The sequence below is a fragment of the Bacillus sp. 005/A4HT-01/001 genome (assembly GCF_004634445.1).
Lineage (GTDB): Bacteria > Bacillota > Bacilli > Bacillales > Bacillaceae > Bacillus > Bacillus altitudinis.
The window spans coordinates 57416-115086 of the sequence record NZ_SEIZ01000005.1 but is presented as its reverse complement, the minus strand read 5'-3'; the positions used below and the strand labels follow the sequence as shown (position 1 = coordinate 115086).

At 42.6% G+C, this 57671-nt stretch carries 55 protein-coding genes and 1 riboswitch (2 of these 56 running past the window's edge); of the genes, 13 read left to right on the top strand and 42 right to left on the bottom strand.

Features of this window, described 5'->3' with window-relative positions:
• Positions 1 to 57: the start of a DUF3885 domain-containing protein gene (locus ES896_RS15265; protein WP_135226980.1), read on the bottom strand. 591 nt of this gene lie to the left of the window's left edge; the window shows 57 of its 648 coding nt (coding positions 1-57); the start codon lies at positions 55 to 57; the stop codon falls past the left edge of the window.
• Positions 58 to 170: 113 nt separating this feature from the next.
• On the opposite strand from ES896_RS15265, the gene ES896_RS15260 reads away from it, so the two are divergent.
• A complete protein-coding gene (locus tag ES896_RS15260) occupies positions 171 to 371 on the top strand; it encodes a hypothetical protein (RefSeq protein ID WP_025206887.1) in 201 nt (66 codons plus the stop codon).
• Positions 372 to 381: 10 nt separating this feature from the next.
• On the opposite strand, the gene ES896_RS15255 is transcribed toward ES896_RS15260, so the two are convergent.
• Positions 382 to 1296 (bottom strand): NAD(P)/FAD-dependent oxidoreductase, encoded by a 915-nt coding sequence (locus tag ES896_RS15255; protein ID WP_135226979.1) that lies wholly within the window; start codon positions 1294 to 1296, stop codon positions 382 to 384.
• Positions 1297 to 1361: 65 nt separating this feature from the next.
• Positions 1362 to 1799, bottom strand: coding sequence for an Rrf2 family transcriptional regulator (locus ES896_RS15250; RefSeq protein WP_017366776.1), 438 nt, complete (start codon positions 1797 to 1799; stop codon positions 1362 to 1364).
• A 181-nt stretch (positions 1800 to 1980) separates the two neighbouring features.
• On the opposite strand from ES896_RS15250, the gene ES896_RS15245 reads away from it, so the two are divergent.
• Entirely contained in the window at positions 1981 to 2352 is a 372-nt protein-coding gene (locus ES896_RS15245; protein WP_007496834.1) for a hypothetical protein, read from the top strand.
• 54 nt (positions 2353 to 2406) lie between these two features.
• Here ES896_RS15245 and ES896_RS15240 read toward each other — a convergent pair whose 3' ends face one another.
• Together ES896_RS15240 and ES896_RS15235 are read right to left on the bottom strand one after the other, a co-directional pair.
• A complete protein-coding gene (locus tag ES896_RS15240; protein WP_017366775.1) occupies positions 2407 to 3261 on the bottom strand; it encodes an SMI1/KNR4 family protein in 855 nt (284 codons plus the stop codon).
• Between the two features lie 105 nt (positions 3262 to 3366).
• The gene (locus tag ES896_RS15235; protein ID WP_017366774.1) at positions 3367 to 4341 is read right to left on the bottom strand and encodes a tRNA dihydrouridine synthase; all 975 of its coding nucleotides are present in this window, start codon (positions 4339 to 4341) and stop codon (positions 3367 to 3369) included.
• 542 nt (positions 4342 to 4883) lie between these two features.
• On the opposite strand from ES896_RS15235, the gene ES896_RS15225 reads away from it, so the two are divergent.
• Together ES896_RS15225 and ES896_RS15220 are read left to right on the top strand one after the other, a co-directional pair.
• Positions 4884 to 6425 carry a T7SS effector LXG polymorphic toxin gene (locus ES896_RS15225; RefSeq protein WP_035703579.1) on the top strand — a complete coding sequence of 514 codons (1542 nt, stop codon included), beginning with the start codon at positions 4884 to 4886 and terminating at the stop codon, positions 6423 to 6425.
• A 25-nt stretch (positions 6426 to 6450) separates the two neighbouring features.
• Positions 6451 to 6786 carry a hypothetical protein gene (locus tag ES896_RS15220; protein WP_057078357.1) on the top strand — a complete coding sequence of 112 codons (336 nt, stop codon included), beginning with the start codon at positions 6451 to 6453 and terminating at the stop codon, positions 6784 to 6786.
• A 298-nt stretch (positions 6787 to 7084) separates the two neighbouring features.
• On the opposite strand, the gene rlmD is transcribed toward ES896_RS15220, so the two are convergent.
• Together rlmD and ES896_RS15210 are read right to left on the bottom strand one after the other, a co-directional pair.
• Positions 7085 to 8458 carry a 23S rRNA (uracil(1939)-C(5))-methyltransferase RlmD gene (rlmD, locus tag ES896_RS15215; RefSeq protein ID WP_048002048.1) on the bottom strand — a complete coding sequence of 458 codons (1374 nt, stop codon included), beginning with the start codon at positions 8456 to 8458 and terminating at the stop codon, positions 7085 to 7087.
• A 61-nt stretch (positions 8459 to 8519) separates the two neighbouring features.
• Positions 8520 to 9428 (bottom strand): diacylglycerol kinase, encoded by a 909-nt coding sequence (locus ES896_RS15210; protein ID WP_135226978.1) that lies wholly within the window; start codon positions 9426 to 9428, stop codon positions 8520 to 8522.
• A 181-nt stretch (positions 9429 to 9609) separates the two neighbouring features.
• Here ES896_RS15210 and ES896_RS15205 point away from each other — a divergent pair, with 181 nt between their 5' ends.
• Positions 9610 to 10563, top strand: a complete 954-nt coding sequence (locus ES896_RS15205; protein ID WP_008344231.1) for a nucleoside hydrolase — start codon at positions 9610 to 9612, stop codon at positions 10561 to 10563.
• A gap of 196 nt (positions 10564 to 10759) precedes the next feature.
• Here the strand turns inward: ES896_RS15205 and ES896_RS15200 are convergent, their stop codons facing one another.
• On the bottom strand, positions 10760 to 13981 hold the full coding sequence (locus ES896_RS15200) for an efflux RND transporter permease subunit (RefSeq protein ID WP_135226977.1): 3222 nt from the start codon (positions 13979 to 13981) through the stop codon (positions 10760 to 10762).
• A 131-nt stretch (positions 13982 to 14112) separates the two neighbouring features.
• Here ES896_RS15200 and ES896_RS15195 point away from each other — a divergent pair, with 131 nt between their 5' ends.
• A complete protein-coding gene (locus ES896_RS15195) occupies positions 14113 to 14958 on the top strand; it encodes a TetR/AcrR family transcriptional regulator (RefSeq protein WP_135226976.1) in 846 nt (281 codons plus the stop codon).
• A 182-nt stretch (positions 14959 to 15140) separates the two neighbouring features.
• Here ES896_RS15195 and gatB read toward each other — a convergent pair whose 3' ends face one another.
• The 3 genes from gatB to gatC are packed head-to-tail and all read right to left on the bottom strand — an operon-like array spanning position 15141 to position 18347.
• Positions 15141 to 16571: an Asp-tRNA(Asn)/Glu-tRNA(Gln) amidotransferase subunit GatB gene (gene gatB, locus ES896_RS15190; protein WP_007496855.1), complete on the bottom strand. Its 1431-nt coding sequence runs from the start codon at positions 16569 to 16571 to the stop codon at positions 15141 to 15143.
• Positions 16572 to 16584: 13 nt separating this feature from the next.
• Entirely contained in the window at positions 16585 to 18042 is a 1458-nt protein-coding gene (gatA, locus tag ES896_RS15185) for an Asp-tRNA(Asn)/Glu-tRNA(Gln) amidotransferase subunit GatA (protein WP_007496857.1), read from the bottom strand.
• Positions 18043 to 18056: 14 nt separating this feature from the next.
• A complete protein-coding gene (gene gatC / locus ES896_RS15180; protein ID WP_003213898.1) occupies positions 18057 to 18347 on the bottom strand; it encodes an Asp-tRNA(Asn)/Glu-tRNA(Gln) amidotransferase subunit GatC in 291 nt (96 codons plus the stop codon).
• 412 nt (positions 18348 to 18759) lie between these two features.
• Between gatC and putP the strand changes: the two genes are divergently transcribed.
• Entirely contained in the window at positions 18760 to 20241 is a 1482-nt protein-coding gene (gene putP, locus ES896_RS15175) for a sodium/proline symporter PutP (protein ID WP_039168534.1), read from the top strand.
• A gap of 168 nt (positions 20242 to 20409) precedes the next feature.
• Positions 20410 to 21102, top strand: a complete 693-nt coding sequence (locus ES896_RS15170; protein WP_008344247.1) for an MgtC/SapB family protein — start codon at positions 20410 to 20412, stop codon at positions 21100 to 21102.
• Positions 21103 to 21146: 44 nt separating this feature from the next.
• On the opposite strand, the gene ES896_RS15165 is transcribed toward ES896_RS15170, so the two are convergent.
• From ES896_RS15165 to pcrB, 5 genes are all read right to left on the bottom strand, one after another.
• A complete protein-coding gene (locus tag ES896_RS15165; RefSeq protein WP_008344249.1) occupies positions 21147 to 22154 on the bottom strand; it encodes a phosphotransferase enzyme family protein in 1008 nt (335 codons plus the stop codon).
• A 342-nt stretch (positions 22155 to 22496) separates the two neighbouring features.
• A complete protein-coding gene (locus ES896_RS15160) occupies positions 22497 to 23684 on the bottom strand; it encodes a CamS family sex pheromone protein (protein WP_135226975.1) in 1188 nt (395 codons plus the stop codon).
• Positions 23685 to 23699: 15 nt separating this feature from the next.
• Complete coding sequence (gene ligA, locus ES896_RS15155; protein WP_135226974.1) at positions 23700 to 25706, bottom strand: NAD-dependent DNA ligase LigA; 2007 nt, start codon at positions 25704 to 25706, stop codon at positions 23700 to 23702.
• A gap of 44 nt (positions 25707 to 25750) precedes the next feature.
• Complete coding sequence (gene pcrA / locus ES896_RS15150) at positions 25751 to 27973, bottom strand: DNA helicase PcrA (protein WP_135226973.1); 2223 nt, start codon at positions 27971 to 27973, stop codon at positions 25751 to 25753.
• Between the two features lie 57 nt (positions 27974 to 28030).
• Positions 28031 to 28723: a heptaprenylglyceryl phosphate synthase gene (pcrB, locus tag ES896_RS15145; RefSeq protein WP_008344257.1), complete on the bottom strand. Its 693-nt coding sequence runs from the start codon at positions 28721 to 28723 to the stop codon at positions 28031 to 28033.
• 273 nt (positions 28724 to 28996) lie between these two features.
• Here pcrB and ES896_RS15140 point away from each other — a divergent pair, with 273 nt between their 5' ends.
• Entirely contained in the window at positions 28997 to 29380 is a 384-nt protein-coding gene (locus ES896_RS15140; RefSeq protein WP_240688389.1) for a DUF2283 domain-containing protein, read from the top strand.
• A 19-nt stretch (positions 29381 to 29399) separates the two neighbouring features.
• On the opposite strand, the gene ES896_RS15135 is transcribed toward ES896_RS15140, so the two are convergent.
• A complete protein-coding gene (locus tag ES896_RS15135; RefSeq protein WP_019743748.1) occupies positions 29400 to 29630 on the bottom strand; it encodes a hypothetical protein in 231 nt (76 codons plus the stop codon).
• 147 nt (positions 29631 to 29777) lie between these two features.
• Between ES896_RS15135 and ES896_RS15130 the strand changes: the two genes are divergently transcribed.
• Both ES896_RS15130 and ES896_RS15125 read left to right on the top strand, forming a co-directional pair.
• Positions 29778 to 31358 (top strand): FMN-binding glutamate synthase family protein, encoded by a 1581-nt coding sequence (locus tag ES896_RS15130; RefSeq protein WP_135226971.1) that lies wholly within the window; start codon positions 29778 to 29780, stop codon positions 31356 to 31358.
• A 116-nt stretch (positions 31359 to 31474) separates the two neighbouring features.
• The gene (locus ES896_RS15125) at positions 31475 to 31981 is read left to right on the top strand and encodes a DUF3916 domain-containing protein (protein ID WP_135226970.1); all 507 of its coding nucleotides are present in this window, start codon (positions 31475 to 31477) and stop codon (positions 31979 to 31981) included.
• A 64-nt stretch (positions 31982 to 32045) separates the two neighbouring features.
• Here ES896_RS15125 and ES896_RS15120 read toward each other — a convergent pair whose 3' ends face one another.
• On the bottom strand, positions 32046 to 32360 hold the full coding sequence (locus tag ES896_RS15120) for a YerC/YecD family TrpR-related protein (protein ID WP_007496879.1): 315 nt from the start codon (positions 32358 to 32360) through the stop codon (positions 32046 to 32048).
• 531 nt (positions 32361 to 32891) lie between these two features.
• Positions 32892 to 34634: an adenine deaminase C-terminal domain-containing protein gene (locus tag ES896_RS15115; RefSeq protein ID WP_017366759.1), complete on the bottom strand. Its 1743-nt coding sequence runs from the start codon at positions 34632 to 34634 to the stop codon at positions 32892 to 32894.
• A 125-nt stretch (positions 34635 to 34759) separates the two neighbouring features.
• Here ES896_RS15115 and ES896_RS15110 point away from each other — a divergent pair, with 125 nt between their 5' ends.
• The gene (locus ES896_RS15110; protein ID WP_008344274.1) at positions 34760 to 34981 is read left to right on the top strand and encodes a YgaP family membrane protein; all 222 of its coding nucleotides are present in this window, start codon (positions 34760 to 34762) and stop codon (positions 34979 to 34981) included.
• A 195-nt stretch (positions 34982 to 35176) separates the two neighbouring features.
• Here ES896_RS15110 and ES896_RS15105 read toward each other — a convergent pair whose 3' ends face one another.
• Genes ES896_RS15105 through ES896_RS15090 form a run of 4 tightly spaced genes read right to left on the bottom strand, consistent with a single transcriptional unit; the run spans position 35177 to position 39161 of the window.
• On the bottom strand, positions 35177 to 36442 hold the full coding sequence (locus ES896_RS15105) for a peptidase (RefSeq protein ID WP_135226969.1): 1266 nt from the start codon (positions 36440 to 36442) through the stop codon (positions 35177 to 35179).
• A 14-nt stretch (positions 36443 to 36456) separates the two neighbouring features.
• Positions 36457 to 37122, bottom strand: a complete 666-nt coding sequence (locus tag ES896_RS15100; RefSeq protein WP_135226968.1) for a 3-oxoacid CoA-transferase subunit B — start codon at positions 37120 to 37122, stop codon at positions 36457 to 36459.
• Positions 37098 to 37784: a CoA transferase subunit A gene (locus tag ES896_RS15095; protein ID WP_008344277.1), complete on the bottom strand. Its 687-nt coding sequence runs from the start codon at positions 37782 to 37784 to the stop codon at positions 37098 to 37100. The genes ES896_RS15100 and ES896_RS15095 overlap by 25 nt, the downstream gene beginning before the upstream one ends.
• Positions 37785 to 37796: 12 nt before the next feature.
• Positions 37797 to 39161 carry an aspartate aminotransferase family protein gene (locus ES896_RS15090; RefSeq protein ID WP_019743752.1) on the bottom strand — a complete coding sequence of 455 codons (1365 nt, stop codon included), beginning with the start codon at positions 39159 to 39161 and terminating at the stop codon, positions 37797 to 37799.
• 191 nt (positions 39162 to 39352) lie between these two features.
• On the opposite strand from ES896_RS15090, the gene ES896_RS15085 reads away from it, so the two are divergent.
• Positions 39353 to 41011 carry a PucR family transcriptional regulator gene (locus ES896_RS15085; protein WP_046526923.1) on the top strand — a complete coding sequence of 553 codons (1659 nt, stop codon included), beginning with the start codon at positions 39353 to 39355 and terminating at the stop codon, positions 41009 to 41011.
• Here ES896_RS15085 and ablB read toward each other — a convergent pair.
• From ablB to ES896_RS20175, 19 genes are all read right to left on the bottom strand, one after another.
• Entirely contained in the window at positions 41006 to 41851 is an 846-nt protein-coding gene (gene ablB / locus ES896_RS15080) for a putative beta-lysine N-acetyltransferase (protein WP_071167947.1), read from the bottom strand. The two genes, ES896_RS15085 and ablB, sit on opposite strands and share 6 nt — an antisense overlap.
• Positions 41852 to 41866: 15 nt before the next feature.
• Positions 41867 to 42061 (bottom strand): hypothetical protein, encoded by a 195-nt coding sequence (locus tag ES896_RS15075; RefSeq protein ID WP_008344285.1) that lies wholly within the window; start codon positions 42059 to 42061, stop codon positions 41867 to 41869.
• A 120-nt stretch (positions 42062 to 42181) separates the two neighbouring features.
• On the bottom strand, positions 42182 to 43456 hold the full coding sequence (gene purD / locus ES896_RS15070; protein ID WP_019743755.1) for a phosphoribosylamine--glycine ligase: 1275 nt from the start codon (positions 43454 to 43456) through the stop codon (positions 42182 to 42184).
• 12 nt (positions 43457 to 43468) lie between these two features.
• The gene (gene purH, locus ES896_RS15065) at positions 43469 to 45007 is read right to left on the bottom strand and encodes a bifunctional phosphoribosylaminoimidazolecarboxamide formyltransferase/IMP cyclohydrolase (RefSeq protein ID WP_135226967.1); all 1539 of its coding nucleotides are present in this window, start codon (positions 45005 to 45007) and stop codon (positions 43469 to 43471) included.
• 15 nt (positions 45008 to 45022) lie between these two features.
• Positions 45023 to 45592, bottom strand: a complete 570-nt coding sequence (gene purN / locus ES896_RS15060; RefSeq protein WP_008344288.1) for a phosphoribosylglycinamide formyltransferase — start codon at positions 45590 to 45592, stop codon at positions 45023 to 45025.
• The gene (purM, locus tag ES896_RS15055; RefSeq protein WP_017366751.1) at positions 45589 to 46629 is read right to left on the bottom strand and encodes a phosphoribosylformylglycinamidine cyclo-ligase; all 1041 of its coding nucleotides are present in this window, start codon (positions 46627 to 46629) and stop codon (positions 45589 to 45591) included. The genes purN and purM overlap by 4 nt, the downstream gene beginning before the upstream one ends.
• Before the next feature lie 96 nt (positions 46630 to 46725).
• A complete protein-coding gene (gene purF / locus ES896_RS15050) occupies positions 46726 to 48156 on the bottom strand; it encodes an amidophosphoribosyltransferase (RefSeq protein WP_008344290.1) in 1431 nt (476 codons plus the stop codon).
• Positions 48132 to 50363, bottom strand: a complete 2232-nt coding sequence (gene purL, locus ES896_RS15045) for a phosphoribosylformylglycinamidine synthase subunit PurL (RefSeq protein WP_008344291.1) — start codon at positions 50361 to 50363, stop codon at positions 48132 to 48134. The genes purF and purL overlap by 25 nt, the downstream gene beginning before the upstream one ends.
• A complete protein-coding gene (gene purQ, locus ES896_RS15040; RefSeq protein ID WP_008344292.1) occupies positions 50347 to 51030 on the bottom strand; it encodes a phosphoribosylformylglycinamidine synthase subunit PurQ in 684 nt (227 codons plus the stop codon). Before purQ ends, purL begins: the two co-directional genes overlap by 17 nt.
• Positions 51027 to 51281, bottom strand: a complete 255-nt coding sequence (gene purS / locus ES896_RS15035; RefSeq protein WP_003214349.1) for a phosphoribosylformylglycinamidine synthase subunit PurS — start codon at positions 51279 to 51281, stop codon at positions 51027 to 51029. Before purS ends, purQ begins: the two co-directional genes overlap by 4 nt.
• Entirely contained in the window at positions 51274 to 51996 is a 723-nt protein-coding gene (gene purC, locus ES896_RS15030; RefSeq protein ID WP_007496901.1) for a phosphoribosylaminoimidazolesuccinocarboxamide synthase, read from the bottom strand. Before purC ends, purS begins: the two co-directional genes overlap by 8 nt.
• A 72-nt stretch (positions 51997 to 52068) precedes the next feature.
• Complete coding sequence (gene purB, locus ES896_RS15025; RefSeq protein ID WP_034664786.1) at positions 52069 to 53364, bottom strand: adenylosuccinate lyase; 1296 nt, start codon at positions 53362 to 53364, stop codon at positions 52069 to 52071.
• Positions 53361 to 54503, bottom strand: a complete 1143-nt coding sequence (gene purK, locus ES896_RS15020) for a 5-(carboxyamino)imidazole ribonucleotide synthase (RefSeq protein WP_041093202.1) — start codon at positions 54501 to 54503, stop codon at positions 53361 to 53363. The genes purB and purK overlap by 4 nt, the downstream gene beginning before the upstream one ends.
• Positions 54496 to 54984: a 5-(carboxyamino)imidazole ribonucleotide mutase gene (gene purE / locus ES896_RS15015; protein WP_017359824.1), complete on the bottom strand. Its 489-nt coding sequence runs from the start codon at positions 54982 to 54984 to the stop codon at positions 54496 to 54498. Before purE ends, purK begins: the two co-directional genes overlap by 8 nt.
• Positions 54985 to 55153: 169 nt before the next feature.
• Positions 55154 to 55255, bottom strand: a riboswitch (purine riboswitch).
• A 79-nt stretch (positions 55256 to 55334) separates the two neighbouring features.
• Entirely contained in the window at positions 55335 to 55535 is a 201-nt protein-coding gene (locus tag ES896_RS15010; protein ID WP_017366746.1) for an NETI motif-containing protein, read from the bottom strand.
• Positions 55532 to 56086: a DUF2179 domain-containing protein gene (locus ES896_RS15005; protein WP_008344300.1), complete on the bottom strand. Its 555-nt coding sequence runs from the start codon at positions 56084 to 56086 to the stop codon at positions 55532 to 55534. The genes ES896_RS15010 and ES896_RS15005 overlap by 4 nt, the downstream gene beginning before the upstream one ends.
• A gap of 294 nt (positions 56087 to 56380) precedes the next feature.
• Complete coding sequence (locus tag ES896_RS15000; RefSeq protein ID WP_017366745.1) at positions 56381 to 57178, bottom strand: hypothetical protein; 798 nt, start codon at positions 57176 to 57178, stop codon at positions 56381 to 56383.
• A gap of 217 nt (positions 57179 to 57395) precedes the next feature.
• The gene (locus ES896_RS14995; RefSeq protein ID WP_008344304.1) at positions 57396 to 57578 is read right to left on the bottom strand and encodes a YezD family protein; all 183 of its coding nucleotides are present in this window, start codon (positions 57576 to 57578) and stop codon (positions 57396 to 57398) included.
• Between the two features lie 18 nt (positions 57579 to 57596).
• Positions 57597 to 57671, bottom strand: partial view of a hypothetical protein gene (locus ES896_RS20175; RefSeq protein ID WP_008344307.1) — the 3' portion only. It continues 87 nt past the right edge of the window; only the last 75 of its 162 coding nucleotides appear in the window; the start codon falls outside the window, past its right edge; its stop codon occupies positions 57597 to 57599.

The following is a 57671-nucleotide window of genomic DNA, read 5'->3' as shown; positions in this document are numbered from 1 at the left end:
CGCGAGGACAAGATCAGGAAAATGACTTTTTAAAAAACAATTGGTTTGATCGCTCATCTCATGTCCTTCCATTGGTTTTATTTCTTATTTTACCGTTGAAACTGATGGAAATTCAATTGGAAATAAATTGTCATTTCTTATATGATAGAAAGATATGGAGGTGTGACCAATTGAAAAAATGGTTTTTACAGGTGTTCCTCACCGCATTGATCACGATGTGGATACAGACTGGACTTGATCAGGCGAACATCATTCATATCACCAATGTATGGGTCGATGTCAGCAGCTGGATTCTAATCTTCTTTGTCATCTACGCACTTTTTGAATGGACTGCTCACGTCTTAGCAAAACGGAAAATCGCTCATCGCTGAACATCTCTTTTTACAGAGATGTTTTTTGTTGAAACTCTTCCTGCACAAGTTCATGAATCACACCCATTCCTGCCTGACTTCCTGCTGCTGCTGCAAGAACAAGCTGAGCAGGTCCGCCTAAATTATCACCACATGCAAAAATACCGCTGACGGTTGTACGCCCAAGAATATCTGCTTCAATGCCCCCATTTTTCGTCATTTGACAGCCTAGTTTTTCAGCAAAAGGGGTTGACTGCTTGAAATCACTTGCGACAAATCCGCCTTCTCTTATCACTATCTCTCCATTTGCAAGCTGAAGAGAGCGTAGCTGCCCATTGTCATGATTGATCGCTACAATTGGTACATCAATGACTTGAATAGAATGCGCTGATAGCAGTGCTTTCTCCTCTTCAGCTAACACTTGCTGTCCATTTGTAAACACAATCAAATCCTTTGTCCAATTGGAAAGAAGTTTCGCCATATGCAAAGCGCGTGAATTCTCAGCAATCAGAGCCAGCGGCTTGTCCTTTAGCTCCCAGCCATCACAGAAAGGACAGCTAAACAACGTCTTTCCATACACTTCATGAATCCCCTTCATTTCTGGCAGTATATCCTGAAGTCCAGTTGCCAAAATGATTTTTTTCGCTTCGAATCTTTCTCCTTCTTGTGTCAGTAACGCGAAGTTGTCCTCATGATTTTGTATCTCCACAATTGTGCTTCGTTTGATTTGGATATTGGGGTAGTTTTGGAGATCCGCTTCTCCTGCTTGTCTGATCTCAAACGGTGTCATTCCATCGTTTGTAATAAATCCATGTGATTCCTGAGTCACTCGATTTCTTGGCATCTCATCATCGAATACCATGACCTGTTTTCTGCCCCGCCCCACAACAAGAGCTGCATTTAATCCGGCTGGCCCGCCTCCAATAATGGCACAATCTAATAACATATAAATCTCTCCTTTTTATCCAAGACTTTAAAGACTTTTAATATCTATAATTCACTCAAAAAAAATCACATCTTGAAAAATGGATTTTTTTCTGTCTGCTCTATTTGGCTTGCAATATCAACTAACCGCTTTTGACTTAACGTCTCCTGCATTTTCATTTCAACATCCTGCATGACTTGTTCAATTAAACAGCCATCGTGAGGCATGAAAGAATCATGTTCTAAAGAACAACGAAATAAATGGGTTTGTCCTTCTACCGCCTGAATGACGTCTAGAAACGAAATGTCCTCCTTCTTTTTCAGAATGGTGTAACCACCTTTTGCGCCAGGTGTTGATTCAATCAATCCCGCCTTCACAAGCTTTGTTAAAATTTTGGATAAATAAGTGGGTGAAAGATCTTGCATCTTGGCGAGAGGTTCAACGCCTATTGCTTTCCCCTTTGGTGCAAGGGTTAAAAATACCATCGTATGCAGGGCATAGTTGGTCGCTTTAGAATATTTCATCGAAACATTCCTTTCTATCTATTATAGACCTTTTATATCTGTAATTGATCATAAAAGATTCAAGAAGAAAAAGCAAGTATTGTGGATCTGCTTCTTTTTTCATTCCACATTTCGCATTTCCTTCCGATAATAGAAGTAAGCACGAATAAAAGCTTGATGAAGACTAGAAGGAGTGAAAAAAATGTCAGATCAACAGCACAATGCAGCACACGAAGAAGAAGAGGAATTTAACGTATACGACATGCTTCCACCCGCAGGAACAATCATTGGCGAAGCAACAGAAGAAGAAATGGAAGCTGCGGCAGCATTAGAAGTGAGACATTACGCCTTTATGCGTCTGCAAGACTCGTACATTCAATTTGATGGTTCTTCTTATAAAGAATTGCTTAAAGACTTTCAAGAACTAGAATTTGATTCTGCAAAATTTTGGAGAGCCATCGCACGACGCCTGCAAGTCCCATACGAATGGCCAATCCGAATCGACCATGCAAACGGTCCTATTTATATTGGTGAAACAGAAGATAGCCGTGATGTTGAGGAGAGTGCGGAGTAAGGACATGGTGACCCCCTTTTTAGTAAGGGGGTCTATTTTTAAAATGATAGATACTTATTCCTCTAAATCAAATTCCAATGCGATTGATATATTAAAGGCAATTTGGGGCATTTCATCTATTTCTGATTGATTCAAATGCTTCGCAAAACGACGTGCATGCTCGACAACATCAGCATGCTGCTTAATCATTTCGTCATTCATTATAAAGATCGTATTGATTGCCCAGCCAGCAGTCGTTAACATTTCTTCGTTCTGAAGGCTTTCCATATACGTTTCTACCTCAGAAAAAATCCACTTGATATCATCAATTTGTTCCACTTGGAAATTCGCGATTTTTGATAGTTGCTCAGGGTCTTTGGTTAAAAAGATATCTTTCACTTCTTCTTTTGATAATGGTTTATTCTGCTTTTCATATTCAGCCAGCCATTCTTCATCTGACATTTCATCTTCTTCACTACCCTCTGCGGTATAATGCCCCGCAATCAGTTCATCAAACGAATCCGCTAATTTGAAATCCGTCTCATATTCTAGATCAAAGTAGTGAATCGGCGGATGCTCCTTTGTTTCTCTATAATCCAATGCAATCCATGTATGACCATCCCCACAAATCAGTACAAGCCCCTCAGGCAATTCCCATTCTTCTATTAAATAATCACTATCCATAATACCTTCGCCTTTGGCAATCCCTCTTAAATGATCAAATGACACATGATCCTCTGCCCATCCATTCTGCTGGTCTGTTGGAAAAGCATTATGCAAGGTATAACCGCCATTTTGTTCAAGAATCAGTTTCTTATATGTATCAGGCAAGATGACGCCTAATTTCTTTTCCGCTTTTGCAATGCCTTTTTCATTGATTTTCTTAAATGTCTCTTCACTTTCTCTGTCTGTGTCCCAAAATGGTTTCAAATAAAATACCTCCAATTGTTATTTCTATCGCATTTTACCATTTGAGAAAACTAGTTTAATAGTCCTATTTATAAAAAAAAGAAGGGTTCTCCCTCCTCTTGTTGATCATGATTGTTCTTGATTTCTCGCTTCAAATTCATCTAGCATTGCACGCACTTCATCTGTTGATGATGTGTTCATTAATTGGTTTCTTAGGAAGCTCGCTCCTCTGAATCCTTTTACATAAATCTTAAAGAAACGATGCAGTGCCTTAAACGGTCGCAAACCTAATGAAGAATATTGATCATGAAGATCAAGATGTAATCTTAAAAGACCTAACAGTTCGTCACTCGTATGCTCTTTCGGCTCTTTTTCAAAAGCAAATGGGTTATGGAAAATCCCACGCCCAATCATCACACCGTCCACTCCATACTGCTCAGCGAGCTTTAAGCCAGTTTGACGATCAGGAATATCACCATTGATCGTCAAAAGCGTATCAGGGGCTACTTCATCACGCAATTTTTTAATTTCAGGAATGAGCTCCCAATGCGCATCTACCTGGCTCATTTCCTTTCTTGTGCGAAGGTGAATCGATAAATTCACAATGTCTTGCTCCAAAATGTGTCTGAGCCAGCCACGCCATTCATCGACCTCTGTAAACCCTAGTCTTGTTTTCACACTAACAGGTAATCCCCCTGCTTTTGCCGCTTGAATCAGCTCTGCCGCAACGTCTGGGCGAAGAATCAATCCACTCCCCTTCCCGTTTTGCGTGACATTTGGGACAGGACAGCCCATATTAATATCAAGCCCCTGAAATCCTAATTCCGCCATTCCAATACTCATTTGTCTAAAGTTCTCAGGCTTATCTCCCCAAATATGAGCAACAATCGGTTGCTCATCCTCGGTGAACGTTAAGCGACCTTTCACACTTTGAATGCCATCAGGGTGGCAGTAGCTCTCACTGTTCGTAAACTCTGTGAAAAACACATCCGGTCTCGCCGCCTCACTCACAACATGACGAAACACAACATCTGTCACTTCTTCCATTGGTGCTAATATAAAGAATGGCCGTGGTAAATCACGCCAGAAATTTTTACTCATCTTTCATCCAATTCCTCTCATGACATAGCACCTAAAGGGCATGTCCTTCTATAAAATATCATTATATACTTTAGTAAGAAGCCAACGCAAACGTTCATTCTTGGTGTTAAAAACCTTATTATAACAGGCCTTGATCATAATCAACTATGACCAATAATTGCAAATCATTTTGCAGTTAAAAGTATTCTTTTGGGTAATATTATGTTTTTTTTATAAGCGACAATGCAAAAGAAGCGTAAAACAAACGTTAACAAAATACGATCAGCACTATATAAAATATCAAAAATTTCAGAAGGCGTAAACGTTGTTCAAAAAGGAAACTTTCGGGAATCGTGTTATACAACGTGCTGTCAATAAAGCACATGGCAAGCTTGTGAGAACGTACACCTTTTCAAACTGTTCCACTTGTTATTTGAACAACTAGTCTTTATCACCTAAGCAAATCGGTTCAACTTCATGAAATTAAGTATTTATTCCCCAATCATTCTCCGTATAATGGTAAAATCTCTATTGATTGCGACCAAGCATTAAAGGAGAATACCATGAAAACGTTAGATGTTAAAACTTTGCACCATGCAATTGATCAAACACTGACACAGTTAAAACAACAATCACTACATATCAAATCCCTTGAAAGCCAAATCAATCGAATCATTTCATTGGATGGCGCACTAAAGGGGGAAGCTGGAGAAGCGATTCGAGCGTTTTACTCAGAGTGCCATATCCCTTTCTTGCAATTCTTTCAAGTCACGATTGGAGAATACACCTCCGTACTCCAAAAGGTACAGAATGCACTTCATGCATTTGAATCAAATGAAAATGGCTTTATCTCACAAGCATTTCTCGAGCATGAGCTTGATCAAGGTTTAAAAAATGCCGAAACAGCTGTATCTGATATCATGTCAGATGTGAGCAGTGCCATCGGCAAAGTCAGCCATATTATTCATTTACCAATTGTGGACGAGTCTGCTTTTCAAGTCAGTTACCAAAAAGCCTGGATGAACATCTCAAAAACCATCGGTACGCTCCATGCCTTTGACAGAGAACAAGCCAGTGCTTTGAATGAAACCAAGAACTCCATACAAACAATGAAAGAATACATAGACACTCTAGGCACAATGTTCACTGGTGCAAAAATCGGGATCACCACCTATCAAAAAGGGTCCATTCTCAAAGATAAGGAAGACAAAAAGATCAGCAGTAACCTAAACGAATTGAATAAAAAAATAGACAATCCCGATGGAAATCCAATGGCGATCATGCTGAATAAGCTGAATGATAAAGAGCGATCGAATGTGGATACGGTTGTAAATAGGAAACCCTCTAATAAAATTAATCAAGACGCCGTGTTCGTAAATGGAAAAGTATATAATACAGATGAAAAGATTGACTTCGCAAATGCCAAAATAGTTGACGTTATTCGAGATGGAATGCTCTATCGGTTACGAATAACGGACCAAAACAAAGTGAATATTGAGAGCATCACAAAGATTTCCGACTTAAAACAAACCCCAAAAATCTTAAATACAGCGGTTGAATTTACAGGAATAAATGATGCAATTCGAATCATAACAGGGAGAGACCCTGTATCAGGTGACAAAGTCGCTGACATGGACCGTCTAGTATCAAGCTTGTACATGATACCCGTAGCTAAAATCGCTAAAGTTGGAAAATACGTATTTAAAATCATGAAAGGAGAGAAAGTAGCCAAGAAGATTGTCAAAACACCTTCCTTCGGCAAACACTCCGTACCAAAAGGTCCGTATCGTGAAGTAAATGGGTTCCCGGCAAAAGTAAAACCAGGCGCTCAAGAGAAACATATTCCTGATGCACCTAACTATAAGCAAGAAGTTGCGAATGGTAAAACCAAGAGTATATTCTATGGAGACAATAAAAAGGCACAAGAATTACTAGATAAATTTGCAGGAAAAGGTGATATGTTCACTAAAAATAGAGAAAGAATAAATTTTGGTCAAGTAATAGGAAAATACTATGATCACAAATCCAAAACGTATCTAGAAACTACTAACGGATTGATACATTACGGAAAAGATGGAGCTCACATAGTACCAGCGAGACCATAAAAATCATTATCAGAAGGGGATATACATGGGATACGATTCATTAATTAGAACATTAATAGATTTTGAAAAAAGTGATATGATACTAGAATGGGAAAATGGTTTTAGAATTATCGGTAAACTAGATACTGTTTATGAAACAGACAATGGATTAGAAGATGACGATGTAAATTACACGGAATACCATGCTGCTGGATTTAAAGCGAATAAAATATTAGCTAATCCTACCAATAATTGTGGTATTGTTTATGAATGGCTGAAAGAAGGTAATGCTTTTACTGAAATTTCCCTTTATAACGATCCACCAACAGCAGTATATTTACCGGATGGTCAAAAAATATGGGAATTGGACAATGATAAATAACAGACGGATAACAAAAGAAAGCCCCTCTAATAAAGAAGAGCTTTCTTTTGTTTTAACTGAACATATTTCGTAAACTTTGTTTTATTTGAAGATACCTTTTTAAATCCAACGGCTATTTATCGTAATTCCTTTCGCATGCCCCTCGGCCAACAAATCAAGGAAATATTCTTATTTGATCAGCGCATCATCTCTTTTCGATCAATAAAAAGGTTTTCTGTCAAAATTTCTTGCATTTCCCGCGGTCTGCTGTTTTTTCTTTAATTTTGTTATAAATCGTAACTTGTACACTCTTAAACCCTTATTTATATAAAGACGCCACGCACTCCACATGACTCGTATGCGGAAACATATCCACCGGCTGCACTTCCTCCGTCACATACCCACCATCTTCAAGAATACGCAAATCACGAGCTAGCGTCCCTGGATTACAGGACACATACACAACACGGTTCGGTTTCATCTTTAAAATCGTATCAAGCAGTGCTTCATCACAGCCTTTTCTTGGCGGATCAACAACTAGCGTATCTGCTATGATGCCTTCTTTGTACCAGTTTGGGATGACGGTTTCTGCTTCGCCGACTGCGAATTCAACATTATTGATTCCGTTTAAGGCAGCGTTGCGTTTTGCATCTTCAATTGCTTCTGGGACAATTTCAACCCCATATACTCTGCCTGCTTTTTGTGCGAGAAATAAGGAAATCGTACCGATTCCGCAGTAGGCATCGATGACGGTTTCTTCTCCTTGCAGCTCGGCATATTCAAGGGCTTTGTCATAAAGCACCTTTGTTTGAGCTGGGTTCACTTGATAAAATGAGCGGGCTGAAATGGCAAATTTGATGTCGCCAATCGTATCATAAATGTATTCTTCGCCCCATAAAACGGTTGTTTCGTCTCCGAAAATGACATTTGTTTTCTTTGAATTCACGTTTTGTACAATTGACCGAACGTGTGGGAAGCGTGCTATAATCTGCTCAATCACCTGCTGCTTTTGCGGAAAATCAGCCGTTCTAGTAACAAACACAACCATCATTTCACCTGTTGCAATACCGTAGCGAACCATGACATGACGCAACCAGCCTTTATGACGTTCTTCGTTATATGCTTTGATACCGAACGCTTGGCATATTTCTTTGACAGCTTGAACGACTTCATCGTTTTCTGATTGCTGGATCAAACATTTTTCCATATCAATAATTTCATGGGTACGCTGCTGATAAAATCCAGCAACAAGTCCGCCTTCCCGTTCGCCAACTGGTACTTGTGCTTTGTTTCTGTAATTCCAAGGGTCTTCCATGCCGAGTACAGGATGAACTTTTACACGGCTCATATCAAGCTTGCCGATCCGCTCCAATACGTCCTTTACTTGTTTCTGTTTAAATTGCAGCTGACCTTCATAGCTCATGTGCTGGATTTGACAGCCACCGCACTGCTTGTAAATGGGACATGGCGCATCTTGCCTGTGCTGACTTTCCTTTGTCAGCTCCATGAGTCGTCCAAAAGCAAATCCTTTTTTGACACGTGTGACTTTGATTTTCCCTTGCTCGTCAGGAAGGGCATTCGGTACAAACACAGGGAAACCCTCAATTTTCGCTACACCTGCACCTTCGTGCGTTAAATCTTCGAAGGTTACATTGTAGTATTCATTCTTTTCAACAGGCGGTTTCATTTTCACCAATTTTATCACCTCATTTGCAAAGAAAAACTTGGTCGCCATAAGGAACCAAGTTTAGTCTTCACCCTATTTTTTCAGCTGTTGCTTTTGGCACAATAAATTCAATATGGCGATACAGATTTTCAAATTCACCTGGCAGCATGCCGCCGTATTCACCATCTAAATTCAATTGCATTTTATCTTTTACATCTACCTTCACGCGATTCGCTTTTGCGTAGATGACATTGTTATCATGAATATGCTCGCCTCTGAGTGCAAGGCTGACCACTCGAATGGCTTCTGCTAGATTGACCTTCTTTAGAATGATCAGGTCAAACATCCCATCATCTAGAATGGAATCTGGTGCCAGCTTTTCAAAGCCGCCTACTGAGTTTGTTAGTGAAACAAGAAACAGCATGATTTCTCCATGAAACAATTTGCCGTCATATTCAATTTCGACTTCTGTCGGGCGAATGGAAGGAAGCATCTCCATGCCTTTCAAATAATACGCAAGTTGTCCTAGCATAGTTTTCAGCTTACTAGGCACTTCATAGGTCAGCTCTGTTAATCGGCCGCCTCCCGCAATATTAATGAAATACTGTCCATTCACATTACCAATATCAAGCGGCTTTGCTACACCATCAATGATGGCATCTGTCGCTTTTAAAATATCTTCTCTTGGAATGCCAAGTGCTCTTGCGAAGTCATTGGTCGTTCCAACTGGAATGATTCCTAATTTTGGTCTTTTTTCAAGCGGTGCTAATCCATTGACGACTTCATTAATCGTGCCGTCTCCACCAGCTGCTACAATTAAATCAAAATCTCTCTGTGCGGCTTTTTCGGCTGCTTGTGTTGCATCTCCTGCACATGTCGTCGCATGACAAGATGTTTCATAGCCAGCCTGTTCAAATTTTTGCAAAACCTGCGGTAAATTCTTCTTAAAGAGTTCACGTCCAGATGTCGGATTGTATATAATTCGAGCACGTTTCATTCATCATCATCCTATTATCATTATGCAATCTATTTTCACCACTAACAACCTTTAATTATACTATGAGATTTGAAAATGGCAACAGAACAACCCCCTAATATTTGAAATCTCATGGCACGTTTCCCTCAGCAGATCAGCATTCTGATAAGATAAAAGAAAACGATGAAAAGGATGATATGCCATGAAAAAGCCTGTCTATTTCAATCATGACGGCGGTGTTGATGATCTCGTGTCCTTATTTCTACTTCTTCAAATGGAACACCTGAAAGTGATCGGGACGTCTGTGATTCCTGCTGATTGTTATTTAGAGCCTGCGCTGAGCGCTTCTCAGAAAATTATTGATCGTTTTAGCCCATATGAGATTGAAGTAGCCGCTTCCAATTCTAGAGGTGTGAATCCATTTCCAAAGGAATGGCGCATGCATGCTTTTTATGTAGATGCCCTGCCGATTTTAAATGAAAAAGGCGCTATTGATACAAAAGTATCTAAGCTTCCTGCACATCTTCACCTGATTGAAACGATGAAAAAGTCAACCGAACCTGTTACGCTACTCTTTACAGGACCGCTCACAGACCTTGCACGCGCCTTAGAAGAAGATCCTTCCATCTCAAATAAAATTGAGAAACTGGTGTGGATGGGCGGCACATTCCTTGAAAAAGGCAATGTTGAAGAACCCGAGCATGATGGAACAGCAGAATGGAATGCTTTTTGGGACCCTTATGCTGTGAGCACCGTATTTCAAGAGCGGTTTCCAATTGAAATGGTCGCACTGGAAAGCACGAATCAAGTCCCGCTCACACTCGATGTCCGTCAACGCTGGGCTTCCCTTCGCTCTCACATCGGGATTGACTTTATTGGACAATGTTATGCCTTTTGTCCGCCTCTCATTCATCACGAAACGAACTCGACTTACTACTTATGGGATGTGCTGACAACCATCACTCTTGCTTCCACCTCATTTACCCGTTCAAAAGAAATGAATGCAATTGTTTATACCGAAACACCAAGACAAGGACGTACCGAAGAGCATCCAGATGGAAAGACGATTCATGTCATTGACCACGTTGATCGGGATGCCTTTTTCGAGGCCTTTGAAGAGCTTATGAGAAAAGCGGTTTGTCAGATTTCATCATAAAAAAGCCCCGCTTATTAGCGGGGCTCAAATTGTTGACACAGGGCTAAAATGAACTTGATTTTAGCCCTGTGTCTTCTTTTCAGCGTGATAGAAAACCTTTGCAGTCTAGGAATTACGAGCACCGGCACGCAGGACTGACAAAGAATGCGAGGGTTTGTCTACACGCTGAAGCCCCGCTCATGAGCGGGGCTTCCTCTTACTCTTCTTCAGCGTACTTTTTCTTACGTCTAAACTTGCTTAAGATTTCATACACGATTGGCACAATGACCAATGTGAGAAGTGTAGAACTTGTTAAACCGCCAATAACGGTGACGCCAAGTCCTTTTGATACGATCTGACTTCCGCCTTCAAAACCTAATGCAAGTGGCAGCAATGCACCAATTGTCGCAAGTGCCGTCATTAAGATTGGGCGTAATCTTGTTGTACCTGCTTCAAGTAAGGCTTCTCTTGTTGAAAGTCCTTCTTTCTCTTTATGAATCACTCGGTCAATTAAGACAATGGCATTTGTTACAACGATTCCGATCAGCATCAGCAATCCAATCATGGCATTTAAGCTGATGGTTTCTTTCGCTACAAACAATCCAACGAGTGCCCCAATAATCGTAAATGGAAGTGAGAACAGAATCGCAAATGGTGCAAGACCTCCGCCAAATGTAATGACGAGAACGAGGTATACAATAGCAATCGCTGCAAGCATTGCGAGTCCTAGCTGTGTAAAGGATTCCTCAATATCCGCACTTACACCGCCTGTATCAATCGTAACGCCAGATTTCAAATCAAGCTTGTCAACTTTCTTCTGGACATCTTGTGTCACACTTGATACGTCGTCTGTTGTCATGTCACCAGATACTTCAGCGTAAATCTTCCCATCACGCTTTGTTACAGTGTTTGCTGTTGTGCCATCTTTCACTTTCACCACATCGCCAATTCGGACTTGTTGTCCTGTTGGTGTTGTGATCTTTTTATTCTCTAGATCTTTTTTACTCTTGTATTCATCTTTTTCTGTTTGAAGCTTCACATCTAGTTCTTTGCCGTCCTCTGTTACTTTCGTCAACGTTGTTTCATTACTTTGAGGAGCGATCGCCTGTGCGATTTGTGAAGCGGTCAAGCCTAGTTTCGCCAGTTTTTCTTGATCTGCATTAAACGTATATTCGTCATACTTCTCAGATAAGCTTGTGCTGACGTTTTTCAAGTTCTTCTCATCTTTTAAAATGTTCTCGACATCTTTGACTGTGCCTTCAATATCACTTGCTTTGTCACCGTACACATAGTACGTCACTGTATTGCTTGCGCCAGCAGATGAGAAGTCTTGTGATTTCCATTCCCCTTTAGACGTTTTGTCTTGAAGGGCTTTAACCACACGATCTTTTTCTTTATCAAAGTTCGGTGTGTCCTCGTCGTATTGTACGAAGAATAATGCACCGTTAGAGTTTCCACCAACACTTGCTGTCAGTGCATTTGAAGAGCCTAATGAATATTGAACCGTATTGACATGATCACGTTTCATTAAGTAATCTTCTGCCTTTTTCGTTTCAGCAATGGCTTGTTCTCTCGTTTGTCCAGGCTCTGGCGTGTATGTCACCATTGCCGTTTTTTCTGCTTCCTGCGGTAAGAAGCTGACACCGACAAGTGGTGCGAGGAATAAGCTACCGATCAGCATCAAAATCGCAATTCCTGACGTGATCCATTTATGGTTCAATGTCCAATTGAGTACACGTCTATAACCACCAGCAAGTTTGCTTGGTTTGTGTTCTTTTACCTTTTTCGCTTTGCCGTACAGGTTCTTTTTAAATAGGCTGTGAGCCATCATTGGAACGATTGTAATGGCGACAAGTAGTGAAGCCATTAGAGCAAACACAATGGTTAATGCAAATGGGATGAATAGTTCACCAATCATTCCACCCACTAGAGCTAATGGCAAGAATACCGCAATTGTGACAATCGTCGAAGACATAATCGGAATAAACATTTCTTTTGTGGCTTCTCTAACGAGTGCTTTTCCTTTTAACGGTTCATCTTTTAACGCCATTCGTCGATAGATGTTTTCTATGACGACAATCGAGTCATCGACAACACGTCCAATGGCGACTGTCATGGCACCAAGTGTCATGATATTTAATGTGATATCGAGCTGATTTAATAATAAAACAGCAATCAACAGGGATAACGGTATGGAAATCACCGAGATTAATGTTGATTTGATATCTCGAAGGAACAACATAATGATAATGATCGCAAAGATTGCTCCGATGATCGCCTTGTTCAGCATTGTGCTGACAGATTCTTTAATCGGCTCTGCTTGATCATATGTCGTGCTGACTTTGATTCCTTTATTGTCTTTTTTGAATGTATCAAGTTCTTTTGTGACTGCTTCTGCTACACTCACTGTGTTGGCATCAGAGCCTTTAACAATTTGCAAACCGATACTGTCTTTTCCGTTCGTTCTAGAAATCGATTCTGCATCTTTCACGACTTTAATATCTGCAATCTCAGAAAGTTTGATCGTCGGCAGCTCTACAGATTGACCGCTTGCTGCACCAGGTTGTTGCTGAGCTGCTGCTGCTTGCTGCTGACTTGCACTTCCAGCCTGTTGATCAGCACCTTGAGCTCCTGCATTTCCTGAGCCGCTAGAAGGCGCTCCAGCTCCTGCGCTTCCCGCACCGCCACTTGCACTTGGTGTGACAGGAATTCGCATGTTTTTCAAATCTTTAACACTTAAAATATTGCCATCCACTACGACTGATTTTTGCTTGTTGCCAAATGTGTATAACCCTAAAGGTACATTGACATCAGAGCCTTTGATCATGTTTTGGACAGTTTCTTCATCTAAACCATATTCCTTCAATTTCTTTTGTTTAAAAGAAAATTCTACTTCTTTGATTTGTTGTCCAGAAGCTTCGACAGAAGAGACACCATCTAAACCTTGAAGAGAAGGAATAAGGTCATTTTCCACTTTTTGTGTCAGGTCTTGTAATGACTCTTTATCACCGGAGACACTAAGAGCTAAAATTGGAATCGCATTGATGCTAAAACGTGCGATTTTTGGTTTTTCTGCATTTTCTGGAAAATTGATATTGCTAATGGCATCTTCAATTTCCTTCTTTGCTTCATCCATGTCTTTATTGTAATCGTACTCGATTTGAATCGATGAGGCATTTTCAAAAGAATTAGAAGTGACCACATTCACCCCATTGAGATTTTGTATCGACTTCTCAATTGGATCTGTCACCTTATCTGATACTTCGTCCGGCGTTGCGCCAGGATACGTTGTAGAAACCGTAATGACTGGAGTGTTGATATTCGGGATTGATTCTTGTTTCATATTCAATCCGGCATATAGACCAGCAACTGTTACGATAATCGTCATGAGCCATACAGCGAACTTGTTCTTTAATACAAAATTGATGATCGAATTCATTATGTCCTCCATTTTCCTTTATGTATTGACTGACTGGTCATTCTATATCATAATAAACGGTGATATACAATGCCGTCAACCATTTCACTTGCGTTTGACGTAACATTCTAAAGCTGAAGGGGCCTTATTTCATGAACGAAAAAAAAGAAAAAATCATTAAAGCAAGCATTCAGTTGTTTGCGAAAAAAGGTTTTTCTTCTACGACCATTCAGGAAATTGCAGATGAATGCGGAATTTCTAAAGGTGCATTTTATTTGCATTTCAAATCAAAAGAACAGCTTTTCAACAGAGCGTTTGAATATTATATCGACACGTCTATGCAAAGTATTGAAAAGATTCGAAAAGAAAATCAACATCTTGCGCCTAGAGAAATCTTTCAGAAACAAATCGCTGAACAGTTCCAGCACTTTGCTGAGAACAAGGATTTTATCATTTTGATCCTCAGCGAGAACATTATTCCGGAAAATCAGCAAATTAAAAAGTATTCCAAAACGGTTAAAAAGCAGATGAATGATGAAATCCAAATTTCTATTTTGACCACGTATGGACAGGAGATCGAACCATATATAACTGACCTGTCAGTCATGATTCAAGGAATCATCCAATCTTATGTGCAAGTACTGCTTTTGCAAGATCAGATGCAATTATCATGTGATGAGCTCTCATCCTTTATTCTCGACCGATTTGATGATTTGGTGCATGGGCTTCTCCGTTCTCATGCGAAGCCGATTCTAAAGCAAAACATTTGGGATGATGAAGCGCCAAATGCCGCTACTCTTCAAGAAGAGCTTCGATTGTTAAAATCTGAGCATCTGCTTTCGGATGATACCCTTGTATCCATTGAAGTTATTGAAGAAGAATTGGCCAAAGATGAGCCGCGCAAGCCGGTCATTCAAGGGATGCTGACAAATTTAGAAACGTGTGAGGACTCCGCTGTCCAAAGAGCTGTGGAACAATTGAAGCTATTCCTCCAATGACAATACGTGGCGATGTTCACTTTAGTTCACCTTTATCCCCTTCGAATATGTGCTAAAGCTTATGCTTCATTATAAAAAAAGAACCAATGAATTGATATACGGCGGTGGTCTGAATCTGTGATAAGACCCTGTCATATCCATCAACAAAAAAACCGCCTCAATGAAGAGGCGGTTTTTGCGATTTATCGTTTTTTAATTTCTTCGAGAAGAATCTTGTTGACCATCGGTGGGTTTGCTTGTCCCTTCGATGCTTTCATGATTTGTCCGACTAAGAAACCAATTGCGCGGTCTTTTCCATTTTTGAAGTCTTCAATGGATTGCGGGTTGTTATCAAGAGCTTCTGTGACAAGTTTGAGCAGTGCACCTTCGTCAGAAATTTGGACAAGTCCTTTTTCTTTGACGATTGTTTCTGCGTCGCCCCCATTTTCGATAAGCTCTTTGAATACCTTTTTGGCAATCTTAGAAGAAATCGTTCCTTTTTCGATAAGCTTGATCATACCAGCCAGTCCTTGCGGCGTTAGCTTCGTATCTTCCAGCTCTTTTTGAGCCGAGTTTAAGTACGCAGATACTTCACCCATGAGCCAGTTTGATGCTTGCTTCGCTTCAGCACCTTCTGAAATGGTCGCTTCAAAGAAATCAGACATTTCTTTTGTCAGCGTCAGTACCATTGCGTCATATGCAGGAAGTCCAAGTTCATCAATGTAGCGTTTGCGGCGCTCGTCTGGAAGCTCTGGAATCGATGCTCTTACACGTTCTTTCCACTCGTCATCAATATACAGCTCCACCAAATCTGGTTCTGGGAAGTAACGGTAATCATCAGAACCTTCTTTGACACGCATCAGGATCGTCTTTTTAGACGCTTCGTCATAGCGGCGAGTTTCTTGTTCGATCAAGCCGCCAGAAAGCAATACTTGCTCTTGACGTTTTTCTTCGAATTCAAGACCTTTTTGGACGAATGCGAATGAGTTCAAGTTCTTGAGCTCTGTTTTCGTTCCAAACTCTTCACGGCCGATTGGACGAAGAGAAATGTTGGCATCACAACGAAGTGAGCCTTCTTCCATCTTACAGTCAGAGACGCCTGTATATTGAATAATGGATTTTAATTTTTCTAAGTAAGCATACGCTTCTTCTGGCGTACGAATGTCAGGCTCAGATACGATTTCAACAAGTGGTGTACCTTGACGGTTGAAATCGACGAGTGAATAACCGTCGCCTGTGTGCGTTAGTTTTCCTGCATCCTCTTCCAAATGAAGACGTGTAATACCAATTCGTTTTGTTTTGCCGTCTACTTCAATTTCAATCCAGCCGTTTTCACCGATCGGTTTATCAAATTGAGAAATTTGATACGCCTTTGGGTTATCAGGATAGAAATAGTTTTTACGGTCAAATTTTGTATCAGTTGCAATCTCACAGTTCAGTGCCATTGCTGCTTTCATCGCAAAGTTCACCGCTTCTTTGTTCAGCACAGGTAGTACGCCAGGATAACCAAGATCGATGACACTTGTTTGCGTATTGGCAGCCGCACCAAAAGGCGTCGGTGAGCTTGAGAAAATTTTTGATTGTGTTTTGAGCTCTACGTGGACTTCAAGTCCAATTACCGTTTCAAAGTTCATTCTGATTCACCCCTTACAGTTCAGGTTTTGCTTTATGATGATCTGTTGCTTGTTCGAAAGCGTGAGCCACGCGGTAAACGGTTCCTTCATCAAAGTGTTTACCGATGATTTGCAGTCCTAACGGAAGACCATTTGCAAATCCACAAGGCACACTGATTCCTGGGACGCCTGCAAGGTTAACAGGGATCGTTAAAATGTCGTTTGCATACATCGTCAGTGGATCGCTTGTCTTTTCACCAATGTTAAATGCCGGAGTTGGTGTTGTTGGTCCTACAATGACATCATACTTTTCAAAAACATCTTCAAAGTCTTTTTTGATCAGCGTACGGACTTTTTGCGCTTTTTTATAGTATGCATCGTAATATCCTGAGCTTAGAGCGAATGTGCCAAGCATGATGCGGCGTTTGACTTCGTCTCCAAAGCCTTCAGAACGGGTATTTTTATATAAATCAATCAGGTTGTCTGCATTGTCTGTACGGTAGCCATAGCGAATACCGTCAAAACGAGCAAGGTTTGCAGATGCTTCTGAAGATGAAAGCAAGTAGTAAGTCGCAAGCGCATATTTAGAATGCGGAAGAGACACTTCTTCCCATGTGGCACCAAGTCCTTCTAATACTTTCAACGCTTGAAGAACAGACTCTTTTGCTTCTTCGCCAACACCTTCGCCAAGATATTCTTTTGGCACAGCGATTTTCAAGCCTTTGATGTCGCCAGTTAATGAAGAAAGAAAATCTGGGACATCGACATTTGCACTCGTTGCGTCCATTTGATCAACACCAGAAATCGCTTGAAGAACATATGCATTGTCCTCAACATTACGCGTAATCGGCCCAATTTGATCTAATGAAGAAGCAAATGCGATTAAACCGTATCTAGATACACGGCCATACGTTGGTTTAAGACCAACAACACCACAGAATGATGCCGGCTGGCGAATGGAGCCGCCTGTATCTGATCCAAGAGAGAATGGTACTTCTCCAGCTGCAACTGATGCTGCTGAGCCACCACTTGACCCACCTGGAACTGTGTTTAAATTCCACGGGTTTTTCGTTGCTTTGAAGCCAGAGTTCTCCGTAGAAGATCCCATCGCAAATTCGTCCATGTTTAATTTACCGATTGTGACAGCTTCCGCTTCTCTTAAGCGGTTCACAACGGTTGCATCGTAAATAGGATCGAAGTTTTGCAAGATTTTACTTGATGCCGTTGTACGTAAATCTTTCGTCACGATGTTATCTTTGACACCGATCGGCATACCGAACAATAGACCAAGCTCGTCCTTTTCACCAACGGCCTCGTCCAATTCTTTTGCGTACGCACGTGCTTTCTCTTCGTCCAGCGCTAGGAATGCTTGTACTTTCCCGTCTACTTCATGGATTCGTTTATAAGACTCGTCCACTAAATCAGAAACAGACAGTTCCTTTTTATGTAAAAGCTCTTTTAATTCAGAAATTTTGTGGTCAAACAGTGACATGCCTCAGGCCTCCTTTAGTCCAAAATTGATGGCACACGAATATAGCCGTCTTTATGATCAGGCGCGTTTTTAATGACTGCCTCAATGGAAAGACCTTTATTCGGAACATCTTCTCTCATGACGTTTTTCATTTTTAATACGTGTGTTGTTGGTTCAACGTTTTCCGTATCTACCTCGTTTAACTGCTCTGCAAATGAAATGATGCTATCAAGCTGTTCTGTAAACATCTCAGCTTCTTCTTCTGTAATTGCAAGCCGTGCCAAATGCGCAACATGCTTTACTTCTTCTATTGAAATTCTTGACATGCAGGTTCACCTCCAAAAATGATACGTGTTCGTGGTCATGATCATAAGTCATATACACTTTATCATATCAAATTTTACTGTTCTAAAGCAACTTTACGAGGACGCCTAGAAAGGCTTTGTCCACTAATATGTCATTGTGGTGCAGCCAGTGTCTAAAATATTCATCAAGTTGACTTTTTATTTTTCAGAAAATTTTTTCTTTTATTTAATTTAGTAAGCGCTTACATATAGACGCTTATCACGCATACACGTATTTTTTTTGTCTGATGGGGATGTTTAAGAAGGTTGATCACTTGGGAATACTCTGATAGGTTAAGTAACCATAGCAGTGAGCAGACAGTTCAATAGACTGTTCTTTGTATATTTTGATTGAGGTGATGTCAAATTAATACGAAAAAGGTGATATGGAAACATGAGTATTGAGATTGTAATTTCTCTATCTATTTATTTTATTGGAATGCTGGCTATTGGCTGGTATGCATTCAGAAAAACAAATGACTTGAATGATTATATGTTAGGCGGACGCGGGTTAGGTCCTTATGTAACGGCTCTATCTGCTGGTGCAGCTGATATGAGTGGGTGGATGCTGATGGGGCTTCCAGGCGCTATGTATACAACTGGCCTTTCATCTGGATGGCTTGCTGTTGGTTTAATTAGTGGGGCTTACTTAAACTATCTATTCCTAGCGCCACGATTGAGATCATATACAGAAGTTGCTGATGATGCAATTACCATTCCAGACTTTTTTGACAAACGGTTTAAAGACTCATCTACTTTATTGAAAGCTGTCTCAGCTGTCATCATTATGATTTTCTTTACGCTTTACACCTCATCAGGTATGGTATCAGGCGGACGCTTATTTGAATCAGCGTTTGGTGCTCATTATATGTTTGGTTTAATCTTAACTTCTAGTATCGTGATTTTGTACACACTATTCGGCGGCTTTTTGGCAGTTAGTTTAACTGATTTTGTTCAAGGAGCTATTATGTTTTTAGCATTAGTGCTCGTGCCGATCGTTGCCTTTACTCAATTAGGTGGACCTGTTGCCACATTCAATGATATTCAACAGATTGACCCTAAATTGCTTGATATTTTTAGAGGAACGAGCGTCATTGGCATTATTTCCTTCCTCGCTTGGGGACTCGGTTACTTTGGACAGCCGCACATTATTGTTCGCTTTATGGCGATTACGACTGTAAAAGATTTAAAGCCAGCACGTCGTATCGGTATGAGCTGGATGATTGTGTCTGTCATTGGTTCACTATCTGTCGGTTTAGTCGGCGTGGCGTATGTTCATGAAACAAGCACCACTTTGGCAGACCCAGAAACCATCTTTATTGTGTTTTCTAAAGTGTTATTCCATCCATATATTACTGGATTTTTACTTTCTGCCATTTTAGCTGCAATTATGAGTTCAATTTCTTCTCAGCTGCTTGTCACTGCAAGTGCGATGACAGAGGATTTATACCGTACGTTCTTTAGAAGAAAAGCCTCTGACAAAGAACTGGTGATGATTGGACGTATCTCTGTACTAGTCGTAGCGATTGTTGCCATTGGTCTCTCTCTAAACCCAAGTGATACCATTCTTGACCTTGTCGGTTATGCTTGGGCTGGATTTGGATCTTCATTCGGTCCCGTCATCTTGTTATGTCTATACTGGAAACGAATGAATCATCATGGCGCTTTAGCCGGAATGATTGTTGGGGCTGTTGTCGTTCTCGTTTGGATTTCAACAGGCTTAAACAACACGACTGGATTGTATGAAATGGTTCCTGGATTTATTTTAAGTGGTTTGACTGCTATTATTGTCAGCCTCTTAACAAATAAACCGTCTAAAGCTTCTAAAAAGCTATTTAGCAAAATGGAAGACCATCTCGAAGAAGAAACAAAATAACCAGACATGAGGAGTCATCTGCATTATGCGGATGACTCTCTTTATTTTTCAATAAAATGCTTTTCTTTCTCCCGTTTCTGAATAAAATAGAAGTTGTGCAGCCATATGGGCTGTGAGAAGATCATATACATGATGTGAAACGTACATGAAGTGAAAGGAGCGATACGCATGTTTTGGACAATTGAATGGGATACGGTCTTAAAATTAGCCGTTGCCACCTTAATCGGTTTGATCATCGGTCTTGAACGCGAACTTAAGAAAAAGCCGCTTGGGCTGAAAACGTGTATTGTCATTGCTGTCAGCTCCTGCGTATTAACCATCATCAGCATTGATGCAGCCTACAATTTCCCTCGAGTCTCTAAGCTTCAAATGGACCCACTCAGGTTACCGGCGCAAATTATATCTGGTGTTGGTTTTATTGGAGCAGGTGTGATTCTTCGCAAAAGCAATGACGTCATCTCAGGTCTTACGACATCTGCGATGATTTGGGGAGCAGCAGGACTTGGGGTTGCAACAGGTGCAGGTTTTTATAAAGAAGCCTTCCTCAGTCTTTTCTTTATTCTTGTCAGTGTGGAATTTTTACCTTGGCTCTTCCAGCGGATTGGCCCCATTCGCTTACAGGAAAAAGAAATCCGCATCAGAATGTCACTTTCTGATCGAAACCGCATGACAGAGATTTTAAAAGAAATGAAAGCACTCAATATTCGGATTCATTCTGTACGTATTGATGATTTAAAGGAAAAAGACTATCCGATCATGGAAGTACGTGTTCGCGTACATAAAGACCGCTATACAACCGATGTGTACTTTGATATTAAAGATTTAGAAGGCGTTGTTGGTGTGAAGTGTGATACGGTGTAGGATAAAAAGCCCCTTGCTATGTGAAACAGCAAGGGGCTTTCGATTTATGTTGTTAGCTGATGAAAGTCAAAAGGCGTAATTGGGGTTTTGTCCTCAATCTCCTTTCGAAAACGCGCCAGCATGGCACTTTCGTCAGCGCTTAGTGTTCGGAGATCAAATGCTTGATGTAAAAGCCCATAAATAAGCATATGACGCAGCATAAGGAAATCTGGTATTGTCGCCAGCCATGCGTCATCAAGCTCATTCTCCTGTCGATAGCCTTTGAGAAAATGGCTCATAAATTCACCCGTAAATTCAGCTTTATCCTCATACGGAATCACCGGATACCAAAGAACGTTGTATAGCAAAATGCTCATATCGTTGATAAACCAGTGATACCCACAATCATCAAAATCAAATGCAATGATTTCTCCATGATGATAGTGGAAGTTCCCGTGATGTAAATCCGCATGCACCAGTCCATAGACATCCTTGGATATTCGGAGCTGGTGAAGCTTTTGCATCAGTTCATCTTTTCGCTGCAACACAACCGTTTGATCAGAAGGAATATACGTTTCAAGCTTTAATTGCTCCTCCTCATACCACTCTTGACGCTTATAGCGAGGATCTTTCACTTGATATTGTTTAGTCGTTTGATGCATACGCCCTGTATAGGCTCCTAACGCTTGAAACAACTGTCCATTCCAATCTGCTTCGGTCACTTTTCTGCCGGGCGCCTTTTCGTACACTCTCAGCAAAAAAGCGCCTCCTGCTTGATCGGGAATCGCTTCAACATCTTTTCCTCTTGTGGATAAAACCGGTTTAGCTACTGAGATTCCATGTTGAGATAAATACCGAATCCAGTCCATTTCTCCCAAAATATATGTGCGGGAGCGGCGAATGGTATGGGTGATTTTCAATATATAACTCGACCCTTTTTCATCCGTATATTCATACACATAATTTTCTGCATCGGCTAGAAATGTGACCTGTTCTGGCTGAAAATGATAGAGTAGAGCCGCTTTCTTTAAGACCATTTGTTCATCGTATCGTGCTTTTACTTCTTTATGCATGCTGATTCTCCTTTTATCGTCTTTTTACTTATATATGACGGTAATCAGCATTTATACGAGCATCAACATACCTGCCTTTCCTTTTGGTTTCTTCACATACTTTGACAAAAGTTGAAAGATTCCTCTAATTAGAAATAAAAAAACCGCCAAAAGGCGGTTTTTCAGATTGTTGACAAAGGGCGAAAATGAACTTGATTTTAGCCCTTTGTCTTCTTTGCAGCCCTAGGAAGGACGAGTACTGGCGCGGAGCGAATGTCACATTCGTGAGCACCAGCACGCAGGACTGACAAAGAATGCGAGGGTTTGTCTACACGCTAAAAACCGACAAAAGGCGGTTTTTATTTAGTCATATATATGGACCGTTGGTTCTTTATCTTCAGCATTTTTTGTGATGAGGGCTTCTTGCTGATCAGAAGAGGTGATGTTGATTTCTATATTGGTGCTCTTATAGTAATCCATGACTTCACCTGTTAAGTATTGCGTGAATGCCACGACTTCTGTTTTTCCGTAGAATTGCATTGGAATTTCTACTTTCATTTTTTGCAAGTTCCCGTTTTTATAGAAACCTTTGCCTACCACACCTGTGTAATTCGGGAAGTAGTCTTCTACCTTTGTCTTGAAGCGGTCAAATCGCTCTGAATCATCTTTGTAGCTGCTCTTGGCATTATCTGAAGGGAAGAAGACATTCTCTTCTTTAATCGTATCCCAACTGCCAATATCAGCTGATCCTGCTTTTACATCAGTTTTAGCGATGAAGTTTCCTGGAACAATAGATGATTTTGGTGCTTGTTTATAAAGAGCAATCATGACTGGGACTTTTTGCAGTCCGTCCATTTGACGAAGGCGTTTAATGACTTGTTCCGCAATTTTTTCGCCCTCTGCTAAAAGTTTCTTTGAATTCTTCGATGAATCGATGGTCACCTCTTGCTGAGGATCTCCGATATTTTCGCGATAATAATAGACAGAGTTAAGCGCAAGACCGATAACAACCCCGCCAAGCTGTAAGCTATTTTTATCTTTTCTGATTAAGTAATTATGCTCTAGCATGGAAGCTAAGTAGATTGGACTATTTTCGTTTTTTGACTTTGTTGAACCTGAGTTTGGAAGAGCAGGGTTTAAGCCTAAGTTCTTAAAGTCTTTGTCTTCTTTTTCAGCCTTTTTCAGATCACTGCCTGTTTTTTTGCGGGCAAGCCAGCTGAGAACAGTATCTTCATCTAAATGCTGTCCTTCTTGGAACAGATAATCGTTTGTATTGAATGATTCTGTTGCCAGGCGCATGAGTCCTGTTTCAAATTCATCAATGTCTAAGCGTGTATTGAGACGCTCTGCTGTTAGTCCTCTTGCCGCTCCTTGTTTAAACGGCAGCACCATTTTGTAATAGGAATCAGAGATGTTGTACATTGGGATGATCGCTGTTTCTTTCGTTTCATCCGTTTTTTGTGTGACCTCTTCATCATCCTTTCCCCCAAAAGGTGCACACGCTGACAATACCAGTGTGAGCATTGTCAGCAGCAATAGCAACTTTTTCAATAGAAAACACTCCTCTTATTTCTTTAGCTCCTCGAGCATTTTGGCTTCGTCCCAAATTTCAATATTGAGTTCTTCTGCCTTTGTCAGCTTACTTCCAGCTGCTTCACCGGCAATGATTAAGTCTGTTTTTTTACTTACGCTACCTGCTAACTTGCCGCCTAATGCTTCGATCGCTGCCTTTGCATCATTACGAGACATTTCTTCTAATTTCCCCGTCAACACAATGGTTTTTCCTGCAAAGTAGGAATCACTTTCTTCTACTTTCACCGGTTTTGGCCCTGTGTAGGTCATATTGACACCAAGTTCTTTTAGTTCATTTAGCAGATCTAGTATTTCTTCTTTCTCAAAGTACGTGACGACTGCATCGGCCATTTTTTCACCAATTTCATCTACTTCAAGTAATTGCTCTTTCGTCGCTTGTTTTAACTGATCGATATCCTCAAAGTGCATGGCCAATGTCTTCGCCGCTTTAGAACCAATAAATCGAATACCGAGTCCAAATAATAACCGTTCAAGAGAGTTTTCTTTCGATTGCTCGATCGAACGCAGTAAATTATCAACTGATTTCTCGCCCATTCGTTCTAGCTGAATCAACTCTTCTTTTGTTAAACGGTACAGGTCTGATACACGAGAGACAAGCTGTTCTTTGAAAAGTTGTGTAATGACTCGCTCCCCTAACCCATCAATATTCATCGCATTACGAGACACAAAGTGAATGAGCCCTTCACGTATTTGGGCGGGGCATTGTGGATTGATGCACCGAAGCGCAACTTCTCCTTCAATTCTGACCAGCTCACTTTGACACTCTGGACATTCAGTCGGCATGTGAAACGGCTTTTCTTCTCCTGTTCGCTGATCAACAAGGACCCCTGCAACCTCTGGGATAATATCGCCCGCTTTTTTGACAATCACTTGATCAAAAAGGCGGATATCCTTCTCTTTGATCAAATCTTCATTATGAAGAGAAGCACGCTGCACTGTCGTTCCTGCCACTTTTACAGGCTCAAGAATCGCTGTTGGGGTGATGACGCCAGTACGCCCCACACTTAGTTCAATATCAATCAGCTTCGTCACGACTTCTTCGGCCGGAAATTTGTACGCAACAGCCCAGCGTGGACTTTTTGCTGTGAAGCCTAGTTCTTCTTGCTGAGCCAATGAATTGACTTTAATGACAATGCCATCGATTTCGTATGAGAAATCAGCACGCTTTGTTTTCAGTGTTTCAATGAGGTCGATCACTTCTTCAATGGTTTGGCACATCCGTCTTTCTTTGTTCGTTTTAAAGCCAAGCTCATCGAGAAGATCAAGTCCTGCGCTTTGCGTTTCAACACCAATTTCATCAAGCTCCGCTATACTGTAGACGAAGATATCAAGGTTTCGTTTCGCTGCAATTTTCGTATCGAGCTGACGAAGTGATCCAGCAGCCGCATTACGCGGGTTCGCAAACGGCTCTTCTTCGTTTTGTAATCTTTTTTCGTTAAGGGCTTCAAAAGAAGGTTTTGGCATAAATGCCTCGCCTCTCACTTCAATCGACAGAGGCCGATTGATTTTGAGCGGGATGGAACGAATGGTTTTGAGGTTCTCGGTAATATCCTCACCTGTTGTCCCATCACCCCGCGTGGCACCCCGGACAAACACGCCATTTTCATAACGGAGAGAAACAGCGAGTCCGTCAATTTTCAGCTCGACATTGTAAGCGACGTCGTCACCGACTGCTTGACGAACCCGGCGGTCAAAATCAAGAAGGTCCTGTTCATGAAACGCATTGCCGAGACTGAGCATCGGTGTACCGTGACGTACTTTTTGGAAGGCGTCTAAAACAGCACCTCCTACTCTTTGCGAGGGTGAATCCGCTGCTTTTAAATCAGGGTATTCTTCCTCCAGAGAGATCAGCTCACGCATCCGCGCGTCATATTCAGCGTCAGGAACACTTGGACGATCCAGTGTGTGATATTCGTAGTTGTATTGATTCAAAATCTGGTGTAGTTCCTCGATCCGGCGTTTCGCTGCTTCTTTATCCATCTGCTTCTTCCTTTCACTTCATCCGTTTTGTCAGTCCTATCAGTTTATTGCTTTTCGATTGGCGCAAATGCGGCAAGGAGACGCTTAATGCCTGTAGGGCTTGGGAAGGCAATATCAAGCTCTGTACTATCTCCACTACCTTTTACACTCACAACCGTGCCAACGCCCCATTTTTTATGAGCGGCTTTATCACCGACAGCCCAGCCAATGCTGCCGCCGCCTGTGTTTTGAATGGTTTGCGTTTGTGGACGTGAGACAGGCCCTCGTCTTTGCGGTCTTTCTCTCGTTTGGCCAAACGGTGTTTTCGTTTCTTTTTTCTCATTTAGGTTGTCCAATAAATCAGCTGGTATTTCTCTGATAAATCGTGATTCCAGATTCATGTTCGTCCGGCCGAATAACGTTCTCATCTTCGCACTTGATAAATAAAGCTCTTCTTCGGCCCGTGTGATCCCCACGTAAGCGAGACGGCGCTCTTCTTCCATCTCAGCATCTTCCATTAATGAACGGCTGTGCGGGAAGACGCCTTCCTCCATTCCCATTAAGAACACAACGGGGAATTCAAGTCCTTTTGCTGCGTGGAGGGTCATTAAAATGACGGCATCCTGATCTTCTTCCTCAGCCTCATCTAGCTTATCAATGTCTGCGACAAGGGCGAGGTCTGTCAGGAAGGTGACAAGTGATTTATCTTCATTTTGTTCTTCAAAGTTTTTGGTGACCGATAGAAACTCGTCAATATTTTCTAAGCGGCTTTGTGCTTCAATCGTTTTTTCGATCTTCAGCGCTTCACGGTAACCTGTTTTCTCTAGGATCTCTTCCGTTAATTCTGTGACAGATAAATAATCCTGCATATTTGTCATTTGATCAATGAGCTGCTTGAACTCATCAAGTGCATTGGCAGCTCTTGCACTGAGTCCAATGAAATCCACCTGACCAAGTGCTTCAAACATAGAAAGATCATTCATTTCTGCATATGCAGCAATTTTATCAACAGAAGTCGCCCCAATTCCACGCTTTGGTACGTTGACAATGCGCGCAAAACTAATATCGTCATCTGGATTTGCCACAAGGCGTAAGTATGCCAAAATGTCCTTGATCTCTTTTCTGTCATAGAACTTCGTACCGCCGACGATATTGTATTGAATGTTCGCCTTCATTAACGTTTCCTCTATGACACGTGACTGAGCGTTCGTTCGATAGAGGATCGCAAAATCAGATAATTTACGCTTGCCGCTCTGATGAAGCTGATGAATCTTTCCAGCGACAAATTGACCTTCACCGAATTCATTATCCGCACGGTAATAGGCAATCTTCGCTCCTTCATCATTTTCTGTCCAAAGATTTTTCGGCTTACGGTTTGAATTGTTTTGAATGACCGTGTTTGCGGCATTCAGAATACGTTTGGTCGATCTGTAATTTTGCTCAAGCAAAATCACTACACTGGACGGATAATCTTTTTCAAAGGAAAGAATGTTTGTAATATCCGCTCCACGCCAGCGGTAGATGGACTGATCCGAGTCACCGACCACACATATATTTTGAAAACGCTGCGCGAGCAATTTCACAAGCATGTACTGCGCTCTGTTTGTATCCTGATACTCATCGACATGAATGTATTGAAATTTTCGCTGATAGTGTTCTAATACTTCAGGAATTCGCTCAAACAGTCTGATGGTCATCATGATCAAATCATCAAAATCGAGTGACTGATTTTTGAGTAATCGTTTTTGATAATCTGTATAGACGTCGCTGACGACTTGATCGTAAAAGTCACCGGCTGTTTTTGCGTATTCCTCTGCGTCAATGAGTTCGTTTTTTGCACTACTGATTGAACCTAAAATGCTACGTGGATCAAACTTTTTAGGATCGATATTTCGTTCTTTTAAAATGTTTTTAATGACTGAAAGCTGATCAGATGTGTCTAATATAGAAAAGTTGCGATTCACACCAATACGGTCAATATCGCGTCGTAAAATGCGCACACACATGCTGTGGAACGTAGAGATCCAAATGTCATCCGCACCAGGCCCTAAAATCGCTTGTACACGCTCACGCATTTCTCTTGCTGCTTTATTTGTAAAGGTAATCGCTAAAATATTCCACGGTGCCACATGCTTTTCTGCCATTAAATACGCAATTCGATGCGTGAGCACTCGTGTTTTTCCACTACCTGCTCCTGCCATCAGTAGCAGCGGCCCGTCTGTTGCTTTGACCGCTTCTTTCTGCGCGTCATTCAGCCCTTCTAATAGATGATTCGATATTTCATTCATTTCATTCACCGCCAATTCGAACTTATGTTCTATTTTAACCCGTTTCGTCTTGTTTGACTATGATGACTTTTTCACTGCGTCGACTGTCTTTAACGCTTCTTTAAAATTGTCATAAATGACGTTCCCCACTACGACAACGTCTGCATGCTGTGCAAAGTCTTTCGCCTGCTCTTCGCTTTCAATACCGCCGCCATAAAATAGAACCGTTTCATGTAGCACTGCTTTTGTTTCTTTCACAAGCTCTATGTCTCCAAGCGTTCCGCTGTATTCTAAGTAAAAGATGGGCAGTTTCATCAAGTGCTCTGCCACTCTCGCATAAGCCCTTACGTCATCTATATCCAGTGCCGTATTTGCCTCTGTCAGCTTAGCCGCTTTACACTCTTCGTTTAAGATGACATATCCTTCCGGCACAATCTCTTCCATTGACATCAAATCACCGTATTCCTTCATCGCATCCTTATGCAGACCAACAATCCAATCTGGATGAGCGCTGTTTAACACAGTGGGGATAAAATACAGGTCAAAGCCAGGCACAATCATCTCATGTGTCGAGATTTCAAGGACACATGGCACAAGAAAGCGGCGCACCTTTGACATGAGTTGCAGCACGTTGTCTTCTGTCACGTTGTCACTGCCGCCAATTAAAATGGCATCCGTACCGGATTCACAAATCGCTTCAAGTTGTTCATCGGAAATCTCTTTATTTGGATCGAGTTTAAAGACATGCTTCCACTCGGTAACATCATACATGAAAAACGTTCCTCCATTCGTTTCATTCCATTTAAATATTATAACAAAATCAGACACCGCAAAAAATGGGTAACCTCCTTCAGCTAAAAGTTTCATTCTTTTGAAAATAGTCGATTTTCACTTTAGGCGAGGTGAATGGAGACTATATGAAAAGCTCCACTTCAATAGGAGCTGAGTGAGATCAATAGATGGATACTGAACTGAAATGAGAGCTACTTCATCTCATCACATGATATTATACATGAAAGGAACATTTGACTATCGACCAAGCAGGTGAATGATTTGAAAAGAACCATCACATATGATCAAACGATCGACATCGGATACATCTATCTCATCCCGCCTCGAATCGGGACAATTAAAGAAACCATTGAATTAGACGTGAATGAATGTGTGAACGTAGACATCGACAAAGAGGGCCGAGTGGCTGGGCTGGAGTTATTTGCAGAAGAAGCAGAGGTGTTGAAACACACACCCGTTTATGAGGACGAGCTTTCGTTACGTTTTACGGATCAGGAAGTTCTCTCAACCTATCATTTATCGGGCATTGAATTTCAATTCTCAACGCCTGATCACAATGGACTGATTGGTTTTACCATTGTCGATTCTCTTAAATATCATGTCAAAAGAAAGACAAGAAAAAACCGTTTTGATTGATTCAAAACGGTTTTTAAAGCTATTGTCTCACTTCATTAAAATAATGAACAGATGTCATGGCCCCTTCATCGACCATCTTGTTGTCTTGAATATCTAACGGATCAGGGTGACCAGCTTTTTCAGGAACCTTTTCATCTGATCGGAACATGCTGATCCATTTCTTCAGATGCTGTTTATTTTTAACCGCTAATAACACAGCACCTCCAACTCCTAATCCAGCAAGTACATACGTATTTGGACGCTTATTCATGTTTGTTCCCTCCCCTTTTGATCTTATTTTTAAGTTACCCTGCCTTTTCATTTCTAAACGTCACAGTATGTTGTTCTTGCCATGTGGTTTCTCTTTGACCGAAAAGTGGAATAACAACAACAATGAAAGAGAAAAGAGGGGATATGGATGACAACGACTTTCATTGTCATAGGCGCACTTATTGTGATTTGTTTGATCGTACCTGTCGTGCTATTACTATGGATTTGGATGAGAGATGAAAAACAAGAAGAACACTCTGTCCTGCGGAATTATCCGGTCATTGGAAAATTGCGGTTCATTTTTGAAAAAATAGGACCTGAGCTTCGCCAATATCTCTTTCTCAATGATCGAGAGGAACTTCCTTTTTCAAGAAGAGAATACGAGCAGGCCGTCATGTCTGGAAAATACAACAGCCGGACAATGGGATTTGGTTCAAAACGTGATTTTGACAAGCCAGGTTATTACATTCGAAACGTCCTCTTTCCAAAGCAGCGAGATGAATTGCGCATCGACCAATCAGAAAACATTCAAACAAAAGTGTATCAAATTGATCAAGATAATTTACTTAGAAGAAGTGAACATACGAAAGAAGTTGAAGCAAAACCTTATTATCTCCATGAAGAAGATGTACAAATCATTGGTGAACATACATGCCAAAAACCCTTCCGCGTCAAGGGATTGATTGGTCAATCAGCCATGAGCTACGGCTCCTTAGGCGACCGGGCGATTACGGCTCTATCCTCCGGCTTAAAAATGGCTGGCGGCACATGGATGAACACAGGTGAAGGCGGGCTTTCGCCTTACCATCTCAAAGGGGGCGCCGATATCATTTGCCAGATTGGGCCTGGTTTATTTGGGGTTCGAACAGAGGATGGCGCATTTTCATTTGAAGAGTTTAAGAAAAAAAGTGAGCATGATGAAGTAAAAGCCTTTGAACTTAAGCTAGCACAAGGAGCGAAAACACGCGGGGGACACATTGACGGTGAAAAAGTCACAGAAGAAATTGCCCAAATCCGCAAACTGCCGCCGCACCAATCCATTGACAGTCCGAACCGGTTCGAGATGTTTCACTCCATTCCTGACATGCTTGAATTTATTGAACAACTGCGAAACATCGGCGGAAAACCAGTTGGAATCAAGCTAGTTGTTGGACATAAAGAAGATATCGAGGAGCTTGCTCTCTATATGAAAAAAAGTGGAAAACATCCTGATTTCATTACAGTGGATGGCGGAGAAGGTGGCACAGGTGCTTCCTTTCATGAACTGGCTGATTCCGCAGGCCTGCCCATTTTCACCGCACTACCGATGGTCCATCAAATTTTGAAGAAATATGGGGTTCGAGATCAACTCAAGCTGTTTGCGTCTGGTAAACTTCTCTCCCCTGATAAAATCGCCATTGCCCTTTCCATGGGAGCGGATTTTGTGAATATCGCACGAGGATTGATGTTCTCGGTTGGCTGTATTCGGGCGCAAGTATGCCACACGAATAAATGCCCTGTTGGGGTTGCCACCACAGATCCAAAGCTGCAAAAAGGTTTATCCATTGAAGAAAAGAAATACCGAGTCTGCAATTATATCCTGTCCCTTAGAGAAGGTTTGTTTAATTTATGCGCAGCAGCTGGAATTGAATCACCTATTCATTTTAACGAAAAACATATTATTTTTAGACAAGAAAACGGCCAGACAAGTGAAGTCCCTATGTTCTCCGGCACAGAGCAGTCTGTCTAGCTTAAAAAGGTGCGTTTCCGCACCTTTTTTTGTTGACATTTTTGCTCAATCACGTATAAAGAACTTAATAGATCTATGATAAGGAGAAAGAGTATGCGTGAAAAAAGGTCCGCGGTATGAAACGAAAGACTCAACAGATCATAAAAGAAATGAACGCAAATACGCAGTCGTTTCCGGCGAATGTTTCTGACTACTGGCATCTGCCTCTACCAGCGGCTTATGATTTTATGACGTCCAACAGAACACCGAAAAAGATCAAACGTCTATGCATTCAAACTCTATTGAATAGAGCTGAGCATCTCATTGATTTGAAACCAAACGACGGAGAAATATATCGTGTCGTGGTCGCAGTCGATCTGCCTGGATTATGGCATTCACAAATCATTGTGTTTAAAGGGGATTCTTATGTGAAAGATTTCTTCAACAGACAAGATAAGTATCAGACATGGCTTCCCCTTTCTGATCAGAGAAATATTCAAAAAGAATGGGATTTATCTGTTGCACAAAATATGCGAACCATCGGTTTTAAGGAAGTAATCACTGATGACGATGAAGTGTCCTATGAAGGTGAACAATGGTTTATGGGGGAACTTGATGATATCAAAAAGAGCCATTTCAAATGAAACGGCTCTTTTTGTTCAACTTCAAAACGACAAATCATAAAGAATATTTGCAGTGAAAGCTGCTTTATTTTGTTTCGTCCGTTGCTTGTTGCTCTGCTACGCGGTCAAGTGCCATCGTATAGGCATCATTTCCGTAGTTCAAGCAGCGTTTGACACGTGAGATAGTGGCTGTACTTGCACCTGTTTCCGTTTCAATTTTGTGATACGTATTTCCCTCGCGAAGCATACGCGCTACTTCAAGACGCTGTGATAAAGATTGGATTTCATTGATGGTGCACAAATCATCAAAAAATCGATAACATTCTTCCAGGTCTTTAAGGGATAAGATGGAGTTGAATAGCTGATCTAAGCTTTTGCCCCTTAATTTATCAATTTGCATCTTTATACATCTTCTCCTTTACTATTGGCACACCGCTCCGCACTGACTTTTCCGAGAAAGCGGTATCTTTCCTGACTCATTTTTTTCAACCTCAGCAATGAGCTTTGAACGAATCATGACAGGTTTGGTTCTACGCTGAAAATGCCATCAGGTTCTTTCGTAAGCCGAAGCTTCTTTATCGTAAACAAATTCGACAAGTTTTGTCATATTCCTTGTGCGACAATCTGACAAACTTGTTTGCCTCCGATATCTAGAACACTTCTGCTCTGTTAAGTCTTTCCCTAAAAAACAGTATGTGTAGAAAGCTTGGCGAGACGACAAACCTGCGCCCCGCCTTGCTTAATTATTCAAAATATGTTGGTCGGCCAGCGTAACCGACAGATTCATTTTACAATTGGGCACTTCATTCGTCATGTCAAAGCCCTATGCTTTGTCACCATATCTAGCAGCGAAGAGATCCATTGCTCACTTCTGCCCTATAACAGCGGTCAAAAATCTAGCAAATATGATACAGCTCCACTCTGTTATATTTTAACGCATTATAGACGGAAAGAGTACAGTTTTTTTCATGACATCAAATATTCCTCTTGGTGTCACCCGAATATACGGCAAGTGTGTGCTTTGGAAAAAGACAAGTGTATCAATCGGGCAGTCAAATGGATACCCGCGCTCAATGAGTAGCTCGCGTAACGTTTGCTCCTGCTGAAGAACCGTTTCAAACGATTCAGCTGATGCACAGCCTGATAATTGCAGCGGGATTTCATGCAAAATCTTTCCGTTTTCTGTGAGCACAATTCCCCCGCCAATTTCTTTCATTCGCTTATGAGCAAGCATCATATCATCTTTATTTTTCCCAATCACTAAAATGTCACCAGTGGTTGAAAATGAGCTGACAAACCCTTGCACCTTGTTTGCAAATCCTTTTAACATTGTGTTCACGCGCCACTCGCCTTTTCGATCAATCAGACTGAAGAAGCTTTGATCATGGTCACAGGACAGCTGATTGACAGAGTTATCAATCTCCACTGTATAAGGCTCCATAATGACAGCATTTCGCATTTTGACACCGAGCGGCATTGAGAATTGCAAGTCACTCATCGTCAGGTCATAGCTTAAATCTAATGGTTCGAGCCCGCCATTTTCCCATTTTGTCTCTTGGAATTGATGCTGGTTCTCCCCCTCTAATTTAAGGATCACCCCTTTAGAAATCACCGTTTCTGGATTTGGATTCATCGGATCATCTAAAATATTCAAAGAAGCCAATCGGCCAGGACCGACCACGCCTAATAAGTCATCAATTTGATAGTATTTCGCAATGTTAAAGGTTGCCATATTGTACGCATCAATAGTAGGCACGCCTTCTTCAAGGGCAATGGAAATGAGACGATTGATCATGCCTTCTTCATAAAAATGAGGTGCTGATCCATCTGTTGTATAGAAAAAGTGATCGTAGTGCCTAAAGTCACGCTCATGCAACTCTCTTAAAATGTTCACTAAATCTGGGCGGATGGAAGAATGACGCAACGACACATGATAGCCAAGAGACAAGCGTTTGAGCACATCGTCTGCATTCATTGCTTCATGATCACTGTCCGCTCCAAACAGCTTCATTTTTGTTAGCGTTTTCTCAGAAGCCCCAGGGAAATGTCCTTCAATTCGTTTTCTCTGCTTCTTCGTTTCTTGCATGCAATATAAAATGAGATCATCACCGTCCATTAATCTTGGCCAGCTCGTTAATTCGCCGCCTTGAAGGACGTCGGGATGATCAATCCATTCTTTCCGATAGTTAATAGGAAGCATCTCATCTTCATACCTGACCTCGGTTTGAAGATCGTATCTAGACCACCAGAAGTACTGAAATGGCTGCTTTTTTAATTCGCATAGAGTGGAAAGCGCTTTCTTTTCGTTGCTTTGCAAAAGAAGAAATAAGTTATCGCTGACCATTGTTGTTGTGCCAAATTGAGACACATATTCTGCAAGTGATTGGGGATTATAAATATGGAACGGATGCGCGTGAGGTTCAATATACCCCGGCACAATGTATTTACCTTCACAATCAATCACACGTTTAGCTGATTTATTTTGAGGAAGCTCTGCTCCGACATAAACAATTCGATCATCATGTATCCAAATATTTGCCTTCACCCATTGCTTCAAAAACGGGTTTAGCACGAGTCCATTCGTTAAAAGGAGTGTTGGAACTATTTTTGAGTCGACTACATCGATTTGTGTGCGGATGTCATTGTTTCTCCAATTAAAAGTACGTTCGGACATTCACATACTCTCCTTCATTTGTATTAGCCCTATCGTAACATAACGAACCACGTTACGCATTAATGAAACGTTACAATTTCTTGAAATCACACTTAAAATAATTTAAAAAAGGAGAATCACTTGCAATGAAACCTAATCTTGGCTTAATGGAAGCGCTCATGAGAATTGCCTGCGGAATGACGATTTGTACTGTAGCTGGTTCCTTATATGCTCGAAAACCATGGAGTAAAATGCTGCTTTTTGGCATCATGCTCGGCGGATTAAAATTGGGATCTGGTATTCTTCGTTTTTGTCCAGTGACCTATATGTGTGAGCAGCAGAATACACATAAAGAGAAGGCTGAGTAGACAGCCTTCTTCAGATTGTTGACAAAGAGCTAAAATGAATTTTATTTTAGCTCTTTGTCTTCCTTTCAGCGTGACATGAAAACCTTTGAAGTCTAGGAAGGGCGAGCACCGGCGCACAGACCAGCGGGCGAATGCCAGGGTTTATCTAAACGCTGGAGAAGGCTGAGTAGACAGCCTTCTTTTTTTGTGTGTGAATCATTCCGCTGCTTCGCACCATTTGACCAATGTACCAGCAATGATTTCTGCTGCTTCAATGACATGTTTGATCTCAATAGATTCATTTGGGAAGTGGGCAAGCTCTGTCGTTCCCGGTCCAAACACAATGATTGGGATATCCGCTGCTTGTGACAGTAATCCGCCGTCTGTCCCCCAAGGGGCTGCTTCCACCTTTGGCGGGTGCTGCATGACCTCTTCATATTGTTCCTTCAATAGACCTAAAAGCGGGTGATCAGAGTCGATTGACCCCGGAAGCCATCTAGCACCAAACCACTCCACCTCCACAGGATGTTCTTGAAACCAATCATCCTTTTCAGCGAGTCCAGTCATCCAATTTTCTAATTCCTTCTCTGCCTGCTCAACTGTCTCACCTGGCATCACACCAAGCCTGCCTTCCATTGTGACAAGATCGGCGACAGAGGACGGCCAATCACCGCCTTGAATTTTTCCAATGTTGATCGGAATTGGAATCGGGATGTGCTGAAACAGCGGCTCCGTCACTCGCTGATTTCTTTCTTTTTCTAGTGCCGCTATATGAGAAAGAACCACCGTGCTCTTTTCAATAGCAGAAACACCGTGATACCTTGTTCCGCCATGAGCTGCCCTTCCTTTAATATGCAACCTGAACCACTTTGACCCTTGCTGAATCGGAAAAATGTTCATATGACTTGGCTCCGGAATGATGGCAGCATCCGCTGTGTACCCTTTCAATATCGCTGCAAGTGTGCCTGCTCCGCCGCTTTCCTCTTCGACGACACTATGAAACACCACATCTCCTTTCAGGGGAATCTGAAGCGCATGCAGTGCCTCAAGCGCAAAGAGTAAAGAAACGTTTCCGCCTTTCATATCTGTTGCCCCGCGTCCATAAAGTCTCCCGTTTATGATATGCCCGCTGTAAGGCGGATATGTCCATTGATTCTTATCTCCTGCCGGAACCACATCTACATGCCCGTTTAATAAAATCGATTTGCCGCCACCTTTTCCTTTCAATCGCCCAGCAACGTTGGGACTCCCTTGAAAAGATCGGCGCGGGGAATAAAAATAAGGATGCTCTAGTAATTCATCGCCGCCAATTTCCCAAACGTCTACATCAAAGCCAACGGCGGACAGTTTATTGGCCACGATCTGCTGAACCTCTTCTTCATTTCCTTGGGTGCTGTCACATTGCACCATTTGCTGAAGAAGCGTAATGGCCTCATCCTGATGCTCTTTCATCCAGTTTCTGATACGTGTCATTGGCTGCAAGTCGTTCATCCTTTCTACACAACAGATTTGACATCAGGCGCTAAAATTAATGGCGCTTCAGTCGCCCTTATGACATCTTCCGGCTGAAATGGCGGCATGACTTCACGTAAAATGAGCAGCTGAGACTTGACCTCAATGACCGCCATATCCGTAATAATCAAATCGACACACGCTTTAGCGGTTAAGGGCAATGTACAAGTCGATTTCACTTTAGATCGACCGTGTTTATCCAGATGGCTCATCACCACTACCACTTTTTTCGCTTTTTGCGCCAGCTCAATCGCTCCGCCCATACCCGGTACTCTTTTCCCCGGTACAATCCAATTGGCAAGATCCCCTTGGCTGCTTACTTCAAGTGCACCCAAAATCGTCATATCCAGCATTCCTTTTCGGATGATGCCAAAAGCAGTCGTACTGTCCATGTACGAGCCGCCCTTTGTTAACGTAATGGGAAAACCGCCCGCATTGCATAAATTCGGATCTTCTTCCCCTTGCAAAGGCGAGGCTCCTGCACCCATAATGCCGTTTTCTGCATGCAGCCCCACCTCGTAATGTGATGGAATGTAATCTGCTGCTAGGGTCGGAATGCCGATCCCAAGATTCACAATCATGCCATCTTCAATTTCTTGTGCTGCTCTTTTGGCAATGCGGTGTCTTAAATCGATGTCTCCCATGCCCATGTCCAGTTCACTCCTTTTGATTGCACGATTTGATTCACAAATACGCCTGGCGTCACGATTTCTTCTGGATCGAGCTGCCCCGCTGCCACAATTTCTTCTGCCTCCGCAATGGTCCAGTCTCCTGCCATCGCCACAATCGGGTTTGTATTCCGTGCGCTTTTATCAAAAATCAGGTTTCCCACTTCATCTGCTTTGTAGGCATTGACGATGGCAATATCCGCTGTGAGCGCAGGCTCCAACATATAATTCTTCCCATTCAGCTCAACCAATTGTTTCTCATCGAGATTCAGGCTATCCATCCCAACATCTGTCACAATGCCCGCCAGACCCATTCCGCCTGCTCTGATTTTTTCTGCAAGAATGCCCTGCGGATAAAAATGAACGTCTAATGTACCAGCCTGCATTTTCTGTCCGGCAATGGGATTTGAGCCGATATGAGAGGCGATGATTTTTTTCACTCTTCCTTCTGTGATGAGCCGGCCCACACCAATTTGCGGGAAACCTGCATCATTTCCGATCAATGTCAGATCTTGAATATTTGCTTCCAAAATGGCATCAATCAACGATGGTGGTGAACCCACGCCGCCAAATCCGCCAAACATGATGGTCATGCCATCTTTTAATCGCGTCATCACTTCATCCAAACCCACAGTTTTGTTCATGTTCGTTCCTCCTTACATAGCAGATGGGAAAAACCCTCGATTGATCACTTCTTGTTCGACTTGTGTGATGGTCTGCCCGAATAAATCAATGAGTTCATCCATTTCCTGCTGTGTGATGGAAAGCGGCGGTGCGATCATAACTGCTGCGCCTCCAACTCCATCCTCTCCAGCGCTTGCTGGATACACCAGCAGTCCATTTTGTTTTGCCGTTTCAACGACGAGGTTGGTTATCTGAGCATGTGCAGGAAATGGCGTTTTGGATAAACGATCTGCGACAAACTCAATGCCAATAAGCAATCCCTTCCCTCTCACATCTCCTATGATGGAATGATTGACTTGCAGATCTTTTAAAGCATTCATCAGATATCGCCCAGAAAGGTCAGCCCGGTCGGGAAGCTGATGTTTTTTCATATATCGAATGACCGCTAATGAAACGGCTGCTGAAAGCGGATTGGCACTATATGTGTGCCCTGCCATGACAGAGCCGGAGCCGCTGATAATCGGTGCCATCACACGATCCGTTGAGACAACTGCTGCGATTGGAGAATAACCTGCGCTCATTCCCTTTCCAAGAACCATGATATCTGGTACCGTGCCCCAATGTTCCATCGCAAACATTTTTCCAGTTCGTCCAAAGCCCGTCATGACTTCATCTGCGATCATTAAAATGTCGTTTTCTTCACAGACACGCTTCATCGCTTCGAAATAACCGTCTGGCGGCAGGAGCGCCGCTCCCGCTGCGCCAACAATCGGTTCGGCGATCAATGCGGCAATCCTCTCTTTTCCTATACGCTGGATGACGGTTTTAAATTCCTGGACATACCACTCGACCTGCTTGCTGTCTTCCTTTGGCAGCCATGACCTGTAGCTATAGGGCGGAGACAGCACTGGGTGCTTTTCAAGCAGTGGTTCAAAACGCTCTCTCCTTGCAATATGACCTGACATCGACAGCGCCCCTAATGTAATGCCGTGGTAACTCATCCATCTTGAGATGATATGATTTTTTTCCGTCTTCCCCTGCTCCTGCCAATGCTGTATCGCCATTTTCATAGCAGTCTCCGTTGCTTCTGAACCACTCCCTACAAAAAAAGACCAGTTCAGATCACCTGGGCAAAGTGTACTCAATTCATACGCTAGTTCTTCCGCTGGTTCATTCGTAAATTGTGACCTGTACGTAAAGCTCACCTTGTTCGCTTGCTCCGTCATCGCATCAATAATGTCTTGTATGCCATGTCCAATACTTGCCGTGACTGCCCCTGATGAGCCATCTATATATTTTTTTCCGTCCCGATCATATAAGTAAATCCCCTCTCCTCTCACAGCCACAGGATATTGCTGATTTAACATCGGTTTGATTAAGTAATCCCGGGTCTCCACTTTGTCATTCCTCCCTCTCTTGTCAGCAGCTGCACTTTTCTTTTTACATGAATCGCAAGAAAATTTTGTATACTTGGTATAAGATTAGCTTAATCAAGAGGGCAGTCATCCTCCATTCGCCATATGCCCGAATTTCACACGTGTTTTTTATACATGGTGTATAAGAGTGTTCAAAAGGAGGTCATGAGTCTATGGCGATTCTCGTCAAAGATGCACTCTCGCTCGATATGATGAAAGAAACCAAACTGCTTGCTGGAGAAAATGGACTGGATCGTCTTATCCAGTGGGTGACCATTGTGGAAATTATTGAGGACACGTCTAGACTTTCCGAAGGAGAATTACTTGTTACAACTGGATTTGGGCTGACAGAAAATAAAGAAAGACGCATCCGGCTTGAAAAATTGATTCAATCTCATCGTCTTTCAGCCATTGCCATTTATAAAGGCGTGTACTTAACGGAAATTCCCGCATCACTCATTGAAGCCGCCGAAAATAGCGGTATTCCGCTCATCGAGATTCCGCCCCATGTCAATTTTTCAGACATCACAAAAGCCGTTCTAGAACAAATCGTCAGCAGTCAGCTCCATCAGCTCAAATATTCTTCCGCGATTCATCAAAGACTGACCCATTTAAATGTGAGCAATAAAAATGTCACGCAAATTACAGATGAACTGGCACATCTCACAGCAGCAAATATCGTCGTACTGGATGTGTTTTTGCACCAAACAGCAGCTCATCTCGAAACAGACGAAGTGACCTATTCTCCTGCTTTTGGCTTTCTAACAGATGACGAACCGATTGAAACCTCTTCTCTGCTCAAGCAGGCAGAGGAAAAAGGCCGGCTCGTCTATGACACATATGGTGCGTTTGTTCTAGCTGCATGCCCCGTGATTGCAATGGGGGATATTTTCGGGTTCATTGTGGCGTTAAAGAAAAAAGAGACGTGGCACCATCTCGATGCCATCGCCATTGAGCATGCCGGTGCGGTGTATGCGATTGAATGGTTGAAACAAAAAGCCATTCAAGATACAGAAAACCAAATGCAGGGGCATTTATTGGATGATATGCTGCAACAGCAATACACAGAAGAAAGTTATGTCATCGAACAAGCAAGAAAGCTGCAATATGATATGAGCGAAGAACAAGTCGTCATCTACTTTCAATTTCAGCATCAGCACACACAGCTCGACCATCAAATGGTGCAGCGCCTATCCCAATTGCTCACATCCATTTTTGAACGCAGACAAATTCCCTTTTTATTAAAGGCAAGGCTTGATTCCATTTTCGTTCTGACACCCGCAGGAAAAAACACGTATCAAGAAACAAATTGGTATCGCGCATCAGAAGAATGCCGCAGTACTTGGTCTTATTTTTTCCCCGTCCATCCCATTGTGATTGGCATTGGAAGAGCCTACGACCAGATCAGTCTCTTTGCTAAAAGTGCAAAAGAAGCCCAATATGCAGCAAGGCTTCTTCCTCTTTTGAAAACAGATGACAGCATCATTCATTATCAGAAGCTCGGTCTATATGGGATGCTGCTTGAAATGAACGAAGCCGGAATGAATTTGCATGACTTTTATGTGGAGCTGTTAAGCCCGCTGCTTTATACAAAAAAACAAGGAGCTGACCTCATTCATACACTCGAAGTGTATTTGGCACATAATGAAAATATTCAAAAGTCAGCGGGGGAATTGTTTATTCACCGGCATACGTTAAGCTACCGGTTGAAACAAATTGAAACGAGAACAGGCTGCAGCCTCAAATCCACTGATGATCGGATGAAGCTGCAGCTAAGTATCATGGCGTACCGCCTATCTGGTCTTCTTGATCAGATGAGAACCATTTCATGATTCATTTGGCGTTTTGACCCATAGATTCATATCTTCAATTTTGTCAAAAATATAGCAGTTGTTTTGAAAGCGTCCGGTGTATGTATACCCGAGCTGATAAAATACTTGATTCATTCCATAGGACAGTGCACGGGCAAGAGAATAAAAGACATAAATGTGCATGGATTGAAGCTCTTGTTCGAGGGCTAGAATCAAATGATGCATGAATCCTAGTTTTCTGTATGTGGGAAGGGTTGCACAATCTGTTAGTTCTGCATGACCATACGGTACATTGATTTCAGCGGATGCGGCACTTACAAGTTGACCGTCATGTTCAACGGCATAAAAAACCGTCCCTTCCTCCATTACCTTTCGGATGTAATCTGGCTCATTCATTGGCGTGGGGTACGTTTCAAAGACCGTATCATAGAGCGCTGCCAGCTTGTGCACATCCTCTGGACCGGCTTTCCTCATCACATACTCATCCTGCCACACGCCTTGGTCTTTTTTAATCGGCTTTTCTTGAATAGACGCAACGATTTCATCTTCCTTCAACCAAAATGGGCTGTTCATTCGATCTTCGGTCAGAAAGAGCGACATGCCGTATGCATCACTTCCGAGAAAATAATGAGAAAACACCCCTTCAAGCCGAAAGCCTTTTGCTAAAAAAAGAAGCATATGCTCGCGCCTTACTTTTACAATAACCTTAGACGCCTTGCAGTCCGCCGCTTCCTGAAGCACGGACTGAATCACATCCTGCACCCTGCCGCTATAGTCATCCAAACGAATTCGCTCATTAAATGGATCCATACAGATCAAAGCAGAAAAACGCTCGTTTGCAAGTTTCTTCAATTGCACCATACACTCATTCCCCTCTTAGCTAATGAAAAACTTCCAAATTAAAAATGAAGAAATAGCAATGCCAGAAAAAATGGATAGGATCATATAACTAATGGCAAAGCCTTTTTTCAATTTATTCTGCTTAATGGCAGTCACCATGATGTTATTTATAGTTATGAGATATAAAACAAGCATGACGTTTGCAAAGATGATAAATGCTTTGATTTCCATGTTGCCTCCCCAAATCTATTCGTGATCCCATACTACTTCTTCATCATCTGCCCGCATCCCTCCTATGAACAGAAGAAGAAAAAACACCTTTCCATCTCGTCAGATAGAAAGGTGTTTTGATTAAACGTTTTTCCCCGCTGCCTTCAGCGCACGGGCGCCAATGTCACGGCGATAAAATAAACCTGGCTGAATGATTTCTTCAACCGCTTCATACACTCTTGATCTTGCCGCTTCAAATGTGTCGTCAAATGCGGTCACATTTGCTACACGGCCGCCATTTGTGACGAATTGATCGTTTTCCTTTTTTGTTCCTGCGTGGAAGGTGACGACATCAGAGACCGTTGTTTGCAAAGCACCGATTGGTGTGCCTTTTGCGTAGTCTTCCGGGTATCCTTCTGATGCAAGAACGACACTGACAGCGGCTGTGTCTTTCCACTGCAAGTCCACATCTTTTCCATCTAGAATGTCTAGGAAGACTTGAACTAGATCTGATTCAAGACGAGGAAGCACTACTTGCGTTTCAGGGTCGCCAAAGCGTGCATTGAACTCAATGACCTTAGAGCCTTCTGGTGTCAGCATTAAGCCCGCATATAAAATGCCTGTAAACGAACGCTCTTCCTGCACCATCGCGCGAGCTGCTGGTTTGACGACGTCTTCCACCGCTTTTTGTACGACTTCATCAGAAATTTGTGGAACCGGTGAATAAGCGCCCATCCCGCCGGTGTTTGGTCCTTTGTCATCTTCAAATGCACGTTTATGATCCTGTGCGATCACCATCGGATACACCTTTTCTCCATTGACAAAGGCCATCAGAGAAAACTCTTCACCCGTTAAAAATTCTTCAATGACAACCGATGCACTCGCATCGCCAAACTTTTCATCCTCTAAAAAGTCATGCAGGCAGTTGATTGCCTCTTCAAGCGTCATTGCCACTGTCACGCCTTTTCCTGCGGCAAGTCCATCTGCTTTAATGACAATTGGGGCACCCTTTTCTTCCACATATGCCTTCGCTTCTTCAAACGATGTAAAAGTGGCGTAAGCGGCTGTCGGGATATCATAATTTTTCATTAAGTCTTTTGCAAATTCTTTTGAGCCTTCAATGACTGCGGCTTTTGCATTCGGTCCAAATACCTTTAGACCTGCTTCTTCAAATGCATCGACGACACCTGCAATTAAAGGAACCTCTGGACCGACAATTGTTAAGCCAATGTTATTGTCTTTTGCAAAACGAATTAACGCCTCATGATCGCCCTCGTCGATCGGTACAAGCTTCGCAGCGTCTGTCATTCCATCATTGCCGGGTGCGACAAATACTTGGCTGACAAGTTCGCTTTGATTCACTTTCCATGCGATGGTATGCTCTCTTCCACCTCTGCCGATAATTAATACGTTCACACTGTCATCCCCTTAATGTTTGAAATGTCTAACGCCAGTGAAGACCATGGCGATGCCGTATTCATCTGCTTTTTGGATCGATTCTTCATCACGAATGGAACCACCTGGCTGGATGATCGCTGTGACGCCTGCCTTTGCAGCAGCTTCTACTGTATCGCCCATTGGGAAGAACGCATCAGAACCTAGTGCACTCCCTTTTGCCTTTTCACCTGCTTGCTCAATCGCAATGTTAGCCGAGCCAACACGGTTCATTTGACCAGCACCAATACCTGCTGTCATTTGATCCTTCGCTAGAACGATGGCATTTGATTTCACATGCTTGACGACTTTCCAAGCGAGCTTTAAGTCTTTCCATTCGTCTTCAGTCGGCTCTCTTTTCGTTGGGATAGAGATCGTTGCTTCCTCTAAGCCGTATGTGTCGACATCCTGAACGAGCAATCCACCATGAACACTTGTGAGCTGCTTTTCTTTTTTCCCAAGATCTGCTTCTACATCTAATGTTAGTAGACGAAGGTTCTTTTTCGCTGTTAGCACATCAAGTGCTTCTTGGCTGAACGATGGTGCGATGACGATTTCTAAGAAAATCGTATGGAGCACCTCAGCCGTTTGCTTGTCTACTTCACGATTAAGCGCCACAATGCCGCCGAAAATAGACGTTTCATCTGCTTTAAATGCGCGATCAAATGCTTCTGCAATCGTTTCCCCTGTCCCAACGCCGCACGGATTCATATGCTTTACAGCCACAGCCGCTGGCTCCGTAAATTCACGTACAATTTGAAGAGCAGCATCTGCATCTTTGATGTTGTTGTAGGAAAGTTCTTTTCCATGTAATTGCGTTGCAGTCGCTAAAGAGCCTTTGCTTGGAAGCGCATTTTCATAGAACGTCGCCGCTTGGTGCGGGTTTTCTCCATAACGGAGAGATTGCTTTTTCTCAAATGTGACTGTGAACTGTTCTGGCTCTGTTTCGCCAACAAAGTTCGTTAAATAATCCGCAATCAGGGCATCGTAAGCAGCTGTATGACGGAATACTTTTGCTGCAAGCTCACGTTTTTTCTCTAGTGAGACGCCGCCTTCTTTGATTTGTTGAACGACAGAATCATAATCACGCGGGTCTACAATCACAGTGACGTCCTGATGGTTTTTAGAAGCAGCACGAAGCATACCCGGACCGCCAATATCAATGTTTTCAATCGCTTCTTCATACGTGACATCGTCTTTTGAAATGGTCTCTTTGAATGGATATAGATTCACAACGACAAGATCAATCGGCTGAATGCCGTGCTTTTCGATCTGTGCCATATGCTCATCGTTTTCTCTCACTGCTAACAGTCCACCGTGAATGTTCGGATGAAGCGTTTTGAGACGTCCGTCCATGATTTCTGGGAAGCCAGTCACTTCAGAAATACCAATGACATCAATGCCGTTCTCTTGAAGAAGTTTGTGTGTACCACCAGTTGAAATCACTTCAACGCCAAGTTCTGTTAGTTCTTTCACAAAAGGTACAAGATTTGTTTTATCGGAAACACTGATTAATGCGCGTTTGATCGTCATGCCTTTGTCACCTCATTAAGATAATTCTAAAAGTGATTTGATCACTTTTGGATATAGTGTATGTTCTAATTCATGCATTCTTTTTTCAATGGATTCAAGGTCTTCCCCTTGTTCAATATGAATGGCTGCTTGGTCAATAATCGGGCCGGTATCCATGCCTTCATCGACATAATGAACCGTAATACCAGCCACTTTGACTCCTGCTTGATAGGCTTGTCCAATCGCATCGAGTCCAGGAAATGCTGGCAATAAAGATGGGTGGATATTCACGATTTTCCCTCTAAATGCATCAAGCAATGTCGGACCGATCAGTCGCATATACCCAGCGAGGAAAATCCATTCCACTTCATGCAGCTTCAGCTGTTCAATGATGGTTTGCTCAAAAGCGGCTTTACTCGGGAAAGCCTTCGGCGTAAAAGAAAAGGACGGAATGCCCTCTTTCTCTGCCCGCTCCAGCACCTTCGCACCCGGTTTATCACAGATCACAATGGCGGCTTTTGCCGGCCACTGTTCTTCTTTTAACGTATCAATAATGGCTTGAAAATTTGTCCCGCTTCCAGAGGCGAAGATCGCAAACTTTTTCATGAGAGGCTTCCACCACCGAAAGTGACGCCTTCTCCTTTTTGAACTCGTCCGATAAGAAAGGCTTTCTCTCCGTCTTGTTCAAGTCCGCTGATCACATCGACGAGATCATCCTCTTTGACGGCTAGGACAAAGCCGATACCCATATTAAATACATTGAACATCTCTTCTGCTTTCAATTGCCCTTTTTCTTGGATAAAGGAGAAAATAGGCGGAACTGGCCATGAGCCGTTATCAATCTCCACACCAAGTCCTTCAGGCAGCATACGTGGTAAATTCTCAATAAAGCCGCCGCCTGTCACATGTGCCATACCGTCAACTTTGCCAGCTTTCACTTGTTTAAGAACAGGCTTGACATAAATCTTCGTCGGTTCAAGCAGCTCTTCTCCAAGTGGTCTTGTAAAAGGTTCATACGTTTGGTGAAGATCTAGACCCGCATCTTCAAGCAATACTTTTCTTACAAGAGAATAGCCATTGCTATGAATGCCGCTAGAGCTGAGTCCAATCAGCAAATGCCCTTCCTTGATATTCTCCCCTGTGACGATTTCATCCTTTTCAACGACACCTACAGAAAATCCGGCAATATCATATTCTTCTTCTGTGTAAAGACCCGGCATTTCTGCTGTCTCTCCGCCGACAAGCGCTGAACCAGACTGCTCGCATCCGTCAGCTACACCTTTGACGATGGATTCAATTTTCAAAGGATCTGCTTTTCCAACTGCTAAGTAATCTAAGAAAAAGAGCGGCTCTGCCCCTTGTGCAAGTACATCGTTCACACACATAGCAACAGCATCTACACCGATCGTATCGTGTTGATCCATTAAAAAAGCGAGCTTTAATTTCGTACCAACACCATCTGTTCCTGAGACAAGAACGGGCTTTTTGTATGGCAGTTCAGATAAATCAAACATACCGCCAAATCCGCCTAGAGCCCCCATGACACCTGCTCTTTTTGTACGTTCTACGTGTGTTTTCATTCGTTTAACGGCTTCGTATCCTGCTTCGATGTCGACACCGGCGTTTTTATATGCTTCTGACATCCCATTCACTCCTTTTATCTGCTTGTCTTTCATGTATTTTCGGCAGAATGAAAGAGCAGCATATCAAATCACGTTGACTGCTGCTCCATTATTCGATTATTTCGTCAGGACTGTTTCCTTCACATGAGGAAGGACAGTATCTTCATAAATTTCGGTCGGGTATTTTCCAGTAAAGCATGCTAAACACTGACCGCGCTGCGGATCATCATACTTTCTGCCAATCCCGTCCATTAAACCGTCTACAGATAAAAATGCAATGGAGTCTGCACCGATTTCCTGTCTAATTTCTTCCACTGAATGAGATGACGCAATCAGCTCTTCGTGTGTAGACGTATCAATTCCATAAAAACACGGATGAGCAATTGGCGGTGAACTGATGCGTACATGCACTTCCGTCGCACCCGCTTCTCTTAGCATCGTTACAATTCGGCGGCTTGTTGTTCCTCGTACGATGGAATCATCCACCATGACGACACGTTTGCCTTCGACCACCCCGCGCACGGCAGACAGCTTCATTCGCACGCCCTGCTCACGCAATGCTTGAGACGGCTGAATAAATGTCCGGCCGACATAACGGTTTTTAATTAAACCTAGCTCATATGGAATACCTGTTGCTTCGGCATAACCAATCGCTGCAGAAATACTGGAGTCTGGCACACCTGTCACGACATCTGCTTCGACATGTGCTTCTTCTGCAAGCTTCTTGCCAAGATTCTTTCTCGCACTATGCACGTTGATGCCATTGATATTGCTGTCCGGTCTTGAGAAATAAATGTATTCCATGCTGCACATGCTGCGGTTAATGTTCATCGAAAAGCGCTCAGATTTTAAGCCTTCATCATTAATGATCAGCATTTCGCCAGGCTCTACATCTCGTAAATAGGTAGCACCGACGACATCAAATGCACATGTTTCAGAAGCGACAACATAAGCATCCCCAAGCATACCAAGTGAAAGTGGGCGTAATCCGTTCGGATCAAGCGCTACGATCATTTCTGTTTCCGTCATGATTAGGAAAGCATAAGCTCCTTTTAACATAGACAGAGCATTTTTGATTTGATCCTTCAAATCCATATATCCGCTGCGCTTAATTAAGTGAGCAAGCACTTCGGTATCAGAAGACGTTTGAAAAATACTTCCTTGGTTCTCTAGCTGTTGCTTTAATTGCGTTGCATTGACCAAGTTTCCATTATGAGCAAGGGCAAGACTGCCATTGTTTTGCGAGCGGAAGAAGAGGGGCTGCACATTCTCAAAGCCGCCTCCGCCTGCTGTCGCATACCGAACGTGTCCGATCGCACCTTTTCCCTTTAAATCCTTAAGCTCACCGTTTTGGAACACTTCCGTAATCAGTCCAAGGCCTTTGTGTGACGTCAGGTTTTCACCGTCTGTTGCAATAATTCCCGCACCTTCTTGTCCTCGGTGCTGAAGGCTATGCAATCCGTAATATGTGATTTGCGGGGCTTCTTCGTGTCCCCAAACCCCAAAGACGCCACATTCTTCGTTTAAGCCTCTGATTTCAGCAAGCATGGGATCGCTCCTTTCCATGCGCGTTCAAGCTCGTTGACTGCCGCATGAATCCATTGTTGTCCTTCTTGATTTTTGACAGTGAATACACCATCATTTGTGACCGTTCCGACTTCTTTTGCATCTTGCACAGCCGCAGCAAACGCTTCGCGATTTTCTGGTTTCACTGTGACGACAAAACGTGACTGTGATTCACTGAATAGTGATGCTGCGCTGTTTAGATCGATCTGGATATCAGCGCCAAGACCATCTGTTCCAAATGTACTTTCAGCTAGTGCTACACCAAGACCGCCTTCAGACACATCATGTGCTGACTGAACAAGTCCGTTTTGAATCGCTGCTAATAGGGCTTCTTGACGCGCCAGCTCTACATCCAAATCAATTTCTGGTGCTTTTCCGTAGATACGGCCTTCAGTCATTTTTTGAAGCTCACTGCCTGCAAATTCTTCCTTCGTTTCACCAATGACGAAAATCACATCGCCTGCCTGTTGGAACGATTGAGTCGTAATATGAGCTGTATCTTCAATCAAACCAACCATACCAATGACTGGCGTTGGGTAAATGGCTGTTCCATTTGACTCGTTATATAAAGAGACGTTACCGCCGATGACCGGTGTACTTAATGTACGGCAAGCTTCGCTGATGCCGTCAGCAGATTTTTCAATCTGCCAGAAGATTTCTGGTTTCTCCGGGTTACCGAAGTTCAAGTTATCTGTTACTGCAAGCGGACGAGCGCCTGAGCAGACAATGTTACGTGCGGCTTCTGCAACGGCAATCTTACCGCCAACCTCTGGATCAAGGTAGAGATAACGTGCGTTACAATCTGTTGTCATCGCAAGAGCTTTTTTCGTCCCACGGATTCTGAGCACGCCCGCATCAGAGCCAGGTGCAACGACTGTGTTTGTACGAACCATATAGTCGTATTGATCGTAAACCCATTCTTTACTCGCAATCGTTGGCTGCTTTAACAGCTGTTTCAATGTATCTGCTGCATCTGTAATCGCTGGAGCTTCCACTTTTGTTTCTAAAAACTCGCGATAGTATGCAGGCTCACTTGACGGCTTGTGATAAACCGGTGCTTCTTCTGCAAGTGCATCAACTGGAAGCTCACACACTACTTCTCCTTGATGGAGTAAACGAAGCATTTTATCGTCTGTCACATGACCGACTGAGACTGCTTCAAGATCATATTTTTCAAAAATATCAATGATTTCTTGCTCACGGCCTTTTTCAATGACCAACAGCATTCTCTCTTGGGATTCAGACAGCATCATTTCATACGCTGACATGCCTGTTTCACGCTGAGGGATCAGGTCTAGGTTCATTTCGATACCTGAACCGGCTTTACTTGCCATCTCTGCACTTGAGCTAGTTAAGCCAGCCGCTCCCATATCTTGAATGCCCACAAGCGCATCATTTTTGATGACTTCAAGACATGCTTCAAGCAAAAGCTTTTCCATGAACGGATCGCCGACTTGAACCGCTGAACGTTTTTCTTCTGATTCATCAGAAAATTCTTCAGACGCAAATGTTGCACCGTGAATCCCGTCACGTCCCGTTTTAGCACCAACGTACATGACCGTATTGCCAACACCTTTTGCCTGCCCTTTCTTGATGTCTTCATGGTTGATTAACCCTACACACATCGCGTTAACGAGCGGATTGCCTTCATAACTTTGATCAAAATGAACTTCTCCGCCGACTGTTGGAATACCGATACAGTTTCCATAGCCTGCAATCCCTGCCACTACTTCTTCAAACAAGTACTTCACGCGCGGTGAAGTCAGTTCACCAAAACGAAGAGAGTTTAATACCGCAATTGGACGAGCACCCATGGAGAATACATCACGGATGATTCCGCCGACACCTGTTGCCGCTCCTTGATACGGTTCAATTGCAGATGGATGGTTATGTGATTCGATTTTAAATACAACCGCTTGGTTGTCTCCAATATCAACGATTCCAGCGCCTTCCCCAGGACCTTGCAGAACATGCTCTCCTTTTGTCGGGAATTTGCTTAAAACAGGCTTTGAGTTTTTATAACTACAATGCTCTGACCACATGACAGAAAAGATACCCGTTTCTGTGTAGTTTGGCAGCCTGCCAATAATGGATTCGATTAAAGCGAATTCTTCATCACTCAATCCCATTTGCTGATACAATTTCTCTTCTTTAATTTGCTTGTGACTTGGTTCAAGCAGTAGTGACATGAGTGTCCCTCCAATTTTTCACGATAGATTGAAACAATTTAAGTCCGTCTGCGCTGCCTAGTAATGAGTCAACCGCGCGCTCAGGGTGTGGCATCATGCCGAGTACATTGCCCTGTTCATTCGTTACACCTGCAATTCGATTGACACTGCCGTTAATATCGTCACCGTAAGTGAAAGCGATTTGGCCTCGTTCAATCAGCTTCGCTAACGTGTCTTCGTCACAGTAGAAGTTGCCTTCACCGTGTGCTACAGGAATCGTAATCGATTCACCTTTTTGATAACCGCTTGTAAATTGCGTTTCGTTGTTCTCTACAATGAGTTCAACTGGACGACAGATAAATTTTAGATCTTTATTCCGTCTCATTGCACCTGGCAAAATGCCAAGCTCTTGAAGAATTTGGAACCCGTTACAAACACCAAGAACAGGTTTTCCTTCCGCAGCTGCTTTTTTCACAGCCGGCATGATGTTAGAAAAACGAGCAATCGCACCGCATCTTAAGTAATCCCCATAAGAGAAACCGCCTGGTACGAGTACACCGTCAAAACCATCAAGACTCGTTTCGTCGTGCCATACATATTCAACTTGTTCACCTAACTCATCTTGAATCGCATGGTACATATCGATATCACAGTTAGAGCCAGGCAAGACGATCACTGCAAACTTCACTGTGCGACAACCTCCTCCACCTCATAGCGGTAATCTTCAATCACCGTGTTGGCAAGCAATTTTTCACACATTTCTTTGACCACTGTGTCTAAGTCACGATCTGATTTCTCAATGACTAACTCCATATATTTCCCGATACGGACATCCTTTACTTCCTGATAAGACATGCTGTGCAAAGCGTGCTGCACGGCACTTCCTTGTGGATCAAGAACGCTCTCTTTTAAGCTGACAAAAATTTTCACTTTATACATGTTTATGGCCTCCAAGTCTTTTGAAAATTTCTTCGTATGCATTTGTTAAGCCGCCCAGGTTTCGTCTGAACACGTCTTTATCAAGCTTTTCGTTTGTGTCTTTATCCCAAAGCCTGCACGTATCAGGTGAAATCTCATCAGCTAGCAAAATACGATTCTCGTGATCTATTCCGAATTCAAGCTTGAAATCAATTAAATTCACATGGCAATCTGAGAAGATTTGCTTCAATTCTTCATTCACTTGTCTTGTGATTTGTTTCATTTCCTCGACCTGCTCAGGTGTCGCTGCATGTAAAATGCGAATATGATCTTCAGTAATGAGCGGATCGCCAAGTGCATCATCTTTGTAGTAAAACTCGATCAAAGGTGTGTCCAGTTTCGTTCCCTCTGGAATCCCAAGACGTTTTGACATACTGCCTGCCACCACGTTTCGCACAACGACTTCAAGCGGTACGATGTCTACCTTTTGAATGAGCTGTTCTGTTTCAGATAGGCGTTTAACAAAGTGATTGTTGATCCCTTTCTCATGTAGCATTTGAAAAATCAAGCTGGAAATTTCGTTATTCAGTCTGCCTTTGCCTTCAATTTCCGCTTTCTTTTCACCGTTAAATGCTGTAGCTGAGTCTTTATATTCAACATATAAAATATGCTCGTCATCGGTCTGATAGATTCTTTTCGCTTTGCCTTCGTAGAGAAGTTCTTGTTTCACAGTCATTCAGATTGGCCTCCTAATTTGAATGTTGGCAATTTTCAGGATTAGGCGCCTGACTAGCAGGCGGCCCATTTCTTACGCAAGACCTAGACGTTCGAAAATCATATCGACATTTTTCAAGTGATAGTTGTAATCGAAGCAGTCAGCGATTTGTTCAGGTGTTAAGCGTGAAGTGATTTTCTCTTCTGCTTCTACTAATGAACGGAATGGTACTTGTTTCTCCCAAGCCTCCATCGCCTTTGGCTGAACCGTGTCATATGCTTCTTCACGTGCCATACCTGTATCAATTAATGCAAGAAGAACACGCTGTGAGTAAATTAAGCCGAGTGTGCGGTCCATGTTGCGCTTCATGTTTTCAGGGAAAACCGTTAAGTTTTTCACGATGTTTGAGAAACGGTTCAGCATATAGTTCAGTGCAATCGTTGCATCTGGTAAAATGATGCGTTCAGCAGATGAATGAGAAATATCACGTTCATGCCAAAGCGGTACATTTTCATAAGCAGTCAGCATATAACCACGGATGACGCGGGCAATTCCCGTCATATTTTCAGAACCGATCGGGTTTCGTTTATGAGGCATCGCGGATGATCCTTTTTGTCCTTTTGCAAAGAACTCTTCTACTTCACGTGTTTCACTCTTTTGAAGACCACGAATTTCAACAGCAAATTTCTCAATGCTTGTTGCAACTAAAGCAAGGGTTGCCATGTAATCTGCATGACGGTCACGCTGCAAGGTTTGGGTTGAAATTGGTGCAGCTTTGATGCCAAGTTTCTCACATACATATTGCTCAACAAACGGGTCGATGTTCGCATATGTGCCAACAGCACCAGAGATTTTGCCGTATTCGATGCCGGCTTTTGCTTGTTTAAAACGTTCTAAGTTACGCTTCATTTCCTCGTACCAAAGACCAAGCTTTAGGCCAAATGTTGTCGGTTCAGCGTGTACACCGTGTGTACGGCCCATCATGACGGTATATTTGTGCTCTTTTGCTTTTTCTTTTAGTATGTCAACAAATCTCTCAATGTCCTTGAGCAAAATATCGTTCGCCTGTTTTAATAGATATGAAAGCGCCGTATCCACTACGTCTGTAGATGTTAACCCGTAATGAACCCACTTTCTTTCTTCTCCTAGAGATTCAGATACAGCACGCGTAAAGGCAACCACGTCGTGGCGCGTGTCTTGTTCAATCTCTAAAATACGATCAATATCAAAGCTTGCATTCTTACGCATAGTCACAACGTCTTCTTTCGGAATGACACCAAGTTCTGCCCAAGCTTCACAAGCGAGAATTTCTACTTCAAGCCATGCATTAAATTTGTTTTCCTCTGTCCAGATTGCTGACATTTCTGGTCGTGCGTAACGTTCGATCATTTCCCGTTTCCTCCATCTCTTTCAGTCCATATCTTTGTGATGTTTGCCATCCATTCATCATCAAGCTGTTTCATAAATGTCATATGCCCCATTTTGCGGCCGGCTTTTACTTCATGTTTACCATATAGATAAAGCTTCGCTTCCTTTAAAAGCTCAGGATGTTCTTTTGGGATGTCCACTTCATCGCCCAGCAAATTCACCATCATGCCCTCTGATAAAAGAGCTGTTCCGCCAAGCGGCAAACCGCATATGGCGCGAATGTGCTGTTCAAACTGACTCGTCTCACATAAATCCAATGTGTAATGTCCAGAGTTATGCGGGCGGGGTGCCAGTTCATTGACGAGCAGCTTCCCTTCATTTGTCAAGAACAGTTCAACAGCAAGCGTACCGACTAGCCCTAGCTTTTCAGCAAGCGTTGTTGCCAGTTCTTTTGCTTTCTCCTGAATGCTGCCATCTACCCGTGCAGGCACGATGCTTTGGAATAAAATATTGTGCTTATGAATGTTCTCAGCGACTGGGAATGTCGCAATTTCTCCATGAACAGACCGCGTCACAATCACGGACAGTTCCATTTGGAAAGGAACCCAGCTTTCTAAAATACATGTCCCATGAGTGAGAAGTGCAGCCGCTTCATGAAGCTGATCCTTCTCTTTGATCACGTACTGTCCTTTACCGTCGTAACCGCCTCTGCATGTTTTCAGCACAGCTGGCAAACCAAGCGCATTTACTGCGTCTTCCAGCTCCTTCTCATCATGAACGATGCGATAAGGGGCGACTTCACAGCCTGCATCTACAATCCCTTTTTTCTCGGTTTCACGGTTTTGGGTTAAAAGAAGAAGTTCGCTTCCTTGCGGTAAATACGCCTCTTCCTTCAGCTGATTGAGTGCATCATAGTCAATGTTTTCAAATTCATATGTGACCACATCACTGATGTCCGCCAGCTGCCTGATCGCTTCAAGGTCACTGTATGCGGCTGTGATTTCTGTATCAGCAACCTGTCCACAAGGAGAAAGTTTGACTGGGTCAAGAACTGCTGCACGGTAGCCCATTTGCTTTGCACTGACGGCCATGTATCTGCCAAGCTGTCCGCCGCCGATGATACCAATGGTTGCGTTTGGAAAAATGGTCTGCTTAGCCAAGCTGATCACTGCTTTCTAATACAGTTTGTTTTGTTTGCTCTCTTCTTTCTTCAAGGCGTGCTGCAACGGCTTCATCGAATGCTGAAATCATTTGTGCGGCTAGAAGCCCTGCATTTGTTGCACCGGCTTTGCCGATTGCCACTGTAGCAACAGGTACACCGCCTGGCATTTGAACGATGGATAATAAGGAATCCAGCCCGTTTAATGCTTTTGATTGTACGGGCACACCAATGACCGGCAGTGTCGTTTTTGCTGCGACCATCCCCGGTAAATGTGCTGCGCCTCCAGCACCGGCAATAATGACCTTGAGTCCTTTACCTCTTGCTTCAGTCGCATATTCAAACATCAAATCAGGTGTCCGATGTGCGGATACAACCTGTTTTTCATACGGAATGTTTAATTCCTCTAAGATATCGCACGCATGTTTCATTGTTTCCCAATCAGATGTACTTCCCATGATGACACCTACAAGCGGCTTCATTTTGTCCCCACCTTTAAGCTATTATTCGATTTTGTATCGTTTGACACGCTTCCCAAACCTAAGCAGCTTGTCAAACGCCGAACAAAAAGGCCCGGTTTGTATTGCATTGTTAGGAAGCAACACAAACCGGGCCATGGTAAGCGCTGTTCGCTTTTAAAACGCCATGTCAGTTTTGTTCACTATCCTGCATAGTCCAGTCATTTACGGTAACTGGGTAGAAACTTATGGGCCATATTCCCAAGATTATATGAGGCTCGTGTTTTGATTTCATGTTTATCTTAACAACGGATGTTCATGATGTCAACGGATTTATCGAACAATCTATGAAGTCGTCGTTTTAATGTTCGGATTTAGAGTATTTTTCCCTCAAATACGATTTTTTTCCCAATCGGAATGATCTGAATCGACCCATTTTCCTTCTTTTCCTGAAAGATGGGCTCCTCCATTCGTCGGACAGGTGAGTAGCCTTCGTCCGCCATCTGGGACAACACTTGATCAATCGTCATGTTGTCTTCCACGTAGAATTTCTTTTTCTTTGGTTTTGCGGTCATTCTTTAATTCTCCTTTTCTTCACAGCCTTCACCCAGAAGCCGCCATGAATCGTTTTGGGCTCATACGAAATGATAAACGCCTTTGAATCAAGCGTTTTAATCGTTTCATATAATTGCAGTTCATATTTTCTCGGTGTTAAAATTTGCATCGCTGACCGGTCTCCTTCAAGACCTCCTACTACCCAGTTGGTGACGCCATATCCTTTTTCTCTCAATTGTTTTGGGAGATCTAGATCGATTTCTTTTGTAATCACGTTCACAGTAATGTAGCCAAGTGCCAGCTTCTCTTCAATTTTCATCCCGACAATGATTCCAATCCCATAACCTAGCGCATACGCAATGACATTTTGTACTTGATCTAAGTTATCTAATACGATACTCAAACCAATGACATAAATCAGCATCTCGACAGTACCAGCAAAAGCGGCTGCATACCTTCTGCCTTTCATTGTTAAAATTAAACGCATAGTGGAAAAAGAGACATAGACAATGTTAATCACTAAAATAATCAAAACCATGGTGAACGCATTGGATAAAAGTTGTTGAAGCACGATTCGAACCCCCTGCACTAAAAATCAAATAAAGCACCCCATATTCTACTAGAGAACAAACCTTGATACAATCAAATTTGCGCGAGAAAAACACATATATCTTTCGACAACAAGGGGTGGTCTTTGTTACCAAGAGTTTACCCGTTTTTTCCTCTTCTCAACATGAAAAACCTCCTTTTTCAAAAGGAGGCTTTAGATGGTTGATAAAGGGCTAAAATATACTTTATTTTAACCCTTTGTCTTCTTTTCAGCGTGATAGAAAACCTTTGAATTTTAAAAAGACCGAGTACACGCTTATCCAAACCGAACTGGAACAAGTGATGGGATCAAATACTCTCCGACAATGCCCCATAAAAGGGCAATGATGACGAGCTCAATCAACAAAAAGACCCAGCCGGCATACATCAAGTCTCCCCGCACAGCTTCTTGATCTGATTGAATGGAGCGGAAGAGCACAATGGCAATCAGCTGAAGACCAAAAAACATCATCACGGATAAAATCACCGTTACAAATGGAATATTCAGCATGGCAAATACAAGCCAAAGGATAGATAAAACCAAAACCGGCACAAGCACGGCACCGAACTTCATGATCACTTCTTTCAGCGATATGTTCCCTTTCAGCATGTACTTACCGAGCACCCAAACCGTCAGCATCATCAGTGTCAACAAAATGAGTGTAAAGACCGCTACCTTTAAAAAGGCGTCACCAAAAGAATAATGAATACCAAAACCTAATAAACGGGTCTTTGACGCCTTTAATTGAACGTAGTTGCCTAAAGCAAAAAACACACTGAATAACACAATTGAAATCCAGGCGTACTTCATGCGTAAAGTGTCCGCTTGATGGATCGCACGACTCGGTGATTTTAACATCGCGAGCCCATATGAGCCATAGCGCTTAAACGCACCGCCTACACCTCTTGCGATGCGCTGAATGGCTGAACCCTCTTCATCAGCTGGCTTAGCCGTTCTTCCTCGTTTTGCAGCACTGCGGCTGAGGCGGGACTGCCTCGTTTCTTGATCTATTGATGGCTCTTCGTTTTCGTTTTTTGTTTCGGATGTGACCTGCTCTTGATCTTTCTCTAACATCCCATATCAACTCCTATCTCAGACAATCCGCACAGGCTCAGGTGACCTGTCCGGATGACTCCTATTAAAGTAGCGGAGTCTCTCTATTCAGTCAAGATTCCTTGACGTTCATACGAATAGACGGATAAAAGAATGAAGAGGTTTTAAATGGAGAGAAAATAAGACAAAACAAAAAAGCTGATGAGTGGATCAGCTTTTCATCATCTTTCATCACTTTTCATGAACGATAGCGCCCCTGCTTTGCTTTCTGAATCCGAAGATTCTCCTGGTGTGCTGGGAAACGAGTCTTTTCTGTCGTATCGACTTGTGTAATTTGTCCATTATGAATGGTGATCACCACCGACCCGTATTCAATCCCTTTTAAGGCAGATAAAATAAAATTCAGCTTTTGTTCATCCATCGCTCATCCCCCATCCCACTAATTTTGCTTGCGCTCTTTTAAATAGAGAACCTCATTTTCCAGCTCATGAATCGTATAATGCATGAGCGCTTC

What these genes read in the sequence shown, in the direction of transcription:
- ES896_RS15170 (WP_008344247.1), top strand. Translation starts at nt 20,410, where the DNA reads ATGTTTTGGACAATTGAATGGGATACGGTCTTAAAATTAGCCGTTGCC.
- purC (WP_007496901.1), bottom strand. Translation starts at nt 51,996, where the DNA reads ATGACTGTGAAACAAGAACTTCTCTACGAAGGCAAAGCGAAAAGAATC.
- ES896_RS15110 (WP_008344274.1), top strand. Translation starts at nt 34,760, where the DNA reads ATGAAACCTAATCTTGGCTTAATGGAAGCGCTCATGAGAATTGCCTGC.
- gatA (WP_007496857.1), bottom strand. Translation starts at nt 18,042, where the DNA reads ATGTCACTGTTTGACCACAAAATTTCTGAATTAAAAGAGCTTTTACAT.
- putP (WP_039168534.1), top strand. Translation starts at nt 18,760, where the DNA reads ATGAGTATTGAGATTGTAATTTCTCTATCTATTTATTTTATTGGAATG.
- ES896_RS15135 (WP_019743748.1), bottom strand. Translation starts at nt 29,630, where the DNA reads ATGAATAAGCGTCCAAATACGTATGTACTTGCTGGATTAGGAGTTGGA.
- ES896_RS15115 (WP_017366759.1), bottom strand. Translation starts at nt 34,634, where the DNA reads ATGTCCGAACGTACTTTTAATTGGAGAAACAATGACATCCGCACACAA.
- ES896_RS15000 (WP_017366745.1), bottom strand. Translation starts at nt 57,178, where the DNA reads ATGTTAGAGAAAGATCAAGAGCAGGTCACATCCGAAACAAAAAACGAA.
- ES896_RS15095 (WP_008344277.1), bottom strand. Translation starts at nt 37,784, where the DNA reads ATGAACAAAACTGTGGGTTTGGATGAAGTGATGACGCGATTAAAAGAT.
- ES896_RS15195 (WP_135226976.1), top strand. Translation starts at nt 14,113, where the DNA reads ATGAACGAAAAAAAAGAAAAAATCATTAAAGCAAGCATTCAGTTGTTT.
- purS (WP_003214349.1), bottom strand. Translation starts at nt 51,281, where the DNA reads ATGTATAAAGTGAAAATTTTTGTCAGCTTAAAAGAGAGCGTTCTTGAT.
- purL (WP_008344291.1), bottom strand. Translation starts at nt 50,363, where the DNA reads ATGTCACTACTGCTTGAACCAAGTCACAAGCAAATTAAAGAAGAGAAA.
- ES896_RS14995 (WP_008344304.1), bottom strand. Translation starts at nt 57,578, where the DNA reads ATGGATGAACAAAAGCTGAATTTTATTTTATCTGCCTTAAAAGGGATT.
- ablB (WP_071167947.1), bottom strand. Translation starts at nt 41,851, where the DNA reads ATGGTGCAATTGAAGAAACTTGCAAACGAGCGTTTTTCTGCTTTGATC.
- ES896_RS15200 (WP_135226977.1), bottom strand. Translation starts at nt 13,981, where the DNA reads ATGAATTCGATCATCAATTTTGTATTAAAGAACAAGTTCGCTGTATGG.
- ES896_RS15100 (WP_135226968.1), bottom strand. Translation starts at nt 37,122, where the DNA reads ATGGGCATGGGAGACATCGATTTAAGACACCGCATTGCCAAAAGAGCA.
- purN (WP_008344288.1), bottom strand. Translation starts at nt 45,592, where the DNA reads ATGAAAAAGTTTGCGATCTTCGCCTCTGGAAGCGGGACAAATTTTCAA.
- ES896_RS15250 (WP_017366776.1), bottom strand. Translation starts at nt 1,799, where the DNA reads ATGAAATATTCTAAAGCGACCAACTATGCCCTGCATACGATGGTATTT.
- gatB (WP_007496855.1), bottom strand. Translation starts at nt 16,571, where the DNA reads ATGAACTTTGAAACGGTAATTGGACTTGAAGTCCACGTAGAGCTCAAA.
- gatC (WP_003213898.1), bottom strand. Translation starts at nt 18,347, where the DNA reads ATGTCAAGAATTTCAATAGAAGAAGTAAAGCATGTTGCGCATTTGGCA.
- ligA (WP_135226974.1), bottom strand. Translation starts at nt 25,706, where the DNA reads ATGGATAAAGAAGCAGCGAAACGCCGGATCGAGGAACTACACCAGATT.
- purE (WP_017359824.1), bottom strand. Translation starts at nt 54,984, where the DNA reads ATGAAGCCGCTTGTAGGTGTCATCATGGGAAGTACATCTGATTGGGAA.
- ES896_RS15210 (WP_135226978.1), bottom strand. Translation starts at nt 9,428, where the DNA reads ATGAAACGTGCTCGAATTATATACAATCCGACATCTGGACGTGAACTC.
- purM (WP_017366751.1), bottom strand. Translation starts at nt 46,629, where the DNA reads ATGTCAGAAGCATATAAAAACGCCGGTGTCGACATCGAAGCAGGATAC.
- ES896_RS15220 (WP_057078357.1), top strand. Translation starts at nt 6,451, where the DNA reads ATGGGATACGATTCATTAATTAGAACATTAATAGATTTTGAAAAAAGT.
- pcrA (WP_135226973.1), bottom strand. Translation starts at nt 27,973, where the DNA reads ATGAATGAAATATCGAATCATCTATTAGAAGGGCTGAATGACGCGCAG.
- ES896_RS15120 (WP_007496879.1), bottom strand. Translation starts at nt 32,360, where the DNA reads ATGCAAATTGATAAATTAAGGGGCAAAAGCTTAGATCAGCTATTCAAC.
- ES896_RS15130 (WP_135226971.1), top strand. Translation starts at nt 29,778, where the DNA reads ATGACAACGACTTTCATTGTCATAGGCGCACTTATTGTGATTTGTTTG.
- ES896_RS15010 (WP_017366746.1), bottom strand. Translation starts at nt 55,535, where the DNA reads ATGACCGCAAAACCAAAGAAAAAGAAATTCTACGTGGAAGACAACATG.
- ES896_RS15255 (WP_135226979.1), bottom strand. Translation starts at nt 1,296, where the DNA reads ATGTTATTAGATTGTGCCATTATTGGAGGCGGGCCAGCCGGATTAAAT.
- purF (WP_008344290.1), bottom strand. Translation starts at nt 48,156, where the DNA reads ATGCTTGCTGAAATCAGAGGCTTAAACGAAGAATGTGGCGTCTTTGGG.
- ES896_RS15085 (WP_046526923.1), top strand. Translation starts at nt 39,353, where the DNA reads ATGGCGATTCTCGTCAAAGATGCACTCTCGCTCGATATGATGAAAGAA.
- ES896_RS15125 (WP_135226970.1), top strand. Translation starts at nt 31,475, where the DNA reads ATGAAACGAAAGACTCAACAGATCATAAAAGAAATGAACGCAAATACG.
- ES896_RS15165 (WP_008344249.1), bottom strand. Translation starts at nt 22,154, where the DNA reads ATGCATAAAGAAGTAAAAGCACGATACGATGAACAAATGGTCTTAAAG.
- purB (WP_034664786.1), bottom strand. Translation starts at nt 53,364, where the DNA reads ATGATCGAACGTTACGCACGACCAGAAATGTCAGCAATCTGGACAGAG.
- pcrB (WP_008344257.1), bottom strand. Translation starts at nt 28,723, where the DNA reads ATGTATGATGTTACCGAGTGGAAGCATGTCTTTAAACTCGATCCAAAT.
- ES896_RS15075 (WP_008344285.1), bottom strand. Translation starts at nt 42,061, where the DNA reads ATGGAAATCAAAGCATTTATCATCTTTGCAAACGTCATGCTTGTTTTA.
- ES896_RS15225 (WP_035703579.1), top strand. Translation starts at nt 4,884, where the DNA reads ATGAAAACGTTAGATGTTAAAACTTTGCACCATGCAATTGATCAAACA.
- ES896_RS15235 (WP_017366774.1), bottom strand. Translation starts at nt 4,341, where the DNA reads ATGAGTAAAAATTTCTGGCGTGATTTACCACGGCCATTCTTTATATTA.
- ES896_RS15245 (WP_007496834.1), top strand. Translation starts at nt 1,981, where the DNA reads ATGTCAGATCAACAGCACAATGCAGCACACGAAGAAGAAGAGGAATTT.
- ES896_RS15205 (WP_008344231.1), top strand. Translation starts at nt 9,610, where the DNA reads ATGAAAAAGCCTGTCTATTTCAATCATGACGGCGGTGTTGATGATCTC.
- purH (WP_135226967.1), bottom strand. Translation starts at nt 45,007, where the DNA reads ATGACGATCAAACGCGCATTAATCAGTGTTTCCGATAAAACAAATCTT.